We start from the raw sequence: 57,671 nt of genomic DNA on the forward strand, positions 1-57,671 counted from the left end.
AAGAACGTTTGTTTCCATAAAAATTTTTGACATTTAGTAAATGATAAATTATCTAATGCCTCTTCTTTAGCAACTTTTTAATTTTTTCCATTGGTTCCTTTTTCATTGAAATTTTTTGCGCGCCACATGAGGAGAAAATATAGATAGAGTAAATTAATCCATTTAGGAAAAACTAATTATAAAACATTAAATTTATTTACAAGGTGAAAAAAATTGAACAACTATACGAATGACAACACCGCTAGACGCTATAAGGCTCATGTAAGCATTTTAGGAACTACTCAACTTCATTTACACAATCCCTACATTATTGCTTGGTGGTCGGCAGCATTCCCGGGTTTTGGTCATATGATTTTATCAAAATATCTTCGGGGATTTGCTTTATTTATCTGGGAAATAGTTGTAAATATTGAAGCAAATATTAATTTATCCATGATTTATTCATTCCAGGGACATATTGACTTAGCTAAAGAAGTATTAAACCCTAGGTGGCTTCTCATGTATATTCCGGTTTATCTCTTTGGTATTTGGGACTGTTATCGAACCGCAGTGGACATGAATCGGGTATATCTCTTAGCGGAACAGGAGAATCACCGTTTTAATTCATTTTCACTTGGAGCGCTTGAAATAAATTACTTAGATAAACGAAATCCGTTTTTGTCGATAATATGGTCACTATTTATACCAAGGCTTGGACAACTATATATTCACAAGATTTTAACTACTTTTTTATCATCATTGGATTAGTCGTTTTTTATTATTTTTCACATTTTCAAGAAGCTGTTTTGTTGTTGCTTTTAGGAAAGGTTCAGGAGGCTACCTCTGTATTAAAACCTGAATGGCTTTTATTTCTCCCATCTCATTATGGTTTTGCCATGTATGATTCCTATGTTAATACGGTTGAAAATAACAAACTTTTTGATAAAGAACTTAAAGATTACTTAAAAGAAAAATACCAGAATAACAATTTTCACATAAAAAAGATCAAAAAGTGAAGTGATGAATATGCAATTGTTTTCAACTTTTGAATGTAATCAATATGTGGAAATGGCAATTTCTACATTAGAGAAAAACGGAATTTTAAAAGAAAATATATTTGCTGTTCCGCTGGATAATCGGACTGAGGATCGAAAAGTTTTTGATACGATTCACCGTTCAGACGGCATATCATTTTTATCGATATAGGCGTTGCGATGGCAACCGCTTTCTCGGTAATTGGTGCAAGTATCGGGTTTAAATTGACTTGGGGACCAATCTATTGGGGACTAATTAGTGCATTTGTAGGTTTTGTTCTTGGGTTCGTCATTCGATTATTTATTGAATTAATTTTAAAAAAGAGGAAAAGAGTCCGCAAAGGGAGGCACTCGCAAATCATTCTCATCATTGATTGTGAAGAGGCAAAAGCTGAGTTAGTTGAAAGTATTCTTTGGGACCATTTTGCGCTAGGTGTCGCAAAAATTTAGGATTTAACGGTCTTTTATCTCTTATTGAAATGAGGGGGTGAGTGACCATATTTTTATGCAATTTAAAACTATACATATCGTGGTCAATTTATCCCACCTTACCGGAGAGTCAAGACCCTACCCCAATATTCTGGGTTTTCAAAGAAGGATAGGCGGAAGACGGGCTGCTCTAAAGGTTCGATCGGATAAACTAACCATCAGTGGGGATGAAGAAAATTACCACTAATGGAAGTTCCACTTTATTATGTCCAAAGTTCTTGACATATTCATTCAGGTTGTTATAGAATATAAATGTCCAAAACTATAGACATAGGTGATACGATTGAAAAATAAAATAAAAGCAATACGGAAGAAACTTGGGATCACACAAGAACAGCTTGCCGAAGATTGTGGGGTAGTAAGACAAACGATAAACTGTATCGAGAATAATAAATATGATCCTACATTGGAACTGGCATTTAAATTATCAAAAACACTAAATGTAAAGGTAGATGAATTGTTTATTTATGAGTAAATTTCGTCCAGAATATATAATTACGATGAAAGATATTGTAAGGGAAGGCAATCCTATTCTAAATCAAGTAACAGAAGAAGTTACAATACCTCCTTCCGAGGAAGATAAAGAAACACTCATTTGTATGATGAATTTCTTGAAAAATAGCCAAGACCCTGTTCTGGTAAATAAGTATAAACTACGTGCAGGTGTAGGCTTATCGGCAAATCAGATTGGTTTGAATAAGCGTATGTTTGTAGCTTTTTTAACGGATGAGAAAGGGATTCAACATGAATATACACTTATAAATCCGAAAATTATTAGCCATTCGGTATCGATGATTTATTTGCCGCAAAGCGAAGGATGCCTCTCCGTTGATCGGGAAATTAAAGGGTTTGTTCCAAGATATGAGCGAATTAAAGTGAAAGGTTTTAATTTGGAGGGCGAGGAAATCGAATTAAAACTCAGTGGGTATCCTTCTATTGTTGTTCAGCATGAGATCGACCATCTAAATGGAATTATGTTTTATGATCGTATTAATAAAGAAAATCCATTCCAGTTACCGGAGAACTGTAAAAGTTTATACTGAAATTTATCCCAATCTCGTCACCAATTTTAGGTGGGGAACGGCCATTTATGACGACGAAATCCAATCTCGTCACCAATTTGATGAGGGAAACGGCCAATTTTGACGACGAGGCCTGTTCTCGTCGCCATTTTGGGGCGAGAAACACTCAATTTTGACGACGAAACGTATTCTCGTCACCATTTTGAGGGGGAAACGCCCAATATTGACGACGAACCCCATTCTCGTCGCCATTTTGGGGCGAGAAACACTCAATTTTGGCGACGAGAATCGCTCTCGTCACCAATTTTAGGTGGAAAACGGCCATTTATGACGACGAGACCCGTTCTCGTCGCCATTTTGATGTGAAAAACATTCAATTTTGACGGTGAAACCCATTCTCACCGATATTTTTAGGCGCGGAACACTCATATTTGCCGATGAGCCCTTTCTCGCTAGTAATTTTAATGCTCAAGGGGCTGTCCAAAAAGTAAACATCAAAAAGTAAACCTTTTATATAATCCAAATTGTATTAACCTAAAGTAGGCTGTCCGAAAGCAAATAGCAATTAAAAATAACTTGAAATATCTTGCAGTTATATGTTATAGTCTATTTATCTTTAAAGAAATGGAGGATTTCCTAGTGATTGATAGTATAAGACTACGTTACCAATCTTTGAACCGTTAATTGAATACGTTCAAAGGCTCTGCTTGTGTAGCCGGGTAAATGGGATTAGTCTGCCTATCGATAGGAAACCTTTATTTTGCGGATATTTGTAAAAAGTGGGGGACGGATCTGCCCTCTTTTTTTCTGTCTTCAAAAAATGTCCTGTTCAAAGGTTAACTAATAAACTGTAGGTCTGATGATTTGGCAAAGACTGGCCAAAAGGGTATATTCTATCCTTTTCTTTCGTGAAGGCAACAGTCAAATTGTGCAAAAACCAATATCCATTTACTTTCAAGCACAGGTGGGATGCCTGTGTTTTTCTGTTTTCATTCTATCTTGACCGACCACACCCTCAAGCAGTCGCGGTGCAGAAAAACTGATTCGGGACAAAGTTAAAGATGGCGTGTAAATTTCGTGATTTTAAAAAATATCAAAAGTATGTCTTTCTTTCTTGAAAATGTTTACTGTAAACTGAAAAGGGAAAATTTTACACCGTTATAAAAAGCTTTTTCTAATAGGGGAGAAAAAATTTTTAAAAAAAGAAATGGGTTGATAGTGGATGAACAGCGCAACACATAATGATAAAAGCAATTGGTACAAGAATATTGTTCTCTTTTTAAGTAGCCAGGCGATCTCATTATTCGGCTCGTCCTTGGTTCAGTATGCCATGATGTGGTATATCACGTTATCAACAGAATCCGGTGTGATGATGACGATTTATATCATTTGCGGTTTTATTCCAACATTTATTTTGTCGCCGGTAGCGGGTGTATGGGCTGATCGTTATAACAGAAAAATGCTGATTGTACTTTCAGATGGTCTCATTGCCCTAGCAACACTTATTCTAGCCATTCTCTTTTTAATGGGGTTTGATGATATTTGGTTGCTATTTTTAATGGCAGCAATTCGCGCTTTTGGGACCGGCATACAAACCCCGGCAGTCGGTGCGATTTTGCCGCAGATTGTTCCAAAAAATAAATTGACAAAAGTGAACGGAATCAATGGAAGTATTCAAGCTATTATTATGTTTGTATCACCATTGGTTAGTGCTGCTCTATTAGGAATGGCAACGATGGAAATTATCTTCTTTATTGATGTCGTAACAGCAGCCATTGCGATTGGAACACTACTTATCTTTTTAAAGATTCCTTTACATGAAAAGGCCAAGGACAAACAAACAACAAGCTACTTAAGTGATTTTAAATTAGGTTTGCAATATGTGAATAGTCATGACTTTCTCAAGAAGTTCTTCTTGTTCTTTGCTCTCTTCATGGTATTAATGGCGCCGGCTTCCTTTTTAACGCCACTACAGGTTGCACGCAGTTTTGGTGATGATGTGTGGCGGCTAACTGCCATTGAAATTGTCTTTTCCATTGGTATGATGGCGGGTGGGGCAATCATTGCTTCGTGGGGAGGCTTTTCAAATAAAGTAAAGACAATGGGATTTGCTACAGTAATCATGGGCGTTTGTACATTCGCATTAGGAAGTGTTCCAAACTTTTGGATCTATTTATTTTTCATGGGTGTATTCGGAGTGGCCATGCCTATTTTAAATACACCGGCTACCGTATTATTACAGGAAAAAATTGAAGAAGATTATTTAGGAAGAGTTTTCGGGGTGATGGGGATGATTTCAACTTCCATGATGCCAATTGGAATGCTGATATTCGGTCCGCTTGCCGACATGGTAAAAATTGAATGGCTACTGATTGGAACAGGAGCATTTATTATGTGTTTATCGCTATTATTAGTCAAGAACCATGTGCTAATTGAAGCGGGAAAATCAAGTGGGTGAACAGGAGAGGCTGTCAGAGGAATCTCTGCAGGAAGGAAGCACACAGGATAAAGAAAACTCGGCAATCGTCGAGTTTTCTTTATAAAAATAGGGTATTGCACGGTTGAGAATATAATATTATCTTTGAACCTCATTGGCTATTGCCATCTCATCGGGATTTATAAAAAAACCGAGATCATTCGTGAAGTATGAGAGTTTCAGTTATTTTTTGGAGTATTTTGATGGATAAATGTTACATATTTAAAAAACAGCAATGTGAGGGATTGAATGAATAAATAGAATGTAAATGAATAGGTTGGCTTCCATCCTTTATAAATAAACACTTTGAAATAGGATGATAGCCATTCAAAGGCAGTTCCAAAAGTAGACCATATGACAATATAAACAGCAATCCAATATCCTTTTATACGAAGCCGGTCATAAAAATATACAAAAAAATAACCGGTGGGGGCAACTAATACATATGTGAAAATATCGAAAAGGTCATAGTATGGCGAATTCATAATATCGTATAAGTCTATCCTTGGCGTCGATAAAATATGATCCGCAAACCGCGCGATTGTCGAGGAAAAAAGCATAATAAGGATTGTGACGCTAAGAGGGAATCTTTTTGGTAGTAAATGGAGCACGGAAAAGGCGATGAACATACAAATTAGAACAAACCATTCATTGATATCAAAGGAGTTAGGAAGTTTCATCAGGTCTGGATCCCCTCTTTCTTTAAAATGGAACGAAACCATTGCTGGCAGAAATAAGTTGTCAATAGGATTCCAAAGAGTGAAATCAAGGTTTTTTGATAATTCCAGTTAATAAAGGTGATGACTCCTAATTGAACAAATAGAAATTCTGCTGCCCAAAATATGAAAAACACAAAAACGCTTAAGACAATTTTTTTTAGTTTTGATTTTACACTGCAAAAGAGGTTTAGGTAGCCAATGCAAATAAGTGGTTCAAATATCAGTTCATAGAGCCTGAATAAGATTTCTAACTTCATGTCGCCTTCAATTTTAAAAGCACCCAAGTTAACACCAATAATCGAAAAATAGCTTGATAGGAGGAAGGCAAGTACAAAATAGTTGAAAATATTGACAATTATATGAAATTTTTTCTTGATGGAAAAAAATAAGATAAGGAAAATCAGGTATACATCAATGACAAATTCCATTGTTCTTTTCATTCCCTTATAAAATGTTCTTTATGATTTCCGGTGGTTCGTTTAGATTTTTCGAGAATTGATCCAAAAAATTTTAATAAAGGATTTATTTTAGATAAAAAAGTTGGCTGAATAACCCGCCAAATACTATAAAGCTTATAGGGTATTTTTTCATTTTTATTCCTATTTTATGCGGAAATAATCCGATAACTTAGTTTTTATGTTTACTTTTGAACAGAAAGAAAAACCACCATATGAACAGGAACAGATACCCTATAATTGAAAAAATAGCCCAACTAGCACCTTTTTGCAATTGACTTACTAAATGTTCAAATTCATTCATTTCTTCTGCTCTTCCAAGACTGTTAATGAAGGCAACTATTGGAATGGTCACAGTGAACACAATGGTTAGAAAGGGCAAAATCTTTCCTTTCTTTTTCACTATGCTGTATATCGCCGTTCCTAATGTTGATAAGAGAAATAAGTAATATAATACCCAGAACCAATTTGGCAAAGTTTCCCAATACATAAATACCCTCCTTAAAAATTTCAAATTCATTTCTGTAAGCTCACTTTAACAGAAATATAACTTAACATAAATGTATATGACAAAAACAATAATCTATTAAAAAGGATCCATTACCTGTCCATGAATGATGAAGGATTAATCAAATAACGAAAATGGAATATGAATGAAAAACGATTATTGATTATACTTGACAGTCGTAGTACTATGGCTTACAATAATTAAAAAGGTGAGGAAAGAATACCTCGCCTAAAAAAAGCAAAAAACCTACGACAGCCGTAGTACTTTGATAAGCGAAAAGATGGTGAGAGTATGGGAGGACAAATATCAAGTGATATGCTGCGCGGACACACGGATACAATTGTGTTAGCGAGTCTCTTGGATCGTGACCGCTACGGGTTTGAAATTTATAATCGTGTGTTGCAGAAAACCAATCATTTGTACGAATTAAAAGAAACAACACTTTATTCCAGTTACAAACGTCTTGAGAAAGAGGGTTACATCGAATCCTATTGGGGTGATGAAACACAAGGCGGTCGCAGAAAGTATTATCATATCACCGAGCGGGGGAGGGAACTATACCGGCAAAAACTCGAGGATTATGAGTTTACCAAGAAGATCTTGGAACGATTATTTATGGAGGTATAAATTATGGAACTAAAAGAATTTATTGATAAAGCATTTGAAAAATATGAAGAGTCACCGGAACTGATTGATTTTAAAGAGGAATTATTAACAAATCTTCAAGATCGTTTGAAGAGTTTAGAAGCGAACGGAATCAAACGTACAGACGCATTAAGACAAATACAAATAGAATTTGCAGATATTAACAAAATTGCTGATGAAATGAGTTTAGAGAAAAAGAAAGAGGTATTTGAAATGCGATACATGTCATTGCGAAATTTTGTTACAAAGACACGTGCCGCCATTTATACCATTCTGGGCGTCCTTACTGTATTTGCAATCATTATTTCCTGCTTTAGTTATCTTTTTTTAGGCAAAGTTGATGCTGTAACAGGTGTTATGATGTTGTTTTTAGCCGTTCCTTTAGCAGGGTTTGTCTATATGGGCTTAACACAGGAAACAGCAACTCGCAACCCAATGCGACCAATGCGTGCCGCAATTTATGCTGTTGCAGTCTTTGTTTTCTTATTTGGAGTCATTCTTGTACCAATCGGCCCAATGTCAACATTCGGTGAAGCTAAATCATTAGAAGGTGCTTTAGCGGTTTTAATTCCTTTTGCCTTACCAAGTCTCGGTGTGATCACATTTTTAGTGATTACAGAACCCGAACATCGGAAGGCATGGGTATTAAAAGAAGCCGAAAAACAAAATGAATGGGCAAAGAACTTTGAAACATCCGGTAATGCGCAAACGTTTGGCATCATGACGGCAGCGCTTTGGATTTTAGCGATTGGTGCCTTTATTCTTTTACTGATTATGAAATTATGGGTTTTCAGCTGGATTCCATTTGTTGTAGCACTGGCTCTGATGATGGTCCTACTCGCATATTATATGAAAAAATAAAAAAACAAGCTGAAGGAAATGAATTTGTCTGAGATTCATTTCCTTTTTACACGTTAATATATAGAAAGCCTGCTGAAATTCGGCTGGATTATTGAAAAGGTATTTCTTATATGCTATATTATGAACATACTTATTAAAGATGTTTAATAAGTTTTTTGCTGGAGACTTTTTAAATTCATTTAATAAGCAGACGTAAGGTGTGAAGGTTGTGAAAGTTAATTCAAAATCGTTAAGTAGGGTTTTTCTTCCCGCTATGCGAAAATCGCTTTTAGAACTTGGGAGTGCAACAAAGGTCGAACTAAGCGAACATTTGCAAATTAGTTTCCCGACTATAAGTAAGTTTTTGACCGAGATGGAGAAGAATGGGGAAGTTATTTCAGTTGGTTTCGACAAATCCAGTGGCGGGAGAAGAGCAAAAAGATATCGGTATAATCCTGATTATATGCAGGGACTTGCTATTTTCTTAGAAAGGAACGAGACAATTTATACTATATTTAATTGTGGGGGAGAAATAAAGAAACAAGGAAAGGCACCAAGTGTATTAATCGATAATGGGATATACACATTAACTAAGTTCATCGAAAAAGTAATAAAGGCTAATTCGTCAAAAATAAGTTCAATTGCCATTGGTGTTCCAGGTTCGGTGGATAATGGCCGAATTTTTTATATACCGGGATATGAGCAGTTTCAAAATTTTGATCTAAAAGGGTATATTGAAGACTTATTTTCGATACCTGTCGTTGTCGAGAACGATATGAATGCTGCTGTACTAGGGTTTAGCTATAATAATCGAATTGAGGAGAATCAATCTCTTGTCTATTTGTATTCCGGGCAAAATGGACCGGGTGCAGGATTGATGATTAATGGTGATATGGTGCGGGGGAGTACCTTTTTTGCAGGAGAAATTTCATTTGTCCCTCAGTATGATGAACGAAATTTTAGTCAGGCGTTAAAAGATGGAAGTAACTCTAGTCAGTTTACTAATTTTGAAAGTAATCAGATTGATGCTATTAGTAGGTTAGTAGCCACATTTACCGCAATTATGAATCCACATACGATTATTTTTTGTAGAGATGAAGTTGAAAAAGAGGTTATAGACAAAATTGCCATTGATAGCGCAAAATATATCCCTTCTGAACATCTTCCCGAGCTAACAATCAGTGATTGGAAACAAGATTACTTGTATGGATTACAAAAGCTTTGCCTTGATCTTATGATGAACAAATAGTGTATATGTTTTCTCAATACTTTTTAATGTCATTTAATAAGTGTATCTCTTTTGGTAGATTTTAAGCAGGAAATAAACGAAATTGGGAAAAGGTGAAAAAATGCATAAGCGAGGGTTACATGATGACAACATTTCTTTTAATCATTATTTATTTGGCTTTTATCAGCCTGGGCTTACCTGATTCCTTGTTGGGAGCAGCATGGCCGGTAATGCAATCGGATTTTGGCGCACCAATTGAGACGGCCGGATACCTGTTTATGACGATTGCAGGGGGTACGATTCTCTCCAGTTTAGTTAGCGGAAAGGTGTTGAAACGATTTGGCACAGGCAAAGTCACATTTGTCAGCGTATTAATGACTGCTTGTGCGTTACTCGGCTTTTACTTTGCTCCATCCATTATTTGGCTTTTTCTTTGTGCCATCCCACTTGGTATGGGAGCGGGTGCTGTTGATTCGGGATTAAATGATTATGTAGCGACCCATTATAAAGCCCATCATATGAGTTGGTTGCATTGTTTTTGGGGAGTCGGTGCAACACTTGGTCCTGTTATCATGGCCCAATATATTTCAAATCAAAATTGGGGTAAAGGGTATCTCACTATATCAGGACTTCAATTCATATTAGTCGTCATCCTTTTGTTCACCTTGCCTTTATGGAACAAAGTAAATAGCCATATTACTATAAATAAAGAGCCGGAAGAGCCAAAGGGAATTTCTTTTAAGGAAAACGCTGAGAAGGTAAGACCTTTACAAATGAATGGTGTTAAATTAGCCTTGGCATCCTTCTTTTTTTATTGTGCGGTTGAAGCGACAGTGGGTCTGTGGGGAAGCAGTTTCTTGGTAAATGTGAAAGGGTTAACAGCGGCAACTGCTGCCGAGTGGGTTTCCTTTTATTATGCAGGAATCACGATTGGTAGATTAATGACGGGCTTTGTCACCTTTAAAATGTCGAACCAGGTGCTTATCCGGATGGGGCAAATCATCGCATTAACCGGTGCCATTCTTCTCGTCTTACCATTGCCATCCTTCTTCTCGGTTGCAGGTTTTATTGTTGTGGGATTGGGACTAGCTCCAATTTTTCCCTGTATGTTGCATGAAACACCGGCACGTTTTGGGGAAAAGCATTCACAGGCCATTATGGGTTATCAAATGGCGGTTGCTTATACCGGCAGTACATTTATGCCACCACTTTTTGGGTTCATTGCATCACATACAACAGTCGCACTTTTCCCGATTTGTACGGTTATATTTGTGATAGCAATGGTTCTCAGTTCCGAAAAATTGAATCGGGTACTGAAAAAGAAACTATTAATAAATAACAAGAATAAAAGTTCAACGGCAATCTAGTCATTGATTGCGAGATGGTTATGAAACACTGAAAAAGTGGTTGCTCTGATTAATGAATTTAGGTTTTAAAAATATAAAGTAAGTAGAAGAAGAGGGTTGTCAACATACAGTAGAAGATTTCCTTCATGATGTTCAATCATTAACTTTTTATGCTGCTTTGAGGGTTATTTAAAATTTGTCACGGAAGAGGTACTGATATGATTAAATTAGTGCTAACGGATATGGACGGAACATTCTTGAACAATAGCGGTGACTTTAACAGGGAATTATATAAAGATGTCAAAATAATCATGGAGGAGAAAGGAGTCGTTTTTGCTCCGGTTACCGGCAAACAATGCGAGCGTGTAGAAGAGTTATTTGGTGATGATGCAAAGGGTTATTGGATTTTGGGTGACAGTGCAACTCGGATTAAGCATAATGGGAAATTCGTATATGAATCGTTGCTTAGTAATAAATTAGGACTTGAAATGATTCGTTTGCTTGAGAAAATAAGTTTGGAACATACGATAATTGCATGTACAAGAAACGGTGCGGTCATAAAAGATAATATACCTCAAGAAGAAGCGGCTATTGTGAGAAGATCCTATGCCCAAGTAAGGCAAGTGTCTGATTTCAATGAGGTGACTGAGGACTTTGTTAAGATTACTGTTCATGATCCGGCGCATAGATGTTTTGAAACTAGGGAAAAATTATCTTGCCTTTTTGAGTCAGCTTATATTGTCGCATCAGAATCAGCTTGGATTGACATAGCCAATGCGAATGTTCATAAGGGTACAACCGTTGCATATTTACAGCAGCTATTGAATGTAACTCCGGAAGAAACAATGGCATTTGGCGATGGTTACAATGATATCGAGCTTATGGAGCGGGCCGTCTATAGCTTTGCTGTTCGAAATGCTGTTCCGGAATTAAAAGAAGCTGCAAATTTTATTACCCGTTCCAACGAAGAAGACGCGGTCATGAAAACAATCATGCAAATTTTATCTTTACAGAAATGATAAAAAGGGAGAAATGAATCTTGTTTATTTTACGGATTTGAGAAGGAGGGGGGTGACTTCCACTCTTTGTCTCGTCGCCATTTTGGGGCAGGAAACGCCCAATTTTGACGACGAAACGTATTCTCGTCACCATTTTGAGGTGAAAAACGCTCAATTTTGACGACGAAAGGCATTCTCGTCGCCAATTTGAGGAGAAGAAAGCCAATTTTTGACGACGAAACCCAATCTCGTCACCATTTTGAGGTGAAAAACGCACTATTTTGGCGACGAGCCTCTTTCTCGTCACCGTTTTTGGTCGGGAAACTTCATTTTTTGGCGACGAGGCCTGTTCTCGTCACCATTTTTAGGTAAAAAACGCCCAATTTTGACGACGAAAGGCATTCTCGTCGCCATTTTTAGGTAAAAAACGCCCAATTTTGACGACGAAACGTATTCTCGTCGCCATTTTGAGGTAAAAAGCGCTCAATTTTGACGACGAAACGCGTTCTCGTCGCCGTTTTGAGGCAGGAAACGCCCAATTTTGACGACGAAACGTGTTCTCGTCACCATTTTGAGGTGAAAAAAGCACTATTTTGGCGACGAGCCTCTTTCTCGTCACCGTTTTTGGTCGGGAAACTTCATTTTTTGGCGACGAGGCCAGTTCTCGTCACCAATTTGAGGTAAAAAACGCTCAATTTTGACGACGAGGCCAGTTCTCGTCACCGTTTTGAGGCAGGAAACGCCCAATTTTTGACGACGAAACGCCTTCTCGTCGCCAATTTGGGGCGGGGAATGCTGTTTTTTGGCGACGAGCCTCTTTCTCGTCACCGTTTTTGGTCGGGAAACTTCATTTTTTGGCGACGAGGCCAGTTCTCGTCACCGTTTTGAGGCAGGAAACGCCCAATTTTTGACGACGAAAGGCATTCTCGTCGCCATTTTTAGGTAAAAAACGCCCAATTTTGACGACGAAACGTATTCTCGTCGCCATTTTGAGGTAAAAAGCGCTCAATTTTGACGACGAAACGCGTTCTCGTCGCCGTTTTGAGGCAGGAAACGCCCAATTTCGACGACGAAACGTATTCTCGTCGCCAATTTGAGGCGGAAAACACTCAATTTTGACGACGAACCCCAATCCCGTCACCATTTTGAGGTGAAAAGCGCTCAATTTTGACGACGAAAGGCATTCTCGTCGCCATTTTGGGGCGGGGAATGCTCAATTTTGGCGACGAGGCCCAATCTCGTTGCTAATTTTGACCGAGCTTTCAACGATAAAGTTTCTTGGTATTAGGTGGCTGAACGTTTTCTAATATGATAAGGTTAAAAATGAAAACAGTTTACCAACTCCCATCAATCACTTCCCCTTTTTAAACCCTTCCTGCTCCAAATAGTTTGTAGCGCCATTATAGGTTGGGAATGTACCGTCCAACAGTTCACCGGCAAAGGTATTCCAAAGGTCCAGTTCTGCGTCATACTGGAGTGTCAACGTATTACCGTGCTCATCTTTCCATATTTCTTCATTAAACGGTTTTGCCGATAGCGATTGTATCGATAAGCGAATGATATTGCGCAGTTCTTCTTCGGTAAAGTCCCGAATATTAACCATTCCCTTGTCATCCATTGGATAATCATGAGGGAAAAGTCCTGCATAAACAAAACCATTGCCGTTCGGATGCAAATGATAAACGACTGTCTTTTTTTCTTGGACACTCTCCTCATAATGGAAATTCACTCGTTTTAGCGAAACATCCTTCCTTGTAAGTTCCGGGAAAGATTCAATAATCGCAAGTTTTTCTTCAAATGTAAACATAGGCCCTCCTGAATTTTTTTCTTTTATCATTCCTGTAAAATATAGCACTTAAACATATATTTTAACAATAAATGGAAAATTAAACTATTTTTCACATTAAACTGTAATTTTAAATCAGGCATAATTTTGCCATAGAATATCCTTTCAAATTATTAACAGTGGCTTTCTTTATTATCAATAGTTAATCATTTATCATTATGTTAAAAAACCAAAAAGTAGTTTAAGCTTTAAGTACCATATGATGTGTCATACAAATCATTCCTTCCGCTGAACAGATGCTTGCAATGAAAATATTATCGGCTAGACCGGAACCATATTAAGATTTTGCGATGCTGAAATTCTTATCCGGTATCTTCAAATTGAAACTTTAGAAGAAGTTATTCAAATTTTTGATGGAAGGAAGTTTTTAGGTGATCGGCAAAAATGTTTCTCAATTATGTTGGAAAGGATTTGAATAAGCATTGGAGAGAATTTTCAATATAATTCATGCAGAAGACTTCAACCTTGCCCTAACCAATTTGCTATTGACTTTTATTCAAGTAATTACGAAAAGTATTTCGAGGAACTAATATTCACTGAAGAAGAGATAGAAAAATTAAATAAGGAAGAATTAGAGAAATTAACCAAGGTGGCGGCAATTATCGAATATATTGGGAACAGGCAACCAAAGGCAAAATTATATGATTGGATTTATTCGGATAAACTAAAACTGGAAGAACCATATACACCCGGATTGGAAAAAGAAACATTTGAAAGGGTTAGAAGGATTATTCAGCACCGAAAGAATTTGCGTCAAGAAATGTCTTTTATGATGAGAAAACCTTGAACCCATTTTAAAAACGGATGGTGCATTTCGTCCATTTAAGATGAGGAAATGCACCTTTTTTGAACAACTAATTCTGATACTAAAATTCTCTGTTTTTATAGAAGGTTAGTGATAATAAATAGGATAGTACGAAAATGAATATAGTTGGTAAAAGAATTACAAATATGGTTTCTATATTCGATAAACTTGATAGGATAAATAGAGACTTTGGATTATTTTCGGTCATATAAGAAATCCATGCTGAACCGCCGAAAATTAGGAGAAAGAATAGCAGTGAATTAATCATTCTCGATTTCAAAAAACCATATTTAAAAATTACCGGAAATGAAATGGAACAATATAAAACAGAAACGATAATTGAACCTGCCATTCCGGTAAGTGAAAAAGGAATAGGTTGCAGCGGTAACTTTAATATATCAACGACTAGATAGATGAGTAAATTTATCAAGATGGCAAAGGCTGCAATTACAATTACAGATAAATATTTAGCCAATACAATTGTATTTCTTTTAATCGGTAAGCTAATTAACATTTTGTCGCTATTATTTTTATCATCTATGGCACTTGAACCTAAAGCCAACAAATAGGTTACACCAAGCACCCCGATTAAAAATCCGGGTGCACCTATTTTGGAAAAGAAAAGTGAAAAAAACAGAATAAAGACAATGGAAAGGAAAACAGATTTTTTTTGAACAAGAAAATCCTTTTTAATAAGATGGAACATTTTGTCCACTCCCTTTCGTGGAAAATAATAAAATATCTTCTAATGTTGGTTTTTCAATCATCACCTGATTACCAAATCGGTCCAGTAGTTCTTTTTTGTCGTTATATAGCGCTTTAAAGCCAAATTTATTTTGTTCGACTCCGATAAAGGAAAGGTTTGTCGCAGTTTCGAGAAATTCTTTACTCCCTTTGACAATCACATACTGTTCCAACAATTCATCCATTGGTTTGCTTAAGATTATTTCGCCATTATTTATAATGGTGATATAGTCGGCGATTTTTTCCAGATCGGATGTAATGTGTGTAGAGAAAAATATCGCTTTGTTTTCATCTTCCATTAAAGAGCGTAAAATGTGCAATAATTCACTTCGGATCAGAGGATCGAGGCCGGATGTAGGTTCATCCATAATCAGCAGTTCTGCGTGATGGGACAAGGCGATGGCCAGTGAAAACTTCATCTTCATTCCTTTTGATAATTGTTTAATTTGCTTATTTAACGGTAAACTAAACTTTTTCGCATATGTTAAAAACGCATTTTCATCCCAATTTTTATAAAATGGACGAATGATATTTTTCATTTCTTTAACGGTTAACTCTTCGTAAAAATGATTTTCGTCATAAACAAACCCGATTTTTTCTTTAATTTGTAGTTCATCTTTTATATGATCGAACCCAAAAATTTTAATTTCGCCGCTATCTTTTTTAATTAAGTTCATGATTAATCTAATGGTTGTGCTTTTTCCTGCACCGTTCGGACCGATAAAACCCATGACAAAGCCACGATCTAAAGAGATATTTATATTTTTTAATGAAAAATCCTTGTAATGTTTGGAGACATTGTTTATTTCCAGAATCTTATTCAAGTTGTTCACCCCTCGTATAAAAGTTCTAAAATTTTTTTCAATTCTTCCAGCGACATCCCGATTAACTTTGCTTCTGTGATTGTTTCACTCAGTTTTTGTTCTACCATTTTCATTTTCTTTTCTTTCAAAATATCTGTGTTGACGGGTGCGACATAAGAACCTTTCCCTGCAACAGTCACTATAAATCCATCTTTCTCTAATTCGTCATAAGCGCGTTTTGTCGTAATCACACTGATTTCCAGTTCTTTCGCCAAGCTCCTGATGGATGGTAAAGCCTGGCCTTCTTTTAGGTCGCCGGTAAGAATTTGACTTTTGATTTGGTTGATAATTTGAAGATAGATGGGTTCGTTTGCGGAATTTGAAATAATAATATTCACAAAAGAGATCACTTCTTTCGTTATTACTGTATATGTACAGTATATACAGTTTGAGGTAGTATGTCAAACTAAAAATGATCGAACATTTTTATGCAAAACTTGGAGACCGTAAAAGAGTTTTGATACTTATTTCTAGTTAGTTGCCTCATCAAACAGACCACTTTCCATAAAGCAATATTCAACTGTTATGGGACAATATAATAAAAGAATATAATGGATTTCCAAGGGGGTTAAAGTTGATGGATGCAATTAATCAAAGTCCAGAAAAATTAACCTATAAAGAATATGCAACATGGGCGGAAGGAAAAAGATGTGAAGTTTTAGATGGGGTAATTATCAGTATGGACCCATCTGTTTCACCAAAACATCAAGAAGTATTGATGCAACTTTCAATTGAATTTGGTTCTTACCTTCGAGGAAAGTGTTGTAAAGTTTTTGCAGGAGATGTTGATGTATACTTATTTGAAGACAAAAAAGGGTGGGATAGTGAAAAAGTAAAGAATTGGGTCATACCTGATATGGTTATTGTATGTGACCCGGATAAAATAAAAAAGCACGGAATTGTTGGTGCCCCCGATTTTGCACTTGAAATTCTTTCCCCGTCTTCAGCAAAAATTGATCATATGGTCAAAAGATGGGCCTATTCAAAAGCGGGTGTGAAAGAATATTGGATTGTAGATCCGGCCAACCAACTGGTCGAAGTCTATCTATTAAAAGAAGGCGTTTTAGAATTAGAAAATGTCTATACAAAAGAGGACTCGGTCCATGTTCACGTCCTGGAAAATTTATATATTGATTTAGCCAATATATTCCCCGAACCATAAAACTTTTTAATCATTATACTTGAAAATGAATCAAACCATAGAAGAGGGACACCGCGAATGAAAAGGGTGTTTTTGACCCTCTTAAATGTACCGAAAATTGAAAATGGTAGAAATGTAAAGATATAAAATAATTGGGAAAGAAAAGGGTATTTTAATATTTCTGATGTTTGGTATAATATGTATAACTTTGGAAGGAGGGGATTTAATGAAATACTTTATTATTTCAGCCGGATTTTTCATTTCAGCCGCAATATTATATTCCGCACGATATATTACTTCCGGTTTGATTTCTCTAGTTATGAACGCTGTTGGAGATGATGTCTTGACTCCTCATACACAACCACTTTTAATATGGAGTGTAATCTCGGTGATATTAGCGGTCTTATTTTTAATAATTGGTTTAATTAATAATGATTTGGAAGGCGGTAAAAAGAGAATTAAGGATTTTTTTAATTAATTAAAGTCTTACAGGATAAGAAATTATCATCTAGCCAAAATCATCCCGTAATTGTTGCAAATGAACACGGAAAACCCATTGCCACTCATTGTCTTGCCGTTAATTAAAGCGATGTGGCATATGGTGGCATATGGGAATCTCTCGACGTTGAATTGAATTCCAATTCTATTGCCCGTTTTCCTATGAACATAATTAAAAATGACAAATTTCGTCGATATGATGTTCCAATATCGAGATAATTCGCTCTTTTGTCAATCTTTCCGGGTTCAAGATGGCGTGAATAGCCAATCCGTCAATTAATGGTTCGAAATCTTATAAGCGTTGCCACAAAAGTGTGGTGTAATTTACCAGGTGTTCTTTTATAATCAGTGGGATGAAGAAATCCCACTGATTGAAGTTGTGAGCTGGCATGACTGATAACTTGGTGGTGAAAGTCCATTTCAGGCTTGGCAGTAGGAATTGTTAGCGAATGGCAAGGGTTGTTCATTGCAATGTGGAATCTGAAGGAAGCTGGACGCAAATTCTCGAACTGACCAACAAAAACTACATATAAGGCTAATTGTGACGGACGAATCTGCAATACAAGATAAAGTCCGATACTGTACGCCCCCCATACAGTAAATGCAGTTACATGTGAATAAGGTTATCACTCTTACCCGGGGAGGTCTCATGGACGAGTAACTGTTCGGTTGAAAAAGATTTATCATGAGATATCAGCAGAGGATATAGTAGTTCCCTATACAGGAAACGAAGAATCGAACAACCTTAAATCTTGGAAAAATAAGGGGGAGTGGATATCGCCAACTAAAACAGGAAACATTGTGGTATCAACCAAAAGATGGCTGCTTATGGATGCATAAGTTGGAAACTGAAGAAGTACATAAGAGCTTGCAGGGATGTAAACATGGAACTGAAAGAGCTAGATTGTATCAACTAGATACTTAAAAGGTTAAACCGCCCTGTACGGGTCCCGTACGCAGGGTGCTGTGAGAGGTCGACTAGCCAACCAATGGCTAGTCACCTACTCGATTAAAAATTTCCTCATTAAATAAATTTAAAGCGGGATTTTAACAGCTACTAATTCGCCATCCAAAAATTTACCTACTTTCACAGGATAAATGACTTTTACATTTTTTGAACCTGTATTTACTCCATGAGTATATTGTCTAACTATCCCATTTGAAATACGTACTCTTGGATCAAATCTCCAATAACCTTGGTAACCAGCTGGGATAGTCATTGAATGACTGCCAGTTATACTTGCAGAATCTTGCCATGTATATCCAACGCTACCTTTAATAGCTGATTTTTCAGGAGTGTTTAGTGAAACACTAAATGAATGGCCTTGTGTATAACTATAAGATATAGTAAATGTATCATTACCAGGCCCTGGATTTTTTTGTATAATACTAGCCCGGGAGCCATATTGTATTCCGTTATGATTGCTAGATTCTGTATAACGGTACCAAACAGTTGGAGCGGCAATTACAATAGGACTTTTCTCAACTTTATTCTCTTGGAAGGTACTATCTACCTTTTTGAGGTTGGGTATTGACGCTTGTCTTTTAACGTAATCTTCCATATCAACTTTTCCAATAACTTCTCCACCTTTGACTTCAAACACTTCAATGTAACCACCTGAATTTACATCATAATAACCTCCGATTTCTTTATCATAAAAGATGTTAGGAGCTTCTGTAGGTTTCATTTTGTCTACGTTTATTTCTGCGGCTTCCACACTTGTTCCCAATATAATGAGAGCAAAAATTGATGAAAAGATAAATAGTGATAATTTTTTCATTATTACTCCCTCCTGTACTAAAAAATTATAATCTTATAAATATAATAACATATAATAATTATAAAAGAAAATAGTATTTTACTATTTTTTATAAATTTTTAGGTATAATTATTGGTTTTTCAAGGCGGGTAAAATCGAAATTGAAGGAGTCAGTCAATCAAAACCCAAACAAAATAAACTATAAAGAATATACAACATGGGTGGAAAGAGATATACAATAATTGAGAAAGAAAAGAACTTGGAAGTACAACAAAAGTTGAGATTAATAAAAAACTAGAGACTAATTTTCTAACAATAAGTAAGTTTCTGGCAGATTTGGAGCTTAGGTATCCCGTTCTTTTGTTTTGGGACAACTCCATGTTTTTTCAGTTGCTTACAGAAAAATAATAATGAACTATTATGAATAATTTTTATTTTTTGTATAATTAACCTGTGCACTAGACTTACGAATATGAGATTCATTACATTTTTCGTGATTGGCATAAAGAAATTAAGGATGAACCCTCCCAAACAAACGGTTAATAACACCAATAGGGCCATTGAAGATGATTGCCAAGATTAAGAACACAAGGTAAATGAACGTTCTTGAAATAAATCTGTTCTTGTTAATTCTTGGATGATTAATGTTAATCGGTCAATTGGAATCGGTGCGAAATTTGTCTGTCAATAGATTGCAGTCCCTAAGCCGATAATGACAAGACCAACGCCAAAACAAGCCATTTTGATGTACCATTGTCCCGGTGTAACAAAATTGTGGTTCATAGCACTTAACAATGGGTTTATAGGTTTTGGGAGCTTTATATGGAGTAGCGGGTATGGTAGCCTTGTTTGGCGGTGTCGATGTTGTGACATCTGGCTTCTCGGCAGGAGAACCATGCCCGCCGAGGCCCCATGTCAAGCCCCCTTCTAATAAACTATCTAAGTTATACCACCCCACAAAAGTGCGAATACCCCAAATTGTCCAATAAAAAAAGCCAGAGATCAATTCCTATACTCGTTATAAAGGATGTTACTAATCCCAAAACTTCCGACCGCTGCTTCCCTAAAAGTGCATTACAACCAATCATTATACATGCAATGATAACTTCCCACCTTCCAACCTTAGCCTCACGTTTATCGAAAGTCCTACTAAAAGGTGTGTCAATAGGTGAAGTACAAAGGTCGGATTGAATTGTACCAAGAGTTAAAATGAAAATCCCTATTTCATAGTAAAATTATTTCACGATAATCGACCTGAATATCAGTTGATTTTTTTGTTGCATTTGCAACAAAAATACGAGGGTGTTTATGATGAAAGAAATTTTACGTGAAATTGGCATGATAGCGAGAGCCTTAGGTTCGATCAGTAATATTGAATTTAAGGAATTTGACCTTACAAAGGGTCAGTATTTGTATTTGGTGCGCGAATATACGAAAACCTGGGAATTATTCAAGAGAAGTTAGCTGAAATGATAAAAGTTGATCGAACAACAGTAGCTCCTGCTATAAAAAAACTGAAAATGAATGGTTTCATTGAAAAGAAAGAAGATGCGCATAACAAAAAAATAAAGTATATTTCCAACTGAAAAGGAAAAAAGGTGTATCCTTTTATCAAACGAGAAAATGATTATTCCAATTGTGTGGCATTAAGCGGATTTTTTGAAGCAGAAGCGGAAACCATTTTACACCTTCTTCAAAGAGTAAGAAAAAATGTAGAAAAAGACTGGGATTATGTAGAAAATGGGAATAAACGTAATTATTAATGGAATAAGGAGCGGATTCACAATTCAATAAAGATAAAAAAGTGTACACCGGATGATGTTCAGAAACTTCAAGGAATTAGATATGAAACATTTAATGTGAAACATTCAGGGAGCAAAATAAACCGGAGAATATCGGAGCCTACTTGGAAAGGGAGTTTAACTTAAAACAATTAGAAAAGGAACTAAATAACCCTTTCTCACAATTCTTTTTTGTTTATTTCACTAATAAATTGGCGGGATATTTGAAAGTGAATATGGGGGATGCTCAGTCAGAAGAAATGGGCGGTGACTTGCTTAAAGTGGAGCGGATTTATGTAAAGGAGAAATTCCAAAAGTTTGGCCTTGGTAAAGTTCTACTCAATAAAGCTTTTGAAATTGCGTTGGAAAATAATAAAAAGAAAATTTGGCTAGGCGTATGGGAAAAAATTAGAATGAAATTGGTTCTTTGAAAAAATGGAGTTTGTACAATCCGGTGCACATTCTTTTTATATGGTGATGAAGAACAAACAAACAATATCATGACGAAAACACTCCTTTAATTTTTAAAATGGAGTTTGGAAATTTGTTCAAATTGCTTTTTGACACAAATTTCCCCGTTCATTTTCACTTAGTCGGCATAGTAAGAACCGTCCTAAAGGTAATCTTCTTTTTCCTTTCAAAAGGGAAAATGACAAATTTCGTCGATATGATGAGCCAATATCGAGATAATCCGCTCTTTTGTCAGTCTTGTTGGGTTCAAGATGGCGTGAATAGCCAATCCGTCAATTAATGCACACAATCTCTCCGTTTCCAAATCTTTGTCGATCTCTTTTTTTAGAAATTGCGCCCGATCCAGTGAATCCAACAGCTTTTGAATCCCCTCCAAAATCCCATCATTTTGGCTTTCCCTGTTTCCTTTATTGCGGAAAAATAATACAAATTCAAGCCAAACCTCCATTTCAGCTCTTGTCGTTTCATTTGTCGGAACAATTTCCAAGAGCATTTGTAAAACCATTTCCTTTGGCGGCAAGTTTTTTAAAGCAATTTTTTCAACCCGTTCAGACACTCTCTCTTTCACCAAATCCATTGCGTAAATTAACAATTCTTCCTGGGTGGAGAAATAGTGTCTGAGAGCGCCTAATGATAGCCCCGCTTTCCTTGCAATATTTCGTACTGTCGCCCCTTTCATTCCTTGCTCTAAAATAACTTGCCAAGTCGCTTCAGCAATTGCTTTTTTTCTATTATCATGATCAACAATTTTTGGCATACTATCAGTTTACCATAAAAATTTAAATAATACACTTGTATTAAATAAAAATGTTTGTTATGATTTATTTAGCACATCTGTATTAAAAAATGCTCGTGCCCAGTGCTTGGGAAAAATCGATTTCAAAATTTTTCCCCTGTATTTTTATTCTTATTTTGTAAAAAAGGTGATGGAAATGAATTGGATAATTTGGTTAATAATTGCTTGTGAAATCGGCTTTTGGGTTTTTATTTTACTTGGGTTGAGTTTCCGTTATTTATTGAAGAAGGAGAAGCTGGGTTTCATCTTTTTGGCACTAACACCTGTTGTAGACCTGATCTTGTTAATTGCTGCAACTTTCGACCTTTATAGCGGGACGCCGGCAACAAAAGCTCATGCACTCGCAGCTATCTATATTGGTATTTCTGTTGGATTTGGAAAAAGCATGATTCGTTGGGCTGATGAGCATTTTCAGTACTATATCACAAAAACCGGACCAAAACCGGTTAAATTATATGGATTACAATTTGCCAAACAGAATTTGAAAAGCTGGGGGCGTCATCTTCTTTCGTACTTAATTGGGGCAAGTTTAATTGGAATTATTTACTATTTTATTAATGACTATGAACGGACAAAGGCGCTTATTCAAGTACTGGCGATTTGGTCGCTTGTTTTAATCATTGATTTACTTATTTCCCTTTCCTATTTTGTATTCCCAAGACAACCGGGAAAACCAACAATATAAAACTAATCTAATGACATTTTTAGAAAACAAGGAACCCCTCCTCGAGGACAGTTCCTTTTATTTTTGTAACCGTTTTGTCTGCAAATTGTCGGAATGATTTTACGGAATGATAAAATCACAACGTATGAATTACCAAATATATGCACCTTCACAAGTGTTTGCTTGTGGTTCGTAATAACAATGTTGTTTATATTGTCCCGTAAATGGCTGATTATACCACGTAGGTGGACATGGGGCATAGGGATTAAAATACCAAAGGGCATATTTGGAAGGATGTTCTCGCCAATAGTCTAAGGTTAGTTTGGCTAATCTCCTTTCTACACTTCTTGCCGGATTATAAAATACATTTCCTTTTTGAACGGCTTCAAAAGAATAATTTCCACCCTGCACTTGAAAAATTACTTGTCGGATTGTTCGCAAACCTCGGAAATCTAAACAGTTTGCTTTTAACCGATTGACAATAACATTACCAACCATCAACATCCCGAGTCGACCTTCTCCCTCTGCTTCCGCCCTCATCATCCTTGCCACTAAATCCACATCACTGCTTGTATACTGTACTCTTGGCACTCTGATCACCTCTAAAAAATTGTATGAAAAAAAACAACAAACATGCGGATTTTCATTTTTTCATAAGGAATGCTTTTTATTTTTGGTGATAATGTGATTTTCAATAAAAATACAATGAAAATTAATAAATATTTATTGAAAAACAATAAATATCATGCTAAAATCAAATTCGATCATAAATATGTGAGGTGTTTTAAATGATCGAGGATCAACACTCTTTTTAAAGATAGCGGTTATTCTTATTGGAGTTCCGGTTCTTACTTTGTGTATATTTGGCTTGTCTTGGTTACCAAATCATCCGGTAAATCCGGATTACAACCATATCCTATATCCGATTATTACCGGCATATATGTATCCGTTATACCGTTTTTCATTGCTTTGTATCAGGCTTTAAAACTTTTAGGTCATATTGACAAGAATCAAGCTTTCTCTGAATTATCGGTAAGATCGCTCAAGAATATTAAATTTTGTGCCATGATAATCAGTGGTTTGTATGTGGTTGTCTTGCCATTCGTTTATCTTTTAGCAGAATTAGATGATGCGCCGGGTCTGATACTCATTGATATGGTCATTATTTTTGCTGCAATGGTGATTACTGTCTTTGCAGCGGTTCTCCAAAGACTTTTACAAGAAGCGATTGATATAAAAACAGAAAATGATTTAACGGTCTAGGGGTGAAAACAATGGCGATTATTGTAAATATTGATGTGATGCTGGCGAAGAGGAAAATGAGTGTTACAGAACTTTCAGAGCGGGTTGGAATAACGATGGCAAATCTCTCTATTTTAAAAAATGGAAAAGCAAAGGCGATTCGGTTTTCAACTTTAGAGGCGATTTGTAAGGCTTTAGATTGTCAGCCCGGGGATATTCTCGAATACCGAAGTGATGAAGACACTCAAAATGAATGAAGAAGGAATAGAAAACGAAAAACCTAAGCAGAAACAAGAATTTGACTAGCCACTAGACTTACAGTTATTTACACCATTTTCAATATAGACTTACGATTGTTCGGAAACAGCCAAAGGAGGCACCGGTGATGAGAGCCCTAAAACAATTGATTCATTTTGGTTGGGAACAAGCCCTATCCTGTATATTTCCTGTTGTCATTTTTTCCTCTTTAGCGATTACCCAAATGCTGCCCTTACCGTTTTTACCACGGTATGACTGGTTGCTGATTATCTGCCTCCTCATGCAATGGTGGATGGTACATTCCGGACTCGAAACAAAGGATGAACTAAAGGTAATTACCATGTTCCACTTGATTGGACTTGCGCTGGAGATTTTCAAGGTACATATGGGCTCGTGGTCTTATCCAGAGGAGGGCTATGTCAAAATTTTTGGCGTACCATTGTATAGCGGATTCATGTATGCCAGTGTAGCAAAGTTATCTTTGTCAAGCGTGGCGGAGATTGAAGGTTGAACTGATTAAGTGGCCGCCGTTTTCGGTCGTTGTCCCTCTTGCTGCTGCGATTTATTTAAATTTTTTTACCCAACATTATTGGGTTGATGTTCGGTGGTGGCTGTCCGGGCTTGTCCTAATCGTCTTTTGGCGGTCATGGGTTATGTTTCAAGTGAACGGAACCCGCTACCGTATGCCACTCACACTTTCTTTTATACTCATCGGATTTTTCATTTGGATTGCTGAGAATATTGCCACGTTCTTTGGCGCTTGGCAATATCCAGACCAAACAGATGCTTGGAGTCTCGTTCACCTGGGAAAAATCAGCTCATGGCTGTTATTAGTAATTGTCAGCTTTCTGATTGTTGCGACGTTAAAGCAGGTGAAAGGAAAAAGCTCCACTAGTATAGGTACAAATCAGTATTTTTAAATCAAAAAAGATATACCTTACTTTTTTGTAAGAAATGGAATGAATATGTAAGGAAAAGCAATGGCTGACTAAGAACGCTACCCCTTATAATCGATATGAAATGATTTGTTCAATCTCATTTAAAGAAGAAAGCAAATTCAAGAGATATGTAGGGTGTTCAAATATAAGACTAACTGCATGAGAATGAGTCAAATTCAAAAATGGTATTCCTTAAAAGAGGTCTGGACCTTATTTTTTAACGCAAATGAAAGATCAGTTGTAAAATTACACCAAAGATTCCATTGATTATAAAATTCCATTCCATTGACAAATTGTTTTTTTAAAATAAAATATAAAATATGTGGCTCTTGAAAGAGAGCGGGTCGGGCGAGGGAAAACTGAATAGAAGGAGTAAAATGTTTCAATTAAAACAACATGATACGACTGTTAAGCAGGAATTAGCAGCAGGATTAACCGGTTTTTTTACCATTGTTTATATTATTGCTGTGAATTCGCTCATTTTATCTGAGGCTGGTATCCCACTGGAAGGGGCAATGTTGGGTACGATCCTGACCTCATTTGTCGGATGTTTACTGATGGGGATTTGGGCTAATGCACCGATATTAGTCGTTCCGGGCATGGGGATTAATGCCATGTTTACCTATACACTTGTCCAATCCATGGGGCTAAGTTGGCAGGAAGCTCTCGGCGTAACAGTCATCTCTGGACTCATTTTTGCACTGATTTCATTCACTTCCTTAACGACGATTATTAGTAACGGAATTCCTGGAATATTGAAGGAAGCAATTAATATCGGAATCGGTCTTTTCCTCATGCTTATTGGACTGGAAAAAGGTCATTTAGTTGAACGTGGAGACCTGTCAATTATTTCTTTAGGAAACTTGAGTGATCCCAATGTTATTGCTACGATCTTAACGTTAATCATTGCGTTAATTTTATTTATTCGCAATGTAAAAGGGAACTTTTTATGGACAATCCTTATTGGAACAGGCACCGCGTTCTTATTTGGTATTTTGCCTTCAGGGACTAATGATTCATTATCATTAGAAGGTTATAGTGAAGTGTTTGGATCATTTTCTTTAGAGCATTGGGCATCTTTTCCGTTTCTAATTGCCGTATTTTCTGTAACGATGGTTGTCGTTTTTGAAAATATCGGCTTGATTTCCGGACATATGAAACTGGCAAAACACCCGGAAAAATTTAAAAAGGCATTTCAGGCAAATGGTATTTCAGTAATGTTGTCTGGAATCTTTGGCTCAAGTCCAACTGTAGCGACTGCTGAATCTACTGCAGCTATTGCAGCAGGTGGACGGACAGGTTTAACTGCGATTACGACCGGTTTTTTATTTTTAGGAGTAATTTTTTTCATTCCATATATGAATATGATTCCTTCCAATGCGATTGCACCTGTATTAATTATCATTGGTGGTCTAATGGTGCAAAATATTCGTAACTTAGACCTTCATGATTTAACGGAGTCTTTTCCGGCAATTTTTATTATGATCATGATTCCTTTCACATACAGTATTGCAGATGGTATTGCCATTGGCTTTATTTTTTATGCGATTTTGAAATTAACCACAGGGAAAGCAAAACGAGTTTCAGTGACGCTTTATATAATAGCCGGTTTATTTCTTTTAAATTTTATCTTTCAATTTGTAAGTTAGACCTCCGAGATTTCGGAGGTTTTTTCTATTTGCTGAGAAACTGTACTATTTGTGGTTGGGCATAAATTACCCTTACACCCAAATTTTTCATTGAAATCAAAAACTCAGTATGGTAGGATACTAGATGTAGTTAATGAACCGTTTATATAATACTAAATATAGTGATTTGAGTTATGGTGACAGCATCTGTCTGAAAAGGGAATCCAGTTCGAATCTGGAGCTGCCCCCGCAACTGTTCGTGTGGACGAATAAGCAATCCACTGTATCGCTCATCTTTCGGAGTGATATGGGAAGGGCTTTAGGAGGAAGAAACACAAGCCAGGAGACCTGCCGTAACTTGAGCGTGAACGGTTTTTTATTTACCCAAAACTAGCGATAGACAGGAGAGCATGGAAAATGAGTACAAGAAACAAACAAGAAGCTATTTGCGATTTTCCTTTACATTCGTTAAATGAGATTGTTTTTTCGCGCAATCATGATCTTATTCAAGAAAATGCAAATATGGACGGTTCTTCACCGATGGGACAAATGTCAAAAATCTCATCTGAGGTCAGTAAGTTTTATGCAAAACAAATGATGCTCAGTGAAGAAATAACAAAGGCGATTGATGACAATTTTATTTATCCTCATGATCTTGACTTTATGGTGACGGGTACGACGACCTGTTGTCAGATTCCGCTGGGTGAGGTATTAAAGGGTGGATTTAATACCGGTCATGGTTTTATGCGCGAACCGAATGATATTAGCAGTGCCATGGCATTAGCGGCGATTATTTTTCAATCAAATCAAAACATGCAGCATGGCGGGCAAAGTTATCCGATGTTTGATTATGACCTTGCGCCTTACATAGATAAAACATTTCAAAAAAATATCAACCGTTTGAAAAGTTATTCCACCTGCTATACAGAAGAAGAGCTTGAAGCATTAGCCTGGAAAGAAACCAACCGAGATGTGTACCAAGCGTGTGAAGCTTTCATCCATAATTGTAATTCAATGCATTCTCGCGGAGGCGGGCAAGTTCCGTTTGTATCTATTAATTACGGTACCGATACGTCCAAAGCCGGGCGATTGCTCGTAAAAAATATGTTGTTGGCAACGAAAGCCGGACTCGGCAAGGGGGAGACACCAATTTTTCCGATTCAAATTTTTAAAATGAAAAAAGGGATCAATTTCGAGCCCGGAGAACCAAACTATGATTTATATCAACTAGCGCTTGAAACGACAGCAAAACGTTTATTTCCAAACTTTAGTTTTATAGATTCTACGTTCAATTGCCCATACTATGACGGAACCCCGGAATCGGAAATTGCCTATATGGGTTGCCGTACCCGAGTGATGGCAAATCGTCATGGTGATGAAAATAGTATTCGTCGCGGAAATTTATCTTTTACGTCTATTAATCTTGTAAAAATTGCGCTGATTGCTAAAGATGAATGTGATTATTTTAACATATTGGATCACTATATCAATCTCGTAATTAAACAACTGTTAGAGCGGTTTGATTTTCAGGCAAAAAAGCAGGCAAAGCATTTCCCTTTTTTATATGGTCAGCATATTTGGAAGGATAGCGAAAACTTAAAACCTGACGATGAAGTAGGAGAAGTATTAAAGCATGGAACATTAAGTGTCGGTTTCATTGGATTGGCTGAAGCACTGGTTGCATTAACGGGCAAACATCATGGTGAATCAAAGGAATCCTATCAATTAGGGTATCGCATTGTTCAGCATATGCGGGCAAAAGTAGACGAAGCAAGTGAAAAATACAATTTAAATTTCTCCTTAATTGCCACCCCGGCAGAAGGGTTATCAGGGAAATTTACCCGGAATGATCAAAAGGAGTTTGGGAAAATTCCCGGAGTGACGGACCGATCCTATTATACGAATTCATTCCATATCCCTGTTTACTATAAAATCAAGGCGATTGATAAAATAAAAATTGAAGGCTCCTTTCATAAACTATGTAATGGTGGCCATATTACTTATATTGAGTGTGATGGAGATGTATCCAAAAATATTCATGCATTAGATCGATTAGTAAAAGCCATGGCACAATATGATATTGGCTATGGTGCCATTAATCATCCGGTTGACCAGTGCGGCGTCTGCGGTTATTCGGGAATCATTGATAACGAATGTCCGATTTGCCATAATTCGGATGAAAATAAGATTGGGCGGATTAGACGAATAACCGGTTACTTAGTTGGCGATATGAAAAGATGGAATTCAGCTAAACGGGCAGAAGAAAGCGAAAGGGTTAAACATCAATGAAAGTCATGAATATTATCCATGATTCCGTTGTTGACGGTGAAGGTTTACGGACAGTTATCTTTTTTGCAGGCTGCCCGCACTTCTGCAAGGGATGCCATAATCCGAGAAGTTGGAATATCAATAATGGAACAGAGATGTCAGTTGAAGAAGTAGTTGAGGAAGTGGCCAGTAATCCACTGACCGATGTAACCTTATCCGGCGGGGAACCCTTTTTTCAGGTGGAAGAAGTGTGCAAAGTGGCGAAACGATTAAAGGAATTAGGAAAAAATATATGGATCTATACAGGCTTTACATTCAAACAACTCCTCGCATCGCGTGACCCTTATATACATGAATTACTCGGTTATTGCGATGTTCTTGTTGATGGACCGTTTATTCTGGCAGAAAGGGATTTAACTTTACCATTTCGTGGAAGTAGAAATCAGCGTATAATCGACTTAACGAAACATAAAGTAAAAGTTCCACCAATGAGGGTCTAGCTGCTAAGATGGGATAAATAAGGGTACATAGGAATCACTGATAAGTCAGATGCTAGAGAGGGGACAGGTAAATGGATGAAAGAATACAAAAATTGATTGACTCTGCAAAGACGAAATTTGGGTTAGGTGATTACTACTTAGAAACACATGGCTTTTTTCGTAACGTCAATATTTTTAATGAAACAATCTATACATTTTATATGGAGTGGTTTCCGAAACATGTAGCCAAACCGGATGACGACTCTAATCCGGAGGGAACAGCAGTCATTGAATTTAATTTGCATGCAGGCAAGTTTGAGAGAACTATTTTTGTCATGGGAAAGACCTATGCAAAAGACGGAATTGCTTTTCCCAATATGGATTTCAATGACATCATCAAATGGATTGAAGAGGAGACAGGATTGATATACGGGAAACAATTTCAATTACGAAGGCAACAAGAAAGGGAATTTTATTTTGAAGGATGCATTGATGGTATTGCTGTTTCACCAGGTGCATTTATTGAGGTTAATCTGGATCAGGATGGAAAACTAACCTTGTTCTCTGTTACGGGACCATTTCCTTCCAAAAATATGGTCATTGAAGAGACTTATCACCTTTCCCTTGAAAAAATCGAACATTTGGCAAAAGAACAATTGAAGCTGATTGAATATCCTTCCGACGAACAGAAAAAAATAATCCCTGTTTATGGAGTGGAAGAAATCTTTGTTACGAATGACGGCAGATCAACTATACCATATGAACTGGATGATTCCCCCTATGTAAGGATCGATGAAATTATCGTTTGGGATGAACCAATGAATGAACCGTTTGAAAGAAAAGAAATACGTTGGTTTGAGGATATAACAGCAGAGCAAGCATTTTCAAATGAGCCAAGTCCTGATTCATTCCCAATTACAAAGGAAGAACAAGATAGATGTGTACAGTCTGTAAAGGACTTTTTACGTCAGGTTTACCCGAATGATACGGGAAAATGGCTGCTTAAAACACTTAAACGCAATAAAGGATATATTCATGCAACAGTTAGGGCTAACTACCGGGACGACGGTGTATTTCAAAGAAAATTAGAAATCATCATTGACGCAAATCGTTTTCAAGCCGTCAATTACTTGGATAACGAAATGATGTTGCGAATTTTCGATCAATTTCAGGCACCTGATGAAGTAACGGTCACGAAAGAGGAAGCTTTTGAAAAAATCAAAGAATGGTTTGAGTTAAAGCCTGTTTATATCTATGATTTTGATCAAAAACAATATGTTTTATGTGGGAAAATAGATTGTCAATATGGAGTAAACGCAGCCAGTGGTGAAGTGATATTGTTGGATGAATTGATATGAAGCCAAAGATGAGGCAGTTGAATGATTGATATGATGGAAGGCCCTGTTGAATAGAGCAAAATGAACTGGATATTTTTTAAACGAATTGATTTAACCCTGCTACTTGGCAGGGTTTTTGGCGCGGAGCATTTGTTGTCAATAAAAAGTCGATCCTCGATAGTTTTCTATTTTGCATTCATTCATGTAAAAGAATAAGCCATCAGTATGACTAAAAATTCCGGTTTATTATAAAAATAAGTAATACGAACAGAAATAATTGGAAAGGATCGAATATTTATGAGAGCTGTATCCGCTTTATTTTCAATCCTTATGCCGGGGTTTGGACAAATATATAATGGTCAAATTAAAAAGGGTATTTTTCTTTTAGTAGTAGAACATTTTGATAATATGTTGGGGAAAATAAATCGTTCTATTCAGCTGGATTTTAACGGTTTTCACCAAGAAGCATTGGCTACAGTCATTTATGATGCTATGCTATTTTATCCGGGATTTTATGTTTATACCGTTTGGGATGCTTGGTTCTATGCAAAAGAGGGGGCTGATAAGGGGAAAACGGCCATACCCTTTATTATTGGCGGTTTTTTAGGGGAGCTCGGAGCGATTTTTGCATCAAAATTGCCATTCCCAACGCTCATCTGTGGTCTACTTATGATCATTCCTATGTTAATCGGGATGGTGATATTTCGAAAACAATAACAAATCATTCAAGAGTTAAATGACATTTATTAATTTAACTTTTAACAGTAAGTCTTATACTTTCATTTTCAAGGTCTTAAGGTAGGTTGCCTTGTTCATCATCTACTGTCTTTCCGTCTGTTTTCATCGAGTTAACGAAGTCCGAATTATTTAAGAGGGAAGCTATTGGTTATATGTCAGAATAAAAAAATTTTTTTATATAGGGCGATAAATTTGTAAATGTCCAAAACTAAAAATATTCCTTGCCCCAGAGAAATATAGGTACTAAAATTAAATTAATGACCGGTCATACATTTTTTTAAGAGATGCAAGAGACAATATAAATGTTAAAGTTCGTATTAAGGCTGTTAGAGGGGCAGATAAGAATGATTTCTATGCATCTGGTGTTTGGAGCCCGGATTCTATTTAATTGCTAAATACGGTTTGCTGCTGTCCAAAAGTTTATTCAGGTGCAATGTAAGCAATAATGTTATTCGAGAAATCCCAACATTCCGACATTGTATGATTAGACTTTTTGGACAGCGTCGGTAGAAATATAAAATTTGGAGGCTATCTTATGATGAAAAAGTGGCTCCCTATAGTCTTATTAACAGTTCTTGCCCTTGTTTTAATTGGAATCAAAACCTATTCAAAGCTCCGGTTATGAAATACCAGTCAATTGGATTTTCATTCAATTTTTTATTCTCTTTTTGATTACTGATTTTTTGGTTCATGATGCGGAAACGAATAGTAGCTACTTGATACTGAGAATTAAAAGAAGGGAACAGTATATTCTGTCGAAACTAATTTGGATTGTCATTCAAAATATACTGGTCTATTTTGGGTTATTTATTGTGATCTATGTGATTTCATCTTTACTATTAGGGGATTTTTCTCTTGAAGCTTCATCCTATTTTCAAGATACGATCCAATCCCAAGCAGCCATTTCGATAAATCCAATACAGCTTATATTACATCTCTTTTTCGGATACGTTTTGACAAGCATTGTGTTGTCGGGGATTTTTTTACTGTTCACTCAATTTTTTGCTTCAACCGTCTCCTTTTGTTTTGTGCTTATATTAGGTTCTCTATCTATATTTATAGACTGGAAATGGCTTCCGGCAATTCATTCGATGATATTGAAAAGTAATCTATTTGATCTAGAACATCATCTTTCATTAACGTTTTCTTTTGTTTACTCTGTTTTCGTTTATATTTTGTCAGCATTTTTCATTTTTATTGTATATAGGAAGACAGATATTTTGAAATAGGAGGGATGGAACATGGCCGAGACAGATCAAATTTACCTAAAAGTTGAACATCTCACTAAAGTCATGAAACAGCAAGTCATTTTAAAGGATATTAATTTAGAATTAAATAAAGGGTTTATTTACGGTTTTCGGGGGAAAAACGGATCCGGAAAAACAATGTTATTCCGTGCCTTATGTGGATTAATTTTACCTACTGAAGGGACGATAACAGTGGGAGGAATACAACTGGGCAAAGATGCATCCTTTCCTCCGAGTGTAGGTGTATTAATTGAATATCCGGGTTTCTTAAATTCATATACAGGATTTCAAAATTTAAAAATGCTTGCGAGTTTAAATAATTTCATTGATGATAATCGAATTAAGGAAGCAATTCGATTGGTAGGTCTTGACCCTGAAGATAAGCGGAAGTATCGGAAATACTCGTTAGGAATGAAACAACGATTAGGGATTGCACAGGCGATTATGGAAGAACCGGATTTGATTATATTGGATGAACCAACAAATGCTCTTGACTCGGAAGGAATTGAGGAACTAAAAAAATTATTATTGGAATTAAAAAATAAAAATAAGTGCATTCTGATTGCCAGTCATGATAAAGAGGAATTGGAATTTTTATCCGACGAGATTTTCATATTAGAAAAAGGCAAAATAGTCGATCATTACCATTTACAAGGGGTAGAAAAATGAGTAAAAAAATGATCCTATTACTGTCCATTATTTTCGCAGGACTCATTATCTGGGGCTTTCGAGTTTACACTGTCAATGCAGGGGTAGCCAAAACATATGAAATCCAATCGTTTAAAATTGGTGATTCTATTAAATTGGACCATGCTGAATTAAAAGTGATTGATTTTCAGTATGGAGAAGAAAACAATAAAAATGGAGATCAATCTTTACCGGTCAAGGTTGCAATGGAAGTCATGAATACTTCAAATAAAGATATTTCGGTTCAGAGACTAATAGAAACCAAACTTGCTTACGGTATGGATTACTATCAAACAATGGAAGGGGAATTTGAGGGGGAGCAGCTAAAAAAATTGTCACCAAACACATCCACCCAAATCACATTAGTTTATTACGTCGATCCGAAATATAATGATAAATCCGCCAAACTATATTTTGACCAAAGCTTATATAAAAAACAAGTTATCGACCAATATCATCATGGAAAAAGATATGGCATTGCTGTTGATTTATAAAAGCTAAATTGGAAAAATTAGTGCATTGAATTTTCCAAAACCCGATAATCCTCAAAGGAACTTGAATAAAAGTTGTGATCGAATTTTGGTGTAAATAAAGAGGAAGTTGGGAAATGAGTTTGTTTCTCCACTTCCCCTATAATTTATTGATTTTTTTAATCGGTTAAATACTGACAACTTCCACCGGCAAAACAGTGGGGTTCAAGAGTGAATTTGGCAAATTGTTTTCATGATAAAAAATCCGACCGAGTAAGATTTCTGAACGAGAAGTCTGTGACGTACGTTTAATGTTTTAAAGCGGGACGGCTGAAATGGACCAATGAAAAATAGAGATTTTCATTTATGTTTTTTAGAAAAAGTATATTAATGCAGCAATTAATAAAAAAACAATTCCTAAAGAACCAGAATAGGTTGCTATTCCCATTATGAATTTTCTGTGTTCATCTGTTTCAGAAAAAAAATTTCCTCTTTGTTGTTGTCCATCAACCAAAGCACCATTAAAAATAGCCGAAATGACTATACAAATAATCCCCAAAGTAAAGAAAAATTTTAACATATAATAAGAATTTATCTCCTTTTTTTAGTAATTATATGATTAGCACCCAAAAGGGTTTTATAGAAAAATTTGATCCAAATATAGTATTAGCTATATTTATCAAGATAAAATATATTGCGATTTGTGCTTTAGTTTTTTTGAAAAAGGGGCTTTTTGGGTGGTAACCATTATATGAATTAAATAACCTTTTCCATTTTTTTAAACATTATTTACTAATTGAAGTTCCCAAACACTATTAGTTCCTCTTTTAAGAGTAACCCAAGTTGTTACACCAAATATTCTTCCAGTACTTACTACCGAAATTGGGGCCCAACTAGAAGGTGCAGAATAGGAAAAAGAATTACTAGTAGGATTATTATAGGACGTTTGTTGTACATAACCTACTCCACTTTTCGCCCATCCAGTTGCCCCAAAATTAACTTTTCTGTTAGATAATGAAACAGTTGAATCTAGTATAGTCCAACCTCCACTTACCTTTGTTAAATCAGTATAATCTTCTCCATCAATAGATGAAGTAGTATAATATACTGTACTATAAGCTCTAACACTAATAGAAGAGTCATATTTAGACTTATTGCTTGAATCATTAGTTTGAAAATTCCCATTATAAAAATCAGAAATATCGTAAAATGTTGTTGTAGCATATGTTTCTATTTTGTCACCATTTACCTCAGAAACCTTTAATAATTGACTTGTTGAATAAGTTTGAACTGTTCCATTTTCTAAGCCATCTGTACTTTGTAATACAACTTTAGCAACGAAGTTTTTGGCTTCCTCGCTATTTAATGTTTAGTTTAAAGCTTCCCAAAGCTGTCTATACTGGGTAATACTACTAAATTACCTGGGGTGATAGTCTTATGAAAAACTTTGAAGAAGAGTATAATGTATTCCAAGATGCGTTAGAAATACCTAAACCTTGGTATGTTTTCCATAATGAATTAGCTAAAGAAGAAAATACCTTACACATTTATATTGAATATCAATCAGGAGCGGAATTTTCTTGTCCTAATTGCGGTAAAACGGGATGTAAAGTTCATGATATACAAGATCAAGACCGGACTTGGAGACATCTAAATTTTTGGCAATATAAGACCATTCTCCATGCCAGAATGCCACGAGTAAAATGTGAGTCATGTGGTAAAATACGTACGGTTGTCATTGATTGGGCACGTCCAGGAGCTGGATTTTCATTATTATTTGAGCACCATGTGTTGTCGCTAATGGTTGAAATGCCTGTCGCTGCCGTAGCTCGTGAAGTAGGCGAACATGATATGCGCCTTTGGCGAGTATTTAAATATTATGTCAACAAAGCCATGGAAAACATAGATGTATCTAATGTCACTCGTATAGCGATGGATGAAACATCACGAGCAAAAGGCCATAAATATGTGACATTTTTTATTGATATGGATACCAAACGCTTAATTTTCGCTACTACTGGTAAAGGTGCAGATGTACTGCAGGTGTTTAGCCAGTTTCTAGACAGTAAAGGGGTTTTACATTCCCAGATTAAAGAATTTTGTTGCGATATGTCACCAGCCTTTATTTCGGGTATTGAAGAGAAATTTCCGAATGCAACGATTACGTTTGATAAATTTCATGTCATGAAAATGGTAAATGAAGCATTAGATCAGGTACGAAAACAAGAACAAGCTACACAGCCAGAACTTAAAAATTCACGATACGCTTGGCTGAAGAACCCCGAAAACCTAACAGAAAAACAAGGAAGTAAATTGGCTAAATTAAAGGATTTGGATTTGGCAACAGGCCGTGCCTACCGCATGAAACTATCGCTTCAGAAAATGTGGACTAAACACCCAATCCTTTCTGAATTGTATTTTGATGAATGGCATAGCTGGGCTATTCGATCCCGACTAGAACCAATGATTAAAGTTGCAAAAACACTAAAACAACATAAAGGCGGAATCTTAAGATGGTTTGTTACAAAGATGACCAATGGCCTTCTTGAAGGAATAAACAGTTTAGTTCAGGCTACCAAAAGAAAGGCTCGTGGATACCGAACAGCCGATAATTTTATTGCCATGGCCTATGCAACGGTTAATAAACTTGATCTTATTGGTATATCATGACTTGTTTTATCCTTTCTTGTTTGCTTAGCGACCAGCACTTAGATGTAGGATAGGCTGTCAAGTGCTTTCCTTGACAACCTATCCTACATCTAAGATAATACCGGTGGCAAACAAGGAAATGATAGAATCCTATGGGCACTGGTAACCTGTTTTTTCAACATTAAACAGCGAAGAGCCAGTTTTTTTCAACTTCTCTATTAACATCACTTACCCCATTTTTAGCTCTCTCATATAGTTTATTAATATCTTTTATTTCTGTAAATCGTTGTATAACTTTTTCTTTATTTCCTATTTTTTCAGCAGATGTTCCAATAGGAAAGACACTAAAAGAAAACAAAACAATAGAAACCAAAAGTAGTAGTTTAATTCTATTTAACACATTAACTCTCTCTTTCTCTTTATTTTTATTTAGACCACAATAAATAATTTACATAAAAAATTAAGCTATAAAGTTTTTTCTTTGACTTAATAAAGAATTCAAAAATAATACCAAAAAGAATAATAATCCATATATACGACCCACCAATCGTCTCATCAACTATTGAAATTACTTCATTAATAATTAGGATTAGTTAAGTTTATTTGTTAAGTTTATTTGGCTCATACCTTCTCGAGCTGCTTTCAAAGTCTCTGACCGTTAATCTAAATCAGGAAACGACTTAAAACCAATAATCATTTCAAATTTAAACGATTTTTCATTTAACCACCCCTTTCAGTAGTCGCTTATATTTTGGCAGAACAAAACCTAATGATTATAATCACTCTACATATTAGGAAAAATCTTAACAATTAAATTATAATAATAATAATAAAAGTCAACAAAATATTTAGGAAAATCCAATTTTTTGATAACATATGATTTGATCAATAAATAATAACCCTAAACATGGCTAGATTGACAAACAACAGAACTGTTATAGTTATGGCCACATGTATTTACAAGAGGTTTTCTATAACTATTTACATCAATTTCATTCAACATAGATTTAATAAACGGAAGTCAAGGAAATGATTGAAGGTGGACAAGTCGACTTGGAAGAAAAATAAGAAAAGAAATGGTAAAATTGGTTCCGTGGATTTGTTCGCGTTTTTAAAACAAAAATACAAGGGGAACATTTTATGATTAAGTTTGAAAATGTATCAAAGCGATATGAAGATGGTACGGTTGCAGTTAATTCCCTTAATTTAGAAATTAAACAAGGTGAGTTTTTTGTCTTTATCGGGCCAAGTGGTTGTGGAAAAACAACAACGCTGAAAATGATTAACCGGTTAATTCCATTATCAGATGGGACGATTTTTATCGATGGCAAAAAAATTAATGCGTACGATATTCATGAACTAAGATGGAATATTGGCTATGTTTTGCAACAAATTGCTCTTTTTCCGCATATGACCATTGAACAAAATATTACGGTTGTGCCGGAAATGAAAAAATGGCCGAAAGAGAAGATGAAACAGCGAGCCTATGAACTTATGAATATGGTAGGCTTGGATCCTGAAAACTATGCAGACCGGAAACCAAATGAACTATCCGGTGGCGAGCAGCAAAGGATTGGTGTCATCCGTGCCTTGGCAGCTGATCCGGAAATAATTTTGATGGACGAGCCGTTTAGTGCGTTGGATCCCATCAGCCGGGAAAAGCTTCAGGATGATATGATTGATTTAAAGAGGAATCTGAAGAAAACGACTGTTTTTGTTACCCATGATATGCAAGAGGCATTAAAGTTGGCCGATCGGATTTGCATGATGAAGGACGGGGAAATCGTTCAAGTCGGTACTCCTCAAGAACTCGTTACGAACCCTGCCAATGATTTTGTCAGAGAATTTGTGGGGGGGAAATTTGGAAACTGGCCGAATCACATCGATTTGGAGGCGATGGTACAACCATTGGCATCAAGTGAAATGCACCCCTCCATTGTCATTCCGGTATCGACCTCATTCAGTGAGCTTTTGACTCTCCTTAGCGTCCATGAACAACTTGTCGTGGAAAATGATGGCAAGCAAATTGGTGTCATTAATCGGCAGACCTTGATCCAATTTTTATCTGCTCATATGCCGGAAAGGGGGATGACCGATGAGTGAGATTGTGCAAGTATTACAGGAGAGAAAAGGCGAACTGCTTAGTGCTTTGCTGGAACATATTCAAATTTCGTTTGTCGCTTTATTTTTTGCCGTTCTCATATCAATTCCATTGGGCATTTATGTAACAAGACATAAGCGGATTGCAGAAGGTATTATTGGGGTCGCTTCTGTTATCCAAACGATTCCTTCTTTGGCATTATTAGGGATTCTCATACCGCTGTTCGGGATTGGCAGGGTGCCGGCAATTATTGCCCTTGTAGCCTATGCTGTTTTACCGATTTTACGAAATACATATACAGGGATTAAAGAAGTGGATCCTTCATTAATTGAAGCGGCTGATGCGATGGGGATGAATCCGAGAAGAAGATTGATTAAAGTGGAAATTCCGCTTGCCATGCCGGTCATGATGGCAGGGATTCGAACGGCCATGGTTTTAATTGTCGGTACAGCCACCCTTGCCGCATTAATTGGTGCCGGTGGACTCGGGGAACTGATTTTGCTTGGCATTGATCGAAACAATGCCCAGTTAATTTTACTCGGAGCCATTCCGTCAGCCCTCCTTGCTATTTTGTTTGATTACTTACTAAAGAAATTTGAGCAACTATCTTATAAAAAATCATTGGTATCGATTAGGGTTGTTTTTATATTGGCTCTCGTCATCCTTATTGCCCCGGTCATTGGTCACCAAGATGAAAAAATAGTCATTGCCGGGAAACTTGGTTCAGAACCGGAGATATTGATAAATATGTACAAAATTTTAATTGAAGAAAATACCGATTTGTCGGTACAGTTAAAACCGGGTCTTGGAAAAACTTCCTTTGTCTTTCATGCGTTAAAATCCGGGAGTATTGATATTTATCCGGAATTCACCGGGACAGCGATTTCCGAGTTTTTAAAGGAGACAGCGAACAGTACGAACCGGGAAAAAGTGTATGAGCAAGCAAAAGACGGGCTGTTGGAGCGGTTCGATTTCGTTATGCTTGAGCCGATGGAGTATAACAATACGTATGCATTGGCGGTACCAGGCAATTTTGCCGAACAATACGGACTGGAAACCATTTCGGATTTAAAAGGTATCGAGGATCAGATAAAGGCAGGATTTACATTGGAATTTTCCGATCGGGAAGATGGTTATAAAGGGATTCAAGGATTGTACGGTATCCAGTTTCCGAATCTTGTCACGATGGAACCGAAACTTCGCTATGTAGCTGTAGAGTCCGGTGAGATTAATTTGGTCGATGCTTATTCCACCGATAGTGAATTACGACAATATAATCTGAAAGTGTTAAAGGATGATAAGCAGTTATTCTCGCCATATCAGGGTGCACCATTATTGCGAAAGGAAACTGCTAAACGGTATCCGGAAATTGTAAAGGCACTAAACAAATTGGCCGGACGAATTACCGATGAGGAAATGAGAGAAATGAATTACCAAGTGAATGTTAAAGGGAAAAATCCGTATGAGGTAGCAAGGAGTTACTTGGAAAAAGAAAATCTATTAAAGTAAATACTACAATCCTATAGAAAAGGGTATTCTCATATGGGGGAATTTTTAAGGGCAAGTAGATGAAGAATGTTTACTTGCCTGTGTTTTTTTATTTTGGTTGCCAAAAAATGGTAATTCTCGGCCATAATGATGACGAGAACGGGTTTCGTCGCCAGAAAATGAAGTTTTCCACCGCAAAATGGTGACGAGAATGAATCTCGTCGCCAAAAAAAGGAGTTTCCCGAGTAAAAATGACGACGAGAAAGGATCTCGTCGCCAGAAAGGAGCATTTCCCGGCTTAAAAAGACGACGAGAACGAGTCTCGTCGCCAAAAATGAGTGTTTCCCGGCTTAAAAAGACGACGAGAACGGGTCTCGTCGCCAAAAAAATGAGTTTCCGGCCAAAAAAAGACGACGAGAACGGGTTTCGTCGCCAAAAATGAGTGTTTCCCGGCTCAAAAAGACGACGAGAACGGGTCTCGTCGCCAAAAAAATGAGTTTCCCGGCTCAAAAAGACGACGAGAACGAGCCTCGTCGCCAAAAATGAGTGTTTCCCGGCTCAAAAAGACGACGAGAGAGGATCTCGTCGCCAGAAAATTGAGTTTCCAGCCAAAAAAAAGACGACGAGAACGGGTCTCGTCGCCAAAAAAATGAGTTTCTGGCCAAAAAAAGACGACGAGAACGGGTCTCGTCGCCAAAAAAGTGAGTTTCCAGCCAAAAAAAGACGACGAGAACGGGTTTCGTCGCCAAAAAAGTGAGTTTCCAGCCAAAAAATGCCGACGAGAGAGGATCTCGTCGCCAGAAAAATGAGTTTCCGGCCAAAAAAAGACGACGAGAACGGGTTTCGTCGCCAAAAAAATGAATTTCCCGGCTCAAAAAGACGACGAGAACGGGTCTCGTCGCCAAAAAAGTGAGTTTCCAGCCAAAAAAAGACGACGAGAACGGGTTTCGTCGCCAAAAATGAGTGTTTCCCGGCTCAAAAAGACGACGAGAACGGGTCTCGTCGCCAAAAAAGTGAGTTTCCAGCCAAAAAAAGACGACGAGAACGGGTTTCGTCGCCAAAAAAGTGAGTTTCCAGCCAAAAAATGCCGACGAGAGAGGATCTCGTCGCCAGAAAAATGAGTTTCCGGCCAAAAAAAGACGACGAGAACGGGTTTCGTCGCCAAAAAAGTGAGTTTCCAGCCAAAAAAAGACGACGAGAACGGGTTTCGTCGCCAAAAAAAGAAGTTTTCCGAGTAAAAAAGACGACGAGATAAAAAGAGAATTTCTTGCCCAAAATTAGTGATAAGAAAGAATGTTAGTCGCTAAGGATTCAGGACGTACATTTAGTCCACACCATTCTTGCAAAAGGATGGATTTTTTTCCTTGAATAAATAAGTTATTTGGCTCTTTGCTCATAATTAAGCGCATGTACATTATTTTTTCGATGAACTCCATATAAAATGAATAAAAGAATGAACCAGACCGGGGTCAGTAGTAAAGCCATTCGAGTTACTTCGGAAAAATACATGATAACTAAGATGATAGCAAAAAAAGCTAAGACAACGTAATTTATGAATGGTGTTAATGGCGCTTTAAAGATAGACTTATTGTGCAAATCCGGCCGTGATTTCATATAGCGAATATGTGAAATTAAAATGATGCTCCAAACCCAAATAAAACAAATGGCGCTAATCGTTGTTACAATGCTAAATGCTTGTTGCGGGATGAGCTTACTCAGAAGTGCACCGACGGAAAGAACGACTGCAGAGATCCATAAAGCATTACTAGGCACATGATTTTTACTTAATTTTGCAAACGTAGCCGGTCCTTGTTCATGTCTACTTAAGTTGTACAAAATCCTGCTGGTAGAAAACAACCCACTATTACATGCTGAAGCTGCTGATGTTAATACAACAAAATTAATAATGCCTGCTGCAACCGGAATTCCTACCAAACTGAATACTTGTACAAAAGGGCTTTTCGATGCATTTAACTGTTCCCAAGGGTTAATAGTCAAGATGATAAAAAGGGCACCGACATAGAAGAATAAAATGCGTAACGGGATCTTATTAATAGCCGACGGAATATTTTTCTTCGGATTGCTCGTTTCCGCTGCTGAAACTCCGACCAATTCTACTCCAACAAAAGCGAATACAACCATTTGGAAGGAAAATAGAAATCCGCTGATTCCATTAGGAAATAGGCCGCCATGTTTCCAAAGATTATTCACGGTAACAGCACCGCTATCTGATTCAAAACCAATGACGAGCATAACAAAACCAATAATAATTAATGCTAAAATTGTAATGACTTTAATTAATGCGAACCAAAACTCCAACTCTCCAAAAAGCTTGACCGTCAATAAATTTAATCCTAGTAAAATAATTAAACAAATTAGTGCAGGAACCCATTGGGGAATATCAAACCAATACCGGATGTAGACACCAACCGCAATAATATCCGCCATCGCTGTCATAATCCAACAAAACCAATAGGTCCAACCGGTGACATAACCTGCCCATGGTCCAATATAATCATTGGCGAAATCCGTAAACGATTGATATCCGGCATTTGATAATAGAAGTTCACCCAAAGCTCTCATAACAAAGAATATCGCAATTCCAACAATTAAATAAGCAAAAATGATGGACGGTCCCGCCAATTGAATTGCTTTCCCAGATCCTAAAAATAACCCTGTGCCAATCGTCCCGCCAATTGCAATAAGTTGGACATGTCTGTTTTTCAAATCTCTCTTTAATTCTTGTTTTTGCTCTGCCACATTTCATACCTCCTGAAAATTACTTTTGTGAAATAACTCACACCAAAATCTGTTAAAAAAATACAATGAAGGGGTTGCTACAAAAACAAAAAGAGATTGGATTTCTCCAACCTCTTGGCAAATAGAAAAGAATAACAAATAGTTATAACTCGTTACCCTTCTGTCCTTTTGCCTGAGATTGTGAACCCTTCGGCGTCGCTGAATTAGCGATCTCTCCAGAAGCTGCTCCTGCTTTAGTGTGACCCAAAGCATTCATCGCTAGCTTACTATTCATTTGTATAAATTTGATTTGACGTTAGCTTTTCACTAAAATGCACCAACTTCAAATATACACAGAGTAATTATTTACCTCTGCACCTAAAAATATCTTAATATAATTTAAAATTTTACTAGCATTATAATAATTGTCAATAAAAATGACAGCTTGACACAAAATGTTGCGAAATGGTTATCGGTGGTTAGAGGCTTATGGATAAAATTACATGAACGTTTCACATATTAGCGTTTCAGGCTATTGTTCTATCAGGTTGGAAATGATTTAGAAAAATCATTCTTTATCATGAATAATAATAAACAAACGTTTCAAGATGGGTTACAATTAATTAATGAAAGTAGAGAGATATTTTTTGCATAAAGATTAATATGAAATGATTGAGGGAGGAATTGTTTTGATTGGTGCGATTATTGGCGATATTGTTGGATCTCGTTTTGAGTTCAATAATCATCGAAACAAGAATTTCAAACTTTTTGCAGAAGATTGCCATGTAACCGATGATAGTATTATGACGCTTGCTATTGCTAAGGCGATTATGGAGACAGAGAGGGCCATTAATAAAGATTATGAAAAAAATGGCTACTACTCTCTCCTTGAGGAAATGTCGGTACGGTATATGCAGGAAATCGGACGGAAGTATCCTGATTGTGGTTATGGATATAGATTTAATCAATGGGTTTTTTGTGCGAATCCTGAACCTTATAACAGTTTTGGAAATGGGGCTGCCATGCGGATAAGTCCGGTGGGATTCATTGCAAGGACAGAAAGTGAAGCGTGCAAGTTATCTGAAATTGTCACAGGTGTAACTCATAACCATGAGGAAGGATTGAAAGGTGCTGAGGCTACAGCAGTGGCAATCTTTATGGCATGGAATGGATGTACTAAAAGTGAAATACGAAATAAAATTAACAGTTCCTATTATCCTTTAAATTTTACTATTGATGGAATCAGGGACAGCTACCAGTTTAATGAGACATGCCAAGAAACAGTCCCTCAAGCTATCGCAGCTTTTTTAGAATCCGGTTCCTTTGAAGATGCCATTCGTACTGCGATTTCAGTCGGCGGTGATAGTGACACGCTGGCGGCTATTACCGGTGCTATAGCAGAAGCTTATTACGGAGTCCCGGAAATTCTTAGAAAGAAAGCGTTAACTTATTTAGATGATGAATTGCGTGCGATTTATGATGAATGGTGTGAATTTACCGAAGCTGGGCACCCACATAGCAAGTTTAAAATGCTCACGAAATATATCGGGAAACTATCTGATCGTGCGTATTTTGGTGATTGGGTTTTTGATGATGAAAATGATGGGAGTTCTGAACACCCGAAACAAATGCCGTTTGTAAAATATGATGAGCTGGTAAAAATGTTTGTTGATGAATTCTATCAATTTTCACAAAGTCATCCGGAATATAAACTGATGAAATACCATTTAATTTTAGAGGATTACGGGGTTCAACCGAATACAGCGGGTTTGCGAGATGCAAAGGTAGAATTACTAGATGCGCAATGTATCTTAGCAATGATTATGTGTATCATTCGGTTTGAGCGATTTGGTGAAGGATTACTACTTAATTTTTTTAAAGAAGGTATTATATTAAAATGGTTGAAACGTCTCAAAACAATTGACGACTCTGACATTGTTTCGAACCCGGCAAATATTCCTAATCAATCTTCCAAGGATAAATGATTTTCGCTATTTTTATAATCGTAGCTAATTTGGTACAATCTGTTTCCGAGAACTGTTCTCATGGGCAAAACCATCTGAAAAAGGGTACGAACAGCCCCCGGAATTTCTCTCTCGAAGACAAAATAAACCTTAATAATCATATCTCCAACACAAATTGCATAATTTAATGTTGTCATCTTAAAAGTATGCTAAGGTTAATATTTATCAATTTCGAAAACTAGGATAATATGATATGATGTTTAGCACCCAAAAAGCTCATTTTTCAAAAACATTTACGCTCAAATGACAATATATTGTGTCTTGATAAAAATTGTTAGTACTATATTTGGCGCAAATCTTTCCTTAAAACCTTTTTGGGTGATAACCATATGATTGGTTTGAAATATTTTTAATTACAACGAAGGGGATAAGGGGGTACTTGTTCTTGGAAAAATTAATAAATAAAGTAGCTGTTGTTACAGGAGCAGCACAAGGAATTGGCGCAAGCATTGTTGAGCGGCTTTTTGCAGATGGTGCTACTGTCGTGTGTCTTGATGTAAACTTGGATAAGTTGAAAGAATCTATTTTAAAAATAGATAAAACGGGTGAACGTGCCATATCGCTAAAATGCGATGTGTCCAATCAGGAAGAAGTTAATCAAGTTTTTGATCAAATTTATGAAAAACTCGGCAAAGTTGATATTCTAGTAAATAATGCCGGCATTGTCAGGGATGCGTTTTTTCATAAAATGACACCGGAGCAATGGCATGCGGTCATCAATGTCAACTTAAATAGTATGTTCTATACATGCTAAGCCGTCATTCCAAAAATGAGGAAACAAGAATATGGAAAAATTGTAAATATTTCATCAACCTCAAGCTGGGGGAATATGGGACAGGCAAATTACAGTGCAGCAAAAACCGGTGTCATCGGTTTGACAAGAACGCTAGCGAAAGAAAATGGGGCAAAAAATATTACAGTAAATGCAATTGCGCCGGGTCAAATTGATACCGATATGACAAGAAATATTCCGGAAAATATTAAGATGATGGGTATTATGTTGACGCCTGCCGGAAGAATGGGAAATCCGTCTGAAGTGGCATCGGTCGTTTCGTTTTTAGCATCGGATGATTCTAGTTTTGTTAACGGAGAATGTATTAGTGTCAGCGGTGGGTTTTTAATGCCGTAATGAGTGAATGTTCACTCATACCAAATGGATGAAAACGCGATATAGGGGCTGATTAGGTTGGTTCAAAAGGGGTTATCTATAAAAGGTGCGGAATTTTTAGTGGCACAAATAGAGGGCGAATCTATCTTTACACCGGAAGACTTAACAGACGAACAGAAGATGATTGCAGCCACGGCAAAACAGTTTGTTGAAGAAAAAGTGATTCCCAAAAATGCAGATATTGAGAGTCAAGATTTTGATTGTGTCGTAAAGTTAATGCGCCAAGCCGGGGAATTGGGGTTGCTGGCTCACAGTGTACCGGAAAAATATGGCGGACTTGGTCTTGATAAAATATCAAAAGGAATTGTCGGAGAATATGTCGGACGGACCGGTGCTTATGGGGTAGCACATTCCAACCATACGTGCATCGCGACTTTACCGATTACCTATTTTGGTACGGAAGAACAAAAGGCAAAATATTTACCAAAGTTGGCGTCCGGTGAATATATTGGTGCGTATTGTTTAACGGAACCTTCCGCCGGGTCCGACGCTTTAAGTGCAAAAACAACAGCCGTACGAAATGAGGCAGGGACGCATTATATTTTAAACGGCAGTAAGCAATTTATTACGAACGCTGCTTTTTCCGATACGTTTATTGTCTACGCAAAGGTGAATGATGAAAAATTTACAGCATTTATTGTTGAAAAGGATTTTCCCGGTTTAATCATTGGTCCTGAGGAAAACAAAATGGGGATAAAAGGCTCCTCAACTTGCTCGGTAATATTCGACAATTGTCTTGTCCCGGTTGAAAATGTACTTGGTGAAATTGGGGGTGGTCATGTAATCGCTTTAAATGTGTTGAATCTTGGCCGTTTCAATCTTGGAGCGGCATGTATGGGTGGCGCCAAATCGACATTGGAGCTGGCTCTTAAATATACAAATGAACGAATTCAGTTTGGTCGGACGCTTTCTTCATTTTCGGCCACACAGGAAAAACTGGCTACGATGGCAGCTCGTATTTATGCTGCGGAATCCGTACAATATCGGACAGCGGGTTTGTTAGAAGATGCACTAGGTGGCCTTTATGATGAAACAGACCATAAAGTGATTGAGAAGCGGTTGTCAGAATATGCCGTCGAGTGTGCCGTTTGCAAGGTATTCGGCTCGGAAACATTGGATCAAGTGGCGGATGAAGCACTCCAATTACATGGCGGTTATGGTTTTATAAAAGACTACCACATTGAACAAGTGTACCGCGACTCCAGAATAAACCGGATTTTTGAAGGAACCAATGAAATCAACCGATTGTTAATTCCGGGATTTTTATTTAAAAGATCAGCTCAAGGCCAGTTCAACCTTGAAGCACTGATTAACCGAGTGATTAAAGAAGCAACAGGCACGAAGAAAAAGCTTGATGGACCTCTTGCCCGTGAAAGAGAAATGATTCAATCGATTCGGCGGGTGTTTTTGCTACTGGCCGGGGGCGTTTATTTGAAATATGGGCTGGAGTTGGAGCGCGAACAGGAGTCGATTATGAAATTGGCCGATATTGCCATCTATTTGTATGCAGCCGAATCAGCGGTACTCAGGACTTTGAAAGCGATAAAGAAAAATGGTTTGCCAAAAGAACAACTAAAAGAAAGTCTCGCTGTTTGTTTTGTCGATGAAGTGCTTTTGAATGTAGAATCATTGGCACGGCAACTCATGGGTGGAATCGGAATTGATGCCGAAAAAACAGCTGAATTGATAAGAAAAGAACTCGCTCAATATCCAATGCAATTAACTTTTGAAAAGAAGCGGGAAATTGCAGCCCGATATATCGAGGCTGAAAAATATATTTCATAAGGGGATGTTTAATAATGAGTGAACAGGTGACAAACGCTTCACTGGCAGAAATTAAACAGTATATTGAAAAAGAATTAAATGAAAATCCGGCGCCGATTGCTGATGTAAATGTCGTTTATCAGTTTGACCTTACCGGAGATGAAGAGGATTCCTTCCAACTTCAGCTAAACGGAGGACAGGCTAAAGTTGTTCCGACAAGCGAAACGACAGCGGATTGTACATTAGTTATGTCAGCGGACAGTTTTCGGAAATTTTTAACCGGGAAGTTAAGCGGAACAGTCGCCTTCATGACAGGTAAATTAAAAATCAAAGGCGAATTAGCCAAAGCGATGAAATTGGAGCAGATTTTAAAACAGTATAATATAAACGGATAAGCTTCTGGTGGAAGTTTCAAAATAAAATCTGTAAACCCAAGGATGAAGTAATTGGTTAAAGCCAAAAAATGATTTTGTCTTAAAATTGATACTTGGCAGTGAGAATGATCAATCAAAAGAACTGTTATTAGCGTTTTTAAATGATTTTCTATATGTGCCTGCGTTGCAAAGTTTTACTTCTGTAGAAATATTAAACCCAATCATCAATAAACAAAGTATCTATGATAAAGGCTCTATTTTGGATATTAAGGCGAAAGTTCCCGGCTATGGATATATTAATATTGAAATGCAATTAACGAACCATAATAATATGCATAAACGCTCTCTGTATTATGCGTCCAAATTAATTGGAAATCAATTATTTGTAAGTGATGAGTATACTAAGGTAGAACGGGTTGTGGCAAATAATTTATTGGACTTTCCATTTTTTTCTTCTACTCCTTATCATAGTTGTTTTCGGTTAATGGAAGAAAGACGGCATGAGCTATTCCCTGATCTTTTGCAGTTACATTTTACTGAAATGCCGAAGTTTATTCGACAAGATCAAGCGGGGAAAATCCCAATGAATGATCGAAAGGCAAAATAGATACGCTTTTTGACAAATGAAGATGATACGAGGTGGTTTGAGATGGCAAAACAAGACCCGGTAATGGAAAAGATGGTGGAATCATTAAGAGTAGCAAGCCTGGACCCGGAAGCAAGGGAATTGTATGAAGCCCGTGCAAAAGCATTGAAAGATCTCAACTCAATTCGCGGAGAAGCGAGGCGGGAAGGGATAGCGGAAGGGATAAAAGAAGGACTAGAGAAAGGGCTAAAAGAGGGGAAAAGAGAGGCAAGTCGAGAACTAGCGAAAAAAATGCTAAGAAAAGGATTTGAAGTATCCGACATCATGGAAATGACAGAGTTAACAGAAACGGAAATAGAAAAACTAATGGTTGAGATAAATAATCACTAAGTACGGAAGCAAAGGCGTGTGTAAATGCAAAGCACAGCCGAGGGAATTGAAAAAATGAGCTAAACAGTAATTACAGTGGCGTTAATTTAATGGCTGAATGAAGTCCGGAAGCATAATGAATTGTTTGACATCGGGCTTCTGTGGGTATGTTTCCTAAGTTAAGAATCTACCTGACTTATGGGCTGGCTTCAACCAACCAAGGCTATTTTTTCTTCACCCCGTTGTCAAGCTGTACTTGATATTGGATACCGGAATGATAATGAAAACACAATCAGAAATTAAGGTTGAAGAACGTCTTAATTTCTTTTTCACTCTTTTTCTCCTTTTGATTATTGATGTATCTGAACTTTTAATACAACCGGACATTTAAATAATAGGGAAATTATTGCTCTCGGTGAAAGATAGTTTAGACTCAAATATAGGATACCATATCATCAGGTTAATTTCACGTTTTTTTTGGAATTTTCCAAACAACTTATTTGAGGTATTCCCATTAAAATAAACGCACTTCAATCGGTTACGCATAACAAATAACCGTGGGACCATGATGTTTCAATGAAGTCTTACGGTTACGTTCAATAATTCTCTCCTATCTACTTATAAATCCTTGAAATTAGAAATGAAATTCCGATGATCCACTTTAGCACAAATTTCACGTCAACGACTTAGCTATCTGAGGTTGATTTCCTGTTATACGGAAGGACGTGCAAGATAACTTTATTCAAATAAGTGATTTTGCTCTGCGATTTTTAATCGGTTGTATAAAAGCATTTCGGTTTTTCCATAAAAGAATAGAGAAGTTGCCTAACCAAGTCCAAAGCATAAATTTCGGATAATGTTTATAAAATAAATAGAATAACAGAATAAAGAATCCAACGGTTGTCTGAATCCCGTCCTCATTACTTGATGTTTTCCCGCCTTTTTTTATTATTTTTGTTAGGATAAAAAAGAAGGCTAAGATAAGTGCATAAATGAAGGAGGCACGAAATTGAGTTAAGGCGCTCCATACGCCAAAGGTAACGGCTAAACTTTTCCCGCCGCTAAATTTTAAAAACGGGGAAAATGCATGCCCTAGGATTGGTGCCAATGCAATCGGAATCAGCTCAAACCCTGTTTCGTTGCCCGTTTGTAAAATAAAATAGATCGGTACATAACCCTTGAGAAAATCAAGAGCAATTCCTAACAAACCAAATTGAAAACCGGCCTCTTTCCACAAATTTGCCGCCCCGGGATTACCATCTCCTGTTTCTCGTATATTCATTTTCAATAAACAGCCAATCCAGTAAGAAAACATGAGTGAGCCACTAAAAAATCCGATGAGTGTCCAAACAACTGTCAAGATTGATCACCCCTTCCAACCTGAATGTACCTGCCCTTCCAGATCACTTTTTTACGAAATACAGATTGGTACAGAGAGTAGACAATGACTGCAAGGAAAAAGAGCATCGATAGAAAATGAAAGCATGGATGGACGATGCCAAAGCTTCCAATATAATGGTTGATATAGAATATTTGAATGGCAAAACAAATATAACCGATCAGTAACGGAATGAAATACTTGGATCCGAAAAAAAGGAAACAAAATTGTGATGATACCAGCCCAATAATCCATAGAATAATAGAGGAGAGTGTCAATGGATGAAGAGAAGATGTACTTAAGATAGCCCCCTTGGCAAACCCCTCCAGTTCGCTTTTTATCCCGTTTGGGTACATACGAAAGGAAACAAGATCAGTCCCAATATAGTTGGAAACTTTTATTCTGGCATTTTGAAACAAGGCGCCCAAATTCAAATCGTCCAGCATTTCAGACCGAATCATTTGGTGACCGCCCACTTTCTCATAATCGTCTCGAGTCGTTACAATACAAGCGCCATAGAGTCCTTTTTGAAGATTGTTTTTTTCAAAGGGGGAAGTGAAAGAAAATGCCCCTAATATATTTAGCACCATTGCAAATTTTTCATAAAATTTTTCTGCCCTGTGATAAGGGACAACAGATAAAACACCACTCTGTCTCTTTTGTGCTGATATAAGAGATTGTATGGCGTTTTCAGCAAGTTGAATATCGGCATCAAGAAAAAGTAAAATATCTCCGCTTGATCGTAAATAACCATTCCAAACGGCCCAATTTTTCCCTGTCCAACCCGCTGGCAGAGGAGGTGCTGTAAAGGTAGTGACACCATATTCTTCAGCGATATGTTTAGTCTGATCTTGTGAATGATCATCAATAACGATAATTTCATCCGGTTGAACAGATTGGTTAAATAGAGAATCAAGTAAATTTGGTAGATTCTTTTCCTCGTTTCTGGCAGGAATAATAACGGAAATTTTTCCATGCTCGATATCACTATTCTCGTTGTAGGGAATGGTACTTTTTTTAAATAGAATCATGCCGGATATCATCCCGATTGGAAGGATAAGGATACATAAAATTAGTCCTAACATGTTTTTCCACTTCCTAAAAAGTTAATTTGTATAATAATATTCTACACCATCCAAAAGTTGGCAGCCATTCCGCTTTTCCCCACCATATAGTAAAATAAACCGCTGAGGCAAAAAATGTCCAGCGGTTAAAACTTAGCTCTGATATTTTTTAATTAAATCAACAAAAGCATCGACAAATGATTGAAGAAATTGAATCGTATCTTGCTTGTTTATTTTGCCATTTTCATCAAATAGAGTGGCTACATTAGCGATATAGGCTTCCGGTTGTTGAACAGTCGGCATATTTAAGACAACGAGTGATTGGCGTAAATGATGGTTGGCACCAAATGCACTTAAGTTACCCGGAGATTGACTAATAACAGCAGCCGGTTTTCCGTCCCATACACTTTTGCCATAAGGACGGGAACCAACGTCTAATGCGTTTTTCAATACAGCCGGCACAGAGCGGTTGTATTCAGGAGTTATAAATAAAACTGCATTAATCTCTTTTATTTTATTACGGAATGTCGTATATTCAGCCGGCACATTGTTATAATCGTCAAAATCTTGATTGTACAACGGCAGATTTCCAATTTCAACAATTTCCGTTTCATAACCTTCAGGAAATAGAGCGGACACATTTTCAGCTAATTTCCTGGAGAAAGATTCCTTCCGTAAAGATCCAATTAAAATCCCTATTTTTACCATTTTGTGTTCCTCCTTTTATTTCTATATCGAAATAATTATATTTAAGTTTATCCTAAAATGTCAAAAAACATAACTTATGTAAGAAAAATAAATGCAACCAATTCTAGACAATATAATATCGAAAAATGGTAGAAACCACTTTCAATATTTCTCCTTCATTGGTAAAATAACATTATAGGAAATATTTTTTCAGTAATTTTATTATAAAAAGTAATTTTTTTTCACAAGATTTTGGATAAACTACTTATTATATATGTTCGTAAAGGAGATCGAAAACACATGACAGACACAAATTATTATGTAGGTGTCGATATTGGTACAACAAGTACAAAAGCGGTATTATTCGGTGAGCATGGCAAGGTAATCCAAATGCAACATGTAGAATATCCGCTCTATAGTCCGGCCCCGTCGATTGCCGAACAAGATCCGGATGAGATTTTTCAAGCGGTTCTCCATTCGATTAGAGAAGTCATTCGTCAAGCTGCAATCGATTCTGCAAAAATTCAACTGGTATCCTTTAGTTCCGCCATGCACAGTTTAATTTTAGTTGATGACAAAGGAAAACCATTAACCCGTTGCATTACCTGGGCAGATAGCCGGGCAACCAAATGGGCTGATAAAATCAAAAAAGAGCTGAACGGGCTTGAAATCTATAAAAGGACAGGTACGCCAATCCATCCGATGTCTCCGCTCGCAAAAATTACCTGGCTCAAATCTGACCATCATGAACTTTTTGCAAAGGCAAGCAAATTTATCGGAATCAAGGAGTACGTTTTTTATAAACTTTTTCATGAATATATTATTGATTACTCAATTGCCTCTGCGACCGGTCTTTTTAACTTGGAACAACTGGCTTGGGATAAAGAGGCGTTACAGGTCGCCGGCATTTCAGAAGCACAATTATCCAAACCGGTACCTACCACTTTTGTGAAACGGGGACTTAAACAAGAACTGGCAGCTGAACTGGGCTTATCTTCTGACACGCCATTTATCATTGGAGCAAGTGATGGTGTTCTATCCAATCTCGGTGTTGGTGCGATTGATCGAGGTGTTGTTGCTGTTACAATCGGGACGAGCGGTGCCATTCGGACAGTTACGAATAGGCCGGTGACAGATCCGAAAGGCCGGATTTTCTGTTATGCACTGACGGAAAACCACTGGGTCGTTGGTGGACCGGTCAATAACGGCGGGATGACTTTCCGATGGGTACGTGATGAACTTGCTTCCAGTGAAGTGGAAACTGCGAAACGGCTGGGTATCGACCCGTATGATGTTCTGACGAAAATCGCATCACGGGTCAAACCGGGTGCGGACGGACTTCTCTTCCATCCTTATTTGGCCGGCGAACGTGCACCACTGTGGAATGCCAATGCCAAAGGATCGTTTTTTGGTCTCGGACTTCATCATAAAAAAGAACATATGATAAGAGCTGTCTTGGAAGGAGTTATTTTTAACCTTTACACAGTTATGTTGGCCCTTCAAGAATTAATAGGGGTACCAAATAAAATTCATGCGACAGGGGGTTTTGCCAGATCGGATTTGTGGCGGCAAATGTTGGCAGATATTTTCAACCATGAAGTAATTATTCCGGAAAGCTTTGAAAGCTCTTGCTTAGGGGCCATTGTTCTCGGTATGTATGCGTTAGGTAAAATCGACGACTTCTCGATTATTTCGGAATGGATCGGTACCACCCATGCCCATCAACCAAAGGAAGAGAATGTTGAAATTTATGAGGATCTTATCCCGATTTTTATCCGAGTATCCCGTTTGTTGGAAAGTGAATACGACGAAATAACCAAGTTCCAGCAAAAATGGGTGTAGAAATTAATACGATATGTGCTGTGTTCCTCAATACTTGTCCTTCATCTATACTTAAAGATTTGGTGAAGGACTTTTTGTTTGAGTAATTTTTTTTCGAGAAATGTGTGTCTCCGTTACCTCCACATTGCTATTTTGCTGCAAATATGCATTGAGTAGTCCATTGCAAATACCGGTGGTCGGTGTCGAAAAAGAAGTCAAAACATTTATATTTGGCTCTTCGCTGTTTAATGTTGAAAAAACAGGTTACCAGTGCCCATAGGATTCTATCATTTCCTTGTTTGCCGCCGGTATTATCTTAGATGTAGAATAGGTTGTCAAGGAAGGCACTTGACAGCCTATCCTACATCTAAGTGCTGGTCGCTAAGCAAACAAGAAAGGATAAAACAAGTCATGATATACCAATAAGATCAAGTTTATTAACCGTTGCATAGGCCATGGCAATAAAATTATCGGCTGTTCGGTATCCACGAGCCTTTCTTTTGGTAGCCTGAACTAAACTGTTTATTCCTTCAAGAAGGCCATTGGTCATCTTTGTAACAAACCATCTTAAGATTCCGTCTTTATGTTGTTTTAGTGTTTTTGCAACTTTAATCATTGGTTCTAGTCGGGATCGAATAGCCCAGCTATGCCATTCATCAAAATACAATTCAGAAAGGATTGGGTGTTTAGTCCACATTTTCTGAAGCGATAGTTTCATGCGGTAGGCACGGCCTGTTGCCAAATCTAAATCCTTTAATTTGGCCAATTTACTTCCTTGTTTTTCTGTTAGGTTTTCGGGGTTCTTCAGCCAAGCGTATCGTGAATTTTTAAGTTCTGTCTGTGTCGCTTGTTCTTGTCTAAGTACCTGATCTAATGCTTCATTTACCATTTTCATGACATGAAATTTATCAAACGTAATCGTTGCATTCGGGAATTTCTCTTCAATACCCGAAATAAAGGCTGGTGACATATCGCAACAAAATTCTTTAATCTGGGAATATAAAACCCCTTTACTGTCCAGAAACTGGCTAAACACCTGCAGTACATCTGCACCTTTACCAGTAGTAGCGAAAATGAAGCGTTTGGTATCCATATCAATAAAAAATGTCACATATTTATGGCCTTTTGCTCGTGATGTTTCATCCATCGCTATACGAGTGACATTAGATACATCTATGTTTTCCATGGCTTTGTTGACATCGTATTTAAATACTCGCCAAAGGTGCGTATCATGTTCGCCTACTTCACGAGCTACGGCAGCGACAGACATTTCAACCATTAGCGACAACACATGGTGCTCAAATAATAATGAAAATCCAGCTCTTGGACGTGCCTAATCAATGACAACCGTACGTATTTTTCCGCATGACTCACATTTTACTCGTGGCATTCTGGCATGGAGAATGGTCTTGTATTGCCAAAAATTTAGATGTCTCCAAGTCCGGTCTTGATCTTGTATATCATGAACTTTACAACCCGTTTTACCGCAATTAGGACAAGAAAATTCCGCTCCTGATTGATATTCAATATAAATGTGTAAGGTGTTTTCTTCTTTAGCTAATTCATTATGGAAAACATACCAAGGTTTAGGTATTTCTAACGCATCTTGGAATACATTATACTCTTCTTCAAAGTTTTTCATAAGACTATCACCCCAGGTAATTTAGTAGTATTACCCAGTATAGACAGCTTTGGGAGGCTTTAAACTAAACATTAAATAGCGAGGAAGCCAATAATTTCATTTTATTCCGCAAGATATCAAGCAAATAAATCATTAGAAGCAGAAATTAAAAAAATAAAAGAACAACATAATTTTGAAATGCGGAAAATTAAAGCTGATTTGATGCCGAAATAAAAAAATTAAAAATGGAATTAGAAAAGCAAGCGGAACTTTATGAAAAAAATGCTCAATCTGATATTGTAAAAGAAATCTTTACTCAAATGCTTAAAGGCGACAATCCTTTTGAAAATCTTGCTGTTGGATTAAATGAATTCGAAAGGATAAAAAAAATTGAAATGGCACCAAATCAAAGTAAAAGTAATGGTAAGTATAAACGTCATTCTAAACGAAGAAAAAAATAGACATCTCAAATATGAGAAGTCATTTTTCAAATAATAGTATTTCAATATTTATATTAAATTAGGATAATCTTAAGAATGCTAACCGAAGACCATTTGGGTTTTTCTGTAAAAACTTGAAAGAATTATTTAAATAGAATTTTTCTATTTTATCAATAGGTTCATACTCTACACATACAATTCTCATGCCTATTGTTCTATAAACGATCTTGCAATTTTCTAATGCTAATCTTAAAATTTCAGATCCTGGAATAATACCTTTATACTGATCTGCCCTACCTAGTTGTGCAATTAAAATGGTACTGACTGATAAAGCGTGTTTATTAAAGGCAATCTTTTGTCTTACAGATTTCGAAACACCTTCTGCAAATTCAAACTGCTTATTCATCAAAGTAAAATAACCAATTATGTCGTTGTTATTCTCTTCATCAATTATAATGAATGTTCGAGTCATTCCCCTTTTTTCATTTTCAATAGGTTGATTCTTTAAGAAGTTTTCCACCCCAGAGTTTAATGAACACGAAAAAGAGGAGAGATAATCTCGTACCTCGCTCTCCTCACCAGCTTCTATAAGACTTAATAAACTTATTACTTGCATTTTCTGCTTTTAAGTACGTTTGAAGCATGAGCAATTCTGTCTTTATCACTTAAATAAAGATCATTAAACTCATTACTTTTGGGTAATTTTATTGGAGAGGCGGAAATAATTCTTTTAGCTGCTTGTTCATCCAATATATACTGTTCAGTAAGAGCTAAAACAGCCATTTCATTTTCCTCCTTATCATTTTCCATAAACCTCCCCACTTCTCAAAATAATGTAGTGGTATAGTATAGGACCATTCTTAATTATATTATACATTCATACAAAGTAATTTACAACAGAGTCATAAAATAGGTATGTGGCAAGTTTTTCTCGATAGTATTTAAATATTGGGTTTTTCAAGACACTCTTTTTTATACGCTTTTCGGCTACTTCGCT

Annotated in this window: 53 protein-coding genes, 10 pseudogenes and 2 riboswitches; of the genes and pseudogenes, 40 read left to right on the plus strand and 23 right to left on the minus strand. The window is 36.9% G+C overall.

Annotation, left to right across the window (positions count from 1 at the left end; all coding sequences use genetic code 11):
* Window positions 1-213: 213 nt before the first annotated feature.
* The 6 genes and pseudogenes from BT1A1_RS01140 to BT1A1_RS01160 all read left to right on the plus strand — a co-directional run bounded on the left by BT1A1_RS01140 (window position 214) and on the right by BT1A1_RS01160 (window position 4,982).
* Window positions 214-995 (plus strand): annotated as a pseudogene (locus BT1A1_RS01140) (hypothetical protein).
* A 10-nt stretch (window positions 996-1,005) separates the two neighbouring features.
* Window positions 1,006-1,463: pseudogene (locus tag BT1A1_RS01145) on the plus strand (hypothetical protein).
* A gap of 322 nt (window positions 1,464-1,785) precedes the next feature.
* Entirely contained in the window at window positions 1,786-1,977 is a 192-nt protein-coding gene (locus BT1A1_RS01150) for a helix-turn-helix transcriptional regulator (RefSeq protein ID WP_034767204.1), read from the plus strand.
* Complete coding sequence (def, locus tag BT1A1_RS01155) at window positions 1,970-2,545, plus strand: peptide deformylase (protein WP_034767207.1); 576 nt, start codon at window positions 1,970-1,972, stop codon at window positions 2,543-2,545. The genes BT1A1_RS01150 and def overlap by 8 nt, the downstream gene beginning before the upstream one ends.
* Before the next feature lie 99 nt (window positions 2,546-2,644).
* Complete coding sequence (locus tag BT1A1_RS18330; RefSeq protein ID WP_156103130.1) at window positions 2,645-2,890, plus strand: hypothetical protein; 246 nt, start codon at window positions 2,645-2,647, stop codon at window positions 2,888-2,890.
* Between the two features lie 856 nt (window positions 2,891-3,746).
* Entirely contained in the window at window positions 3,747-4,982 is a 1,236-nt protein-coding gene (locus tag BT1A1_RS01160; protein ID WP_034767209.1) for an MFS transporter, read from the plus strand.
* Between the two features lie 1,364 nt (window positions 4,983-6,346).
* On the opposite strand, the gene BT1A1_RS01175 is transcribed toward BT1A1_RS01160, so the two are convergent.
* The gene (locus tag BT1A1_RS01175; protein WP_034767213.1) at window positions 6,347-6,664 is read right to left on the minus strand and encodes a hypothetical protein; all 318 of its coding nucleotides are present in this window, start codon (window positions 6,662-6,664) and stop codon (window positions 6,347-6,349) included.
* A gap of 309 nt (window positions 6,665-6,973) precedes the next feature.
* Here BT1A1_RS01175 and BT1A1_RS01180 point away from each other — a divergent pair, with 309 nt between their 5' ends.
* The 8 genes from BT1A1_RS01180 (at window position 6,974) to BT1A1_RS18345 (ending at window position 12,685) form a co-directional block, all read left to right on the plus strand.
* Window positions 6,974-7,309, plus strand: a complete 336-nt coding sequence (locus tag BT1A1_RS01180) for a PadR family transcriptional regulator (protein ID WP_034767216.1) — start codon at window positions 6,974-6,976, stop codon at window positions 7,307-7,309.
* A 3-nt stretch (window positions 7,310-7,312) separates the two neighbouring features.
* Window positions 7,313-8,188 carry a hypothetical protein gene (locus tag BT1A1_RS01185; protein ID WP_034767219.1) on the plus strand — a complete coding sequence of 292 codons (876 nt, stop codon included), beginning with the start codon at window positions 7,313-7,315 and terminating at the stop codon, window positions 8,186-8,188.
* A gap of 253 nt (window positions 8,189-8,441) precedes the next feature.
* Window positions 8,442-9,416: an ROK family transcriptional regulator gene (locus tag BT1A1_RS01190; RefSeq protein ID WP_156103139.1), complete on the plus strand. Its 975-nt coding sequence runs from the start codon at window positions 8,442-8,444 to the stop codon at window positions 9,414-9,416.
* 122 nt (window positions 9,417-9,538) lie between these two features.
* Window positions 9,539-10,762, plus strand: a complete 1,224-nt coding sequence (locus tag BT1A1_RS01195) for an MFS transporter (RefSeq protein ID WP_034767224.1) — start codon at window positions 9,539-9,541, stop codon at window positions 10,760-10,762.
* A gap of 197 nt (window positions 10,763-10,959) precedes the next feature.
* A complete protein-coding gene (locus BT1A1_RS01200) occupies window positions 10,960-11,760 on the plus strand; it encodes an HAD family hydrolase (RefSeq protein ID WP_034767226.1) in 801 nt (266 codons plus the stop codon).
* Between the two features lie 156 nt (window positions 11,761-11,916).
* Window positions 11,917-12,111, plus strand: coding sequence for a hypothetical protein (locus BT1A1_RS18335; RefSeq protein ID WP_156103131.1), 195 nt, complete (start codon window positions 11,917-11,919; stop codon window positions 12,109-12,111).
* A gap of 117 nt (window positions 12,112-12,228) precedes the next feature.
* Complete coding sequence (locus BT1A1_RS18340; protein ID WP_156103132.1) at window positions 12,229-12,423, plus strand: hypothetical protein; 195 nt, start codon at window positions 12,229-12,231, stop codon at window positions 12,421-12,423.
* Window positions 12,424-12,541: 118 nt separating this feature from the next.
* Window positions 12,542-12,685: a hypothetical protein gene (locus BT1A1_RS18345; protein WP_156103133.1), complete on the plus strand. Its 144-nt coding sequence runs from the start codon at window positions 12,542-12,544 to the stop codon at window positions 12,683-12,685.
* 405 nt (window positions 12,686-13,090) lie between these two features.
* On the opposite strand, the gene BT1A1_RS01210 is transcribed toward BT1A1_RS18345, so the two are convergent.
* A complete protein-coding gene (locus BT1A1_RS01210) occupies window positions 13,091-13,546 on the minus strand; it encodes a hypothetical protein (RefSeq protein ID WP_034767230.1) in 456 nt (151 codons plus the stop codon).
* 628 nt (window positions 13,547-14,174) lie between these two features.
* On the opposite strand from BT1A1_RS01210, the gene BT1A1_RS18955 reads away from it, so the two are divergent.
* Complete coding sequence (locus BT1A1_RS18955) at window positions 14,175-14,372, plus strand: hypothetical protein (RefSeq protein WP_034767233.1); 198 nt, start codon at window positions 14,175-14,177, stop codon at window positions 14,370-14,372.
* 79 nt (window positions 14,373-14,451) lie between these two features.
* On the opposite strand, the gene BT1A1_RS01220 is transcribed toward BT1A1_RS18955, so the two are convergent.
* Genes BT1A1_RS01220 through BT1A1_RS01230 form a run of 3 tightly spaced genes read right to left on the minus strand, consistent with a single transcriptional unit; the run spans window position 14,452 to window position 16,335 of the window.
* The gene (locus tag BT1A1_RS01220; protein WP_034767235.1) at window positions 14,452-15,096 is read right to left on the minus strand and encodes an ABC-2 transporter permease; all 645 of its coding nucleotides are present in this window, start codon (window positions 15,094-15,096) and stop codon (window positions 14,452-14,454) included.
* Window positions 15,080-15,949, minus strand: a complete 870-nt coding sequence (locus BT1A1_RS01225) for an ABC transporter ATP-binding protein (protein WP_197057053.1) — start codon at window positions 15,947-15,949, stop codon at window positions 15,080-15,082. Before BT1A1_RS01225 ends, BT1A1_RS01220 begins: the two co-directional genes overlap by 17 nt.
* A gap of 14 nt (window positions 15,950-15,963) precedes the next feature.
* The gene (locus tag BT1A1_RS01230) at window positions 15,964-16,335 is read right to left on the minus strand and encodes a GntR family transcriptional regulator (protein WP_034767240.1); all 372 of its coding nucleotides are present in this window, start codon (window positions 16,333-16,335) and stop codon (window positions 15,964-15,966) included.
* A gap of 239 nt (window positions 16,336-16,574) precedes the next feature.
* Between BT1A1_RS01230 and BT1A1_RS01235 the strand changes: the two genes are divergently transcribed.
* On the plus strand, window positions 16,575-17,159 hold the full coding sequence (locus BT1A1_RS01235; protein WP_034767242.1) for a Uma2 family endonuclease: 585 nt from the start codon (window positions 16,575-16,577) through the stop codon (window positions 17,157-17,159).
* A gap of 205 nt (window positions 17,160-17,364) precedes the next feature.
* Window positions 17,365-17,616 carry a hypothetical protein gene (locus BT1A1_RS01240; RefSeq protein ID WP_034767245.1) on the plus strand — a complete coding sequence of 84 codons (252 nt, stop codon included), beginning with the start codon at window positions 17,365-17,367 and terminating at the stop codon, window positions 17,614-17,616.
* A gap of 192 nt (window positions 17,617-17,808) precedes the next feature.
* Here BT1A1_RS01240 and BT1A1_RS19405 read toward each other — a convergent pair whose 3' ends face one another.
* From BT1A1_RS19405 to BT1A1_RS19160, 4 genes and pseudogenes are all read right to left on the minus strand, one after another.
* Complete coding sequence (locus tag BT1A1_RS19405) at window positions 17,809-17,904, minus strand: TetR family transcriptional regulator C-terminal domain-containing protein (protein WP_268755033.1); 96 nt, start codon at window positions 17,902-17,904, stop codon at window positions 17,809-17,811.
* A gap of 766 nt (window positions 17,905-18,670) precedes the next feature.
* A complete protein-coding gene (locus BT1A1_RS01245; protein WP_034767247.1) occupies window positions 18,671-19,417 on the minus strand; it encodes a hypothetical protein in 747 nt (248 codons plus the stop codon).
* Window positions 19,418-19,814: 397 nt separating this feature from the next.
* Window positions 19,815-20,170: pseudogene (locus BT1A1_RS18960) on the minus strand (YitT family protein); the annotation flags it as partial.
* A gap of 200 nt (window positions 20,171-20,370) precedes the next feature.
* Window positions 20,371-20,619, minus strand: a pseudogene (locus tag BT1A1_RS19160) (YitT family protein); the annotation flags it as partial.
* A gap of 88 nt (window positions 20,620-20,707) precedes the next feature.
* Between BT1A1_RS19160 and BT1A1_RS19165 the strand changes: the two are divergent.
* Both BT1A1_RS19165 and BT1A1_RS01260 read left to right on the plus strand, forming a co-directional pair.
* Window positions 20,708-21,159 (plus strand): annotated as a pseudogene (locus BT1A1_RS19165) (MarR family winged helix-turn-helix transcriptional regulator).
* A 15-nt stretch (window positions 21,160-21,174) separates the two neighbouring features.
* Window positions 21,175-21,698 (plus strand): annotated as a pseudogene (locus BT1A1_RS01260) (GNAT family N-acetyltransferase).
* Between the two features lie 116 nt (window positions 21,699-21,814).
* Here BT1A1_RS01260 and BT1A1_RS01265 read toward each other — a convergent pair.
* Window positions 21,815-22,405, minus strand: a complete 591-nt coding sequence (locus BT1A1_RS01265; protein WP_034767251.1) for a TetR/AcrR family transcriptional regulator — start codon at window positions 22,403-22,405, stop codon at window positions 21,815-21,817.
* 175 nt (window positions 22,406-22,580) lie between these two features.
* On the opposite strand from BT1A1_RS01265, the gene BT1A1_RS01270 reads away from it, so the two are divergent.
* Window positions 22,581-23,129, plus strand: coding sequence for a hypothetical protein (locus tag BT1A1_RS01270; protein WP_034767253.1), 549 nt, complete (start codon window positions 22,581-22,583; stop codon window positions 23,127-23,129).
* A 129-nt stretch (window positions 23,130-23,258) separates the two neighbouring features.
* Here BT1A1_RS01270 and BT1A1_RS01275 read toward each other — a convergent pair whose 3' ends face one another.
* Window positions 23,259-23,699 carry a cell wall hydrolase gene (locus tag BT1A1_RS01275; RefSeq protein WP_034767256.1) on the minus strand — a complete coding sequence of 147 codons (441 nt, stop codon included), beginning with the start codon at window positions 23,697-23,699 and terminating at the stop codon, window positions 23,259-23,261.
* A gap of 226 nt (window positions 23,700-23,925) precedes the next feature.
* Here BT1A1_RS01275 and BT1A1_RS01280 point away from each other — a divergent pair, with 226 nt between their 5' ends.
* From BT1A1_RS01280 to BT1A1_RS01330, 10 genes and pseudogenes are all read left to right on the plus strand, one after another.
* Complete coding sequence (locus BT1A1_RS01280; protein ID WP_034767258.1) at window positions 23,926-24,372, plus strand: DUF2975 domain-containing protein; 447 nt, start codon at window positions 23,926-23,928, stop codon at window positions 24,370-24,372.
* A gap of 11 nt (window positions 24,373-24,383) precedes the next feature.
* Window positions 24,384-24,608 carry a helix-turn-helix domain-containing protein gene (locus BT1A1_RS01285; protein ID WP_034767260.1) on the plus strand — a complete coding sequence of 75 codons (225 nt, stop codon included), beginning with the start codon at window positions 24,384-24,386 and terminating at the stop codon, window positions 24,606-24,608.
* Window positions 24,609-24,736: 128 nt separating this feature from the next.
* Window positions 24,737-25,529 (plus strand): annotated as a pseudogene (locus BT1A1_RS01290) (DUF817 domain-containing protein).
* A 395-nt stretch (window positions 25,530-25,924) separates the two neighbouring features.
* Complete coding sequence (locus BT1A1_RS01295) at window positions 25,925-27,196, plus strand: NCS2 family permease (RefSeq protein ID WP_034767263.1); 1,272 nt, start codon at window positions 25,925-25,927, stop codon at window positions 27,194-27,196.
* A 157-nt stretch (window positions 27,197-27,353) separates the two neighbouring features.
* Window positions 27,354-27,546: riboswitch (cobalamin riboswitch) on the plus strand.
* Window positions 27,547-27,592: 46 nt separating this feature from the next.
* Entirely contained in the window at window positions 27,593-29,464 is a 1,872-nt protein-coding gene (locus BT1A1_RS01300) for an anaerobic ribonucleoside triphosphate reductase (protein WP_034767266.1), read from the plus strand.
* Complete coding sequence (gene nrdG / locus BT1A1_RS01305; protein ID WP_034767268.1) at window positions 29,461-29,943, plus strand: anaerobic ribonucleoside-triphosphate reductase activating protein; 483 nt, start codon at window positions 29,461-29,463, stop codon at window positions 29,941-29,943. Before BT1A1_RS01300 ends, nrdG begins: the two co-directional genes overlap by 4 nt.
* 71 nt (window positions 29,944-30,014) lie before the next feature.
* Complete coding sequence (locus BT1A1_RS01310; RefSeq protein WP_034767270.1) at window positions 30,015-31,280, plus strand: hypothetical protein; 1,266 nt, start codon at window positions 30,015-30,017, stop codon at window positions 31,278-31,280.
* Between the two features lie 276 nt (window positions 31,281-31,556).
* Window positions 31,557-31,976, plus strand: coding sequence for a hypothetical protein (locus BT1A1_RS01315; RefSeq protein ID WP_034767272.1), 420 nt, complete (start codon window positions 31,557-31,559; stop codon window positions 31,974-31,976).
* 1,262 nt (window positions 31,977-33,238) lie between these two features.
* Window positions 33,239-33,913 (plus strand): ATP-binding cassette domain-containing protein, encoded by a 675-nt coding sequence (locus BT1A1_RS01325; RefSeq protein WP_034767278.1) that lies wholly within the window; start codon window positions 33,239-33,241, stop codon window positions 33,911-33,913.
* Window positions 33,910-34,425 carry a DUF4352 domain-containing protein gene (locus BT1A1_RS01330; RefSeq protein ID WP_034767280.1) on the plus strand — a complete coding sequence of 172 codons (516 nt, stop codon included), beginning with the start codon at window positions 33,910-33,912 and terminating at the stop codon, window positions 34,423-34,425. The genes BT1A1_RS01325 and BT1A1_RS01330 overlap by 4 nt, the downstream gene beginning before the upstream one ends.
* A gap of 349 nt (window positions 34,426-34,774) precedes the next feature.
* Here the strand turns inward: BT1A1_RS01330 and BT1A1_RS01335 are convergent, their stop codons facing one another.
* Entirely contained in the window at window positions 34,775-34,981 is a 207-nt protein-coding gene (locus BT1A1_RS01335; RefSeq protein WP_034767282.1) for a DUF5316 family protein, read from the minus strand.
* An 857-nt stretch (window positions 34,982-35,838) separates the two neighbouring features.
* Here BT1A1_RS01335 and BT1A1_RS01340 point away from each other — a divergent pair.
* Window positions 35,839-37,071: an ISL3 family transposase gene (locus BT1A1_RS01340; protein WP_034767284.1), complete on the plus strand. Its 1,233-nt coding sequence runs from the start codon at window positions 35,839-35,841 to the stop codon at window positions 37,069-37,071.
* A gap of 160 nt (window positions 37,072-37,231) precedes the next feature.
* Here BT1A1_RS01340 and BT1A1_RS01345 read toward each other — a convergent pair whose 3' ends face one another.
* A complete protein-coding gene (locus BT1A1_RS01345) occupies window positions 37,232-37,450 on the minus strand; it encodes a hypothetical protein (protein ID WP_034767286.1) in 219 nt (72 codons plus the stop codon).
* Between the two features lie 740 nt (window positions 37,451-38,190).
* On the opposite strand from BT1A1_RS01345, the gene BT1A1_RS01350 reads away from it, so the two are divergent.
* Both BT1A1_RS01350 and opuFB read left to right on the plus strand, forming a co-directional pair.
* Complete coding sequence (locus BT1A1_RS01350; protein ID WP_034767288.1) at window positions 38,191-39,153, plus strand: ABC transporter ATP-binding protein; 963 nt, start codon at window positions 38,191-38,193, stop codon at window positions 39,151-39,153.
* Window positions 39,146-40,660 carry an osmoprotectant update ABC transporter permease/substrate-binding subunit OpuFB gene (gene opuFB, locus BT1A1_RS01355; protein ID WP_034767290.1) on the plus strand — a complete coding sequence of 505 codons (1,515 nt, stop codon included), beginning with the start codon at window positions 39,146-39,148 and terminating at the stop codon, window positions 40,658-40,660. The genes BT1A1_RS01350 and opuFB overlap by 8 nt, the downstream gene beginning before the upstream one ends.
* Before the next feature lie 45 nt (window positions 40,661-40,705).
* Here opuFB and BT1A1_RS18355 read toward each other — a convergent pair whose 3' ends face one another.
* The 3 genes from BT1A1_RS18355 to BT1A1_RS01370 all read right to left on the minus strand — a co-directional run bounded on the left by BT1A1_RS18355 (window position 40,706) and on the right by BT1A1_RS01370 (window position 43,399).
* Window positions 40,706-41,179 (minus strand): hypothetical protein, encoded by a 474-nt coding sequence (locus BT1A1_RS18355; RefSeq protein ID WP_156103134.1) that lies wholly within the window; start codon window positions 41,177-41,179, stop codon window positions 40,706-40,708.
* Complete coding sequence (locus BT1A1_RS18360) at window positions 41,146-41,856, minus strand: hypothetical protein (protein ID WP_156103135.1); 711 nt, start codon at window positions 41,854-41,856, stop codon at window positions 41,146-41,148. The genes BT1A1_RS18355 and BT1A1_RS18360 overlap by 34 nt, the downstream gene beginning before the upstream one ends.
* A gap of 160 nt (window positions 41,857-42,016) precedes the next feature.
* A complete protein-coding gene (locus BT1A1_RS01370) occupies window positions 42,017-43,399 on the minus strand; it encodes an amino acid permease (protein ID WP_034767297.1) in 1,383 nt (460 codons plus the stop codon).
* 150 nt (window positions 43,400-43,549) lie between these two features.
* Window positions 43,550-43,628, minus strand: a riboswitch (glycine riboswitch).
* 439 nt (window positions 43,629-44,067) lie between these two features.
* On the opposite strand from BT1A1_RS01370, the gene BT1A1_RS17630 reads away from it, so the two are divergent.
* The 5 genes and pseudogenes from BT1A1_RS17630 to BT1A1_RS19175 form a co-directional block, all read left to right on the plus strand.
* Entirely contained in the window at window positions 44,068-45,363 is a 1,296-nt protein-coding gene (locus BT1A1_RS17630; protein ID WP_072012625.1) for an ADP-ribosylglycohydrolase family protein, read from the plus strand.
* Window positions 45,364-45,787: 424 nt separating this feature from the next.
* A pseudogene (gene fabG / locus BT1A1_RS19170) lies at window positions 45,788-46,531 on the plus strand (3-oxoacyl-ACP reductase FabG).
* A gap of 57 nt (window positions 46,532-46,588) precedes the next feature.
* The gene (locus BT1A1_RS01385; protein ID WP_034767299.1) at window positions 46,589-48,355 is read left to right on the plus strand and encodes an acyl-CoA dehydrogenase family protein; all 1,767 of its coding nucleotides are present in this window, start codon (window positions 46,589-46,591) and stop codon (window positions 48,353-48,355) included.
* Between the two features lie 14 nt (window positions 48,356-48,369).
* Complete coding sequence (locus BT1A1_RS01390; protein ID WP_034767301.1) at window positions 48,370-48,729, plus strand: SCP2 sterol-binding domain-containing protein; 360 nt, start codon at window positions 48,370-48,372, stop codon at window positions 48,727-48,729.
* Window positions 48,730-48,802: 73 nt separating this feature from the next.
* A pseudogene (locus BT1A1_RS19175) lies at window positions 48,803-49,684 on the plus strand (Rpn family recombination-promoting nuclease/putative transposase); the annotation flags it as partial.
* A 721-nt stretch (window positions 49,685-50,405) separates the two neighbouring features.
* On the opposite strand, the gene BT1A1_RS01405 reads toward BT1A1_RS19175, so the two are convergent.
* From BT1A1_RS01405 to BT1A1_RS01415, 3 genes are all read right to left on the minus strand, one after another.
* Window positions 50,406-51,023, minus strand: coding sequence for a glycerol-3-phosphate acyltransferase (locus BT1A1_RS01405; RefSeq protein ID WP_034767307.1), 618 nt, complete (start codon window positions 51,021-51,023; stop codon window positions 50,406-50,408).
* Complete coding sequence (locus tag BT1A1_RS01410; RefSeq protein WP_034767309.1) at window positions 51,020-52,126, minus strand: glycosyltransferase family 2 protein; 1,107 nt, start codon at window positions 52,124-52,126, stop codon at window positions 51,020-51,022. Before BT1A1_RS01410 ends, BT1A1_RS01405 begins: the two co-directional genes overlap by 4 nt.
* A gap of 132 nt (window positions 52,127-52,258) precedes the next feature.
* A complete protein-coding gene (locus BT1A1_RS01415; protein WP_034767311.1) occupies window positions 52,259-52,813 on the minus strand; it encodes an NADPH-dependent FMN reductase in 555 nt (184 codons plus the stop codon).
* Window positions 52,814-53,092: 279 nt separating this feature from the next.
* On the opposite strand from BT1A1_RS01415, the gene gntK reads away from it, so the two are divergent.
* Window positions 53,093-54,634, plus strand: a complete 1,542-nt coding sequence (gntK, locus tag BT1A1_RS01420) for a gluconokinase (protein WP_034767313.1) — start codon at window positions 53,093-53,095, stop codon at window positions 54,632-54,634.
* Window positions 54,635-55,022: 388 nt separating this feature from the next.
* Here gntK and BT1A1_RS01425 read toward each other — a convergent pair.
* Together BT1A1_RS01425 and BT1A1_RS19180 are read right to left on the minus strand one after the other, a co-directional pair.
* Window positions 55,023-55,934 (minus strand): annotated as a pseudogene (locus BT1A1_RS01425) (ISL3 family transposase); the annotation flags it as partial.
* A 12-nt stretch (window positions 55,935-55,946) separates the two neighbouring features.
* Entirely contained in the window at window positions 55,947-56,255 is a 309-nt protein-coding gene (locus BT1A1_RS19180; protein ID WP_052522656.1) for a transposase family protein, read from the minus strand.
* Window positions 56,256-56,479: 224 nt separating this feature from the next.
* Between BT1A1_RS19180 and BT1A1_RS17305 the strand changes: the two genes are divergently transcribed.
* A complete protein-coding gene (locus tag BT1A1_RS17305) occupies window positions 56,480-56,695 on the plus strand; it encodes a hypothetical protein (protein ID WP_051988948.1) in 216 nt (71 codons plus the stop codon).
* A 58-nt stretch (window positions 56,696-56,753) separates the two neighbouring features.
* Here BT1A1_RS17305 and BT1A1_RS01435 read toward each other — a convergent pair whose 3' ends face one another.
* Both BT1A1_RS01435 and BT1A1_RS01440 read right to left on the minus strand, forming a co-directional pair.
* On the minus strand, window positions 56,754-57,290 hold the full coding sequence (locus tag BT1A1_RS01435; RefSeq protein ID WP_034767314.1) for a hypothetical protein: 537 nt from the start codon (window positions 57,288-57,290) through the stop codon (window positions 56,754-56,756).
* A complete protein-coding gene (locus BT1A1_RS01440; RefSeq protein ID WP_034767316.1) occupies window positions 57,281-57,484 on the minus strand; it encodes a hypothetical protein in 204 nt (67 codons plus the stop codon). The genes BT1A1_RS01435 and BT1A1_RS01440 overlap by 10 nt, the downstream gene beginning before the upstream one ends.
* Between the last annotated feature and the right edge of the window lie 187 nt (window positions 57,485-57,671).

Origin of the sequence: Caldibacillus thermoamylovorans (assembly GCF_000751775.1) — a bacterium.
Classification (GTDB): Bacteria; Bacillota; Bacilli; order Bacillales; family Caldibacillaceae; genus Caldifermentibacillus; species Caldifermentibacillus hisashii.

Excerpts from the sequence above, each read along its gene's own strand:
- def (WP_034767207.1), top strand. The coding sequence starts at position 1,970 with ATGAGTAAATTTCGTCCAGAATATATAATTACGATGAAAGATATTGTA.
- BT1A1_RS01160 (WP_034767209.1), top strand. The coding sequence starts at position 3,747 with ATGAACAGCGCAACACATAATGATAAAAGCAATTGGTACAAGAATATT.
- BT1A1_RS01175 (WP_034767213.1), bottom strand. The coding sequence starts at position 6,664 with ATGTATTGGGAAACTTTGCCAAATTGGTTCTGGGTATTATATTACTTA.
- BT1A1_RS01180 (WP_034767216.1), top strand. The coding sequence starts at position 6,974 with ATGGGAGGACAAATATCAAGTGATATGCTGCGCGGACACACGGATACA.
- BT1A1_RS01185 (WP_034767219.1), top strand. The coding sequence starts at position 7,313 with ATGGAACTAAAAGAATTTATTGATAAAGCATTTGAAAAATATGAAGAG.
- BT1A1_RS01190 (WP_156103139.1), top strand. The coding sequence starts at position 8,442 with ATGCGAAAATCGCTTTTAGAACTTGGGAGTGCAACAAAGGTCGAACTA.
- BT1A1_RS01195 (WP_034767224.1), top strand. The coding sequence starts at position 9,539 with ATGACAACATTTCTTTTAATCATTATTTATTTGGCTTTTATCAGCCTG.
- BT1A1_RS01200 (WP_034767226.1), top strand. The coding sequence starts at position 10,960 with ATGATTAAATTAGTGCTAACGGATATGGACGGAACATTCTTGAACAAT.
- BT1A1_RS01210 (WP_034767230.1), bottom strand. The coding sequence starts at position 13,546 with ATGTTTACATTTGAAGAAAAACTTGCGATTATTGAATCTTTCCCGGAA.
- BT1A1_RS01220 (WP_034767235.1), bottom strand. The coding sequence starts at position 15,096 with ATGTTCCATCTTATTAAAAAGGATTTTCTTGTTCAAAAAAAATCTGTT.
- BT1A1_RS01235 (WP_034767242.1), top strand. The coding sequence starts at position 16,575 with ATGGATGCAATTAATCAAAGTCCAGAAAAATTAACCTATAAAGAATAT.
- BT1A1_RS01240 (WP_034767245.1), top strand. The coding sequence starts at position 17,365 with ATGAAATACTTTATTATTTCAGCCGGATTTTTCATTTCAGCCGCAATA.
- BT1A1_RS01245 (WP_034767247.1), bottom strand. The coding sequence starts at position 19,417 with ATGAAAAAATTATCACTATTTATCTTTTCATCAATTTTTGCTCTCATT.
- BT1A1_RS01265 (WP_034767251.1), bottom strand. The coding sequence starts at position 22,405 with ATGCCAAAAATTGTTGATCATGATAATAGAAAAAAAGCAATTGCTGAA.
- BT1A1_RS01270 (WP_034767253.1), top strand. The coding sequence starts at position 22,581 with ATGAATTGGATAATTTGGTTAATAATTGCTTGTGAAATCGGCTTTTGG.
- BT1A1_RS01285 (WP_034767260.1), top strand. The coding sequence starts at position 24,384 with ATGGCGATTATTGTAAATATTGATGTGATGCTGGCGAAGAGGAAAATG.
- BT1A1_RS01295 (WP_034767263.1), top strand. The coding sequence starts at position 25,925 with ATGTTTCAATTAAAACAACATGATACGACTGTTAAGCAGGAATTAGCA.
- BT1A1_RS01300 (WP_034767266.1), top strand. The coding sequence starts at position 27,593 with ATGAGTACAAGAAACAAACAAGAAGCTATTTGCGATTTTCCTTTACAT.
- nrdG (WP_034767268.1), top strand. The coding sequence starts at position 29,461 with ATGAAAGTCATGAATATTATCCATGATTCCGTTGTTGACGGTGAAGGT.
- BT1A1_RS01310 (WP_034767270.1), top strand. The coding sequence starts at position 30,015 with ATGGATGAAAGAATACAAAAATTGATTGACTCTGCAAAGACGAAATTT.
- BT1A1_RS01315 (WP_034767272.1), top strand. The coding sequence starts at position 31,557 with ATGAGAGCTGTATCCGCTTTATTTTCAATCCTTATGCCGGGGTTTGGA.
- BT1A1_RS01325 (WP_034767278.1), top strand. The coding sequence starts at position 33,239 with ATGGCCGAGACAGATCAAATTTACCTAAAAGTTGAACATCTCACTAAA.
- BT1A1_RS01330 (WP_034767280.1), top strand. The coding sequence starts at position 33,910 with ATGAGTAAAAAAATGATCCTATTACTGTCCATTATTTTCGCAGGACTC.
- BT1A1_RS01335 (WP_034767282.1), bottom strand. The coding sequence starts at position 34,981 with ATGTTAAAATTTTTCTTTACTTTGGGGATTATTTGTATAGTCATTTCG.
- BT1A1_RS01340 (WP_034767284.1), top strand. The coding sequence starts at position 35,839 with ATGAAAAACTTTGAAGAAGAGTATAATGTATTCCAAGATGCGTTAGAA.
- BT1A1_RS01350 (WP_034767288.1), top strand. The coding sequence starts at position 38,191 with ATGATTAAGTTTGAAAATGTATCAAAGCGATATGAAGATGGTACGGTT.
- opuFB (WP_034767290.1), top strand. The coding sequence starts at position 39,146 with ATGAGTGAGATTGTGCAAGTATTACAGGAGAGAAAAGGCGAACTGCTT.
- BT1A1_RS01390 (WP_034767301.1), top strand. The coding sequence starts at position 48,370 with ATGAGTGAACAGGTGACAAACGCTTCACTGGCAGAAATTAAACAGTAT.
- BT1A1_RS01410 (WP_034767309.1), bottom strand. The coding sequence starts at position 52,126 with ATGTTAGGACTAATTTTATGTATCCTTATCCTTCCAATCGGGATGATA.
- BT1A1_RS01415 (WP_034767311.1), bottom strand. The coding sequence starts at position 52,813 with ATGGTAAAAATAGGGATTTTAATTGGATCTTTACGGAAGGAATCTTTC.
- gntK (WP_034767313.1), top strand. The coding sequence starts at position 53,093 with ATGACAGACACAAATTATTATGTAGGTGTCGATATTGGTACAACAAGT.
- BT1A1_RS19180 (WP_052522656.1), bottom strand. The coding sequence starts at position 56,255 with ATGAAAAACTTTGAAGAAGAGTATAATGTATTCCAAGATGCGTTAGAA.
- BT1A1_RS17305 (WP_051988948.1), top strand. The coding sequence starts at position 56,480 with ATGGAATTAGAAAAGCAAGCGGAACTTTATGAAAAAAATGCTCAATCT.
- BT1A1_RS01435 (WP_034767314.1), bottom strand. The coding sequence starts at position 57,290 with ATGCAAGTAATAAGTTTATTAAGTCTTATAGAAGCTGGTGAGGAGAGC.
- BT1A1_RS01440 (WP_034767316.1), bottom strand. The coding sequence starts at position 57,484 with ATGGAAAATGATAAGGAGGAAAATGAAATGGCTGTTTTAGCTCTTACT.